Origin of the sequence: Streptomyces sp. NPDC094032 (assembly GCF_040303965.1) — a bacterium.
Lineage (GTDB): Bacteria > Actinomycetota > Actinomycetes > Streptomycetales > Streptomycetaceae > Streptomyces.
Genome location: NZ_JBEOUE010000008.1, coordinates 111190 through 168263, shown reverse-complemented (window position 1 = coordinate 168263; position 57074 = coordinate 111190). Strand labels below are relative to the sequence as shown.

Here is a 57074-nt window from a genome sequence, read left to right as displayed (position 1 = left end):
GGTCCAGGGGGTCGTCGCCCCCGGCAGGAACGAGCCGGTCCGGGTCGAGACGATCGTGATCCCCGACCCCGGGCCGGGTGAGGCGGTCGTGAAGATCCAGGCCTGCGGCGTCTGTCACACCGACCTGCACTACAAACAGGGCGCGATCAACGACGAGTTCCCCTTCCTCCTCGGCCACGAGGCCGCCGGCGTCGTCGAGTCGGTCGGCGAGGGCGTCACCGACGTCGCCCCCGGCGACTTCGTCGTCCTCAACTGGCGCGCGGTGTGCGGCCAGTGCCGGGCCTGCCTGCGCGGCCGCCCCTGGTACTGCTTCGACACCCACAACGCCCAGCAGAAGATGACCCTGCTCGACGGCACCGAGCTCTCCCCGGCCCTCGGCATCGGCGCCTTCGCCGAGAAGACCCTGGTCGCCTCCGGGCAGTGCACCAAGGTCGACCCCGCCGTCGCCCCCGAGGTCGCCGGACTCCTCGGCTGCGGCGTGATGGCCGGCATCGGCGCCGCCCTCAACACCGGCAACGTCGGCCGCGGCGACACCGTCGCCGTCATCGGCTGCGGCGGCGTCGGCGACGCGGCGATCGTCGGCGCCCGGCTCGCCGGAGCGGCCAAGGTCATCGCCGTCGACATCGACGACCGCAAGCTGGCCAAGGCCCGCGAGATGGGCGCCACCCACACCGTCGACTCCCGCGCCGGCGACCCCGTCGAGGCGATCCGCGAGCTCACCGGCGGCTTCGGCGCCGACGTCGTCATCGAGGCCGTCGGCCACCCCGAGACGTACCGCCAGGCCTTCTACGCCCGCGACCTCGCCGGCACCGTCGTCCTCGTCGGCGTCCCCACCCCCGAGATGAAGCTGGAACTGCCCCTGCTCGACGTCTTCGGCCGCGGCGGCGCCCTCAAGTCCTCCTGGTACGGCGACTGCCTGCCCTCCCGCGACTTCCCGATGCTGATCGACCTGCACCAGCAGGGCCGCATCGACCTCGGCGCCTTCGTCACCGAGACCATCGGACTCGGCGACGTCGAGAAGGCCTTCGGCCGCATGCACGAGGGCGACGTCCTGCGCTCGGTGGTGATCCTCTGATGACCACCCGCATCGACCACCTGATCACCTCCGGCACCTTCAGCCTCGACGGCGGCACCTGGGAGGTGGACAACAACGTCTGGATCGTCGGCGACGACACCGAGGCCGTCGTCATCGACGCCGCCCACGACGCCGAGGCGATCCTCGCCGCCCTCGACGGGCGCGCCCTGCGCGCCATCGTCTGCACCCACGCCCACGACGACCACATCGACGCGGCCCCGGCCCTCGCCGCCGCCACCGGCGCCCGGATCCTGCTCCACCCCGCCGACCAGCCGCTGTGGAAGCTGACCCACCCCGACCACACCCCGGACGGCGACCTCGCCGACGGCCAGGTCCTCACCATCGCCGGGACCGACCTGCACGTCCTGCACACCCCCGGCCACGCCCCCGGCGCCGTCTGCCTGTACGCCCCCGAGCTGGGCACCGTCTTCACCGGCGACACCCTCTTCCAGGGCGGCCCCGGCGCGACCGGGCGGTCCTACTCGGACTTCCCGACCATCGTCGGCTCGATCCGGGAGAAGCTGCTCACCCTGCCGCCCGAGACGGTGGTCCGCACCGGCCACGGCGACACCACCACCATCGGCGCGGAGGCCCCGCACCTGGAGGAGTGGATCACGCGAGGCCACTGAGCGGGCGGCGGCTCACGAACCGCCTCGGCTCACCCGCGAACGGGTCGGTGAACGCCAGCGACCGCGCGAGCAGCTGGAGCGGCCGCCCGAAGTCCTCCGGCCCGTCCGGAAGGACCACCGGGTACAGCGGATCATGGAGGATCGGCAGCCCGAGCGCGTTCATGTGCACCCGCAGCTGATGGGTCCGCCCGGTCACCGGCACCAGCCGGTACCGGGCGAGACCGCCCGCGTGCGCGAGGAGCTCGATCCGGCTCTCCGCGTTCGGCTCGCCCGGCACCTCCCGGGCGGTCAGCACCCCGGGCTCCTTCTCGATCCGGCTCCGCACGGTCACCGGCAGCTCCACCGCCGGGTCGTACGGCGCGACCGCCTCGTACGCCTTGCGCACGGCCCTGTCCCGGAACAGCGTCTGGTACGCCCCCCGGTCCTCCGGCCGTACGACGAAGAGCACCAGCCCCGCCGTCAGCCGGTCCAGCCGGTGCGCGGGCTGGAGCGTCGGCACCCCGAGCTCCCGCCGCAGCCGGGCGAGCGCCGTCTCCGTGACATGGCGCCCCCGCGGCATCGTCGCCAGGAAGTGCGGCTTGTCCACCACCAGGATCCGCTCGTCCCGGTACACCACATCGATCGCGAAGGGCACCCGCTCCTCGACGGGAAAGTCCCGGTGGAACCAGAGCAGCCGCCCCGCCGCATACGGCTCGTCCCCGCCGACCGCCGCCCCGTCCACCCCGACGAACCGGCCCTCACGCAGCATCTCCTCGACCCGCCCGGCCCCGACGGCCCCCGCGTACCGCCCCAGCAGATACGCGCGCACGGTGCCCCACGCCCGCCCCGGATCCTCTGGCAGCCGGACCCGCACGGGATCGATCCCGTCCCGCTGGGGGAGGGGAGAGCCGGGGGCCTTGCTTTTGCGTCGCACCGGTCCCACCGCCCTGTATAACGAGAAAGACCCCACATGATGTGGGGTCTTTCGCTGGTGTCCGAGGGGGGACTTGAACCCCCACGCCCGATAAAGGGCACTAGCACCTCAAGCTAGCGCGTCTGCCATTCCGCCACCCGGACAGGTGATCTTGTCTTCCTGGCCGCTCGGCCCTTCCGACGAGGAAAACCATAGCAAACATCTGGGGTGGTCGATCACCACCCCCTTCCCGCCCCTCCCGGCCCCTCGCCGTGTGACGGGCGCATGTCGGAGGGTGGCCGCCCTTGGGTCCCGAGGGGGACTCGCGGGAGGATGGGGAGATCATCAGCCAGCACATGGGGCACGTAGTGGGAGGAAGCAGCGTGAGCGAGTCGAACACCGGCCGGACCGTCACGGGCGAGGACGAGGTCGTCGACCTCTGTCGTGACCTCATCCGCATCGACACCAGCAACTACGGCGACCACTCCGGCCCGGGCGAGCGGGCGGCGGCGGAGTACATCGCCGAGAAGCTGGCGGAGGTCGGACTCGAACCGAAGATCATCGAGTCGCACAAGGGGCGAGCCTCCACCGTCGCCCGCATCGAGGGCGAGGACCCGTCCCGGCCGGCCCTGCTCATCCACGGCCACACCGACGTCGTCCCGGCCAACGCCGAGGACTGGACCCACCACCCCTTCTCCGGCGAGGTCGCCGACGGCTGCGTCTGGGGCCGCGGCGCCGTCGACATGAAGGACATGGACGCGATGACCCTCGCGGTCGTCCGCGACCGCCTGCGCAGCGGCCGCAAGCCCCCGCGCGACATCGTCCTGGCCTTCCTCGCCGACGAGGAGGCGGGCGGCACCTACGGCGCCCGCCACCTGGTCGACAAGCACCGGGGCCTGTTCGACGGGGTGACCGAGGCGATCGGCGAGGTCGGCGGCTTCTCGTTCACCGTCAACGAGAACCTCCGGCTCTACCTGGTCGAGACCGCCCAGAAGGGCATGCACTGGATGCGGCTGACCGTCGAGGGCACGGCGGGCCACGGCTCGATGACCAACAACGACAACGCCATCACGGAGCTGTGCGAGGCCGTGGGCCGGCTCGGCCGCCACCAGTGGCCGGTCAGGGTCACCAAGACCGTACGGTCCTTCCTGGACGAGCTCTCGGACGCGCTCGGCACCCCGCTCGACCCCGAGGACATGGACGCCACGCTCGCCAAGCTGGGCGGCATCGCCAAGATGGTCGGCGCCACCCTGCGCAACTCCGCCGCCCCGACGATGCTCGGCGCCGGCTACAAGGTGAACGTCATCCCCGGCCAGGCCACCGCCCACGTCGACGGACGCTTCCTGCCCGGGTACGAGGAGGAGTTCCTGGCCGACCTCGACCGGATCCTCGGCCCCCGGGTCAAGCGCGAGGACGTGCACGGCGACAAGGCCCTGGAGACCAGCTTCGACGGCGACCTGGTCGACGCCATGCAGCTGGCCCTGCGCGCCGAGGACCCGATCGCGCGCGCCGTGCCGTACATGCTCTCCGGCGGCACCGACGCCAAGTCCTTCGACGACCTGGGCATCCGCTGCTTCGGCTTCGCCCCGCTCCAGCTGCCGCCCGAGCTCGACTTCGCCGGCATGTTCCACGGCGTCGACGAGCGGGTGCCGGTGGACGGCCTGAAGTTCGGCGTCCGGGTCCTGGACCGTTTCATCGACGCTTCCTGAGGGCGCCCCCGAAATCGACCGCGCGTGCGTGGATGACCGGAAAGAGTGAATGCCTCAAGGGGCTCGTAGCCCCCTGGGTTCCCCCTCGTTACAGGTGGTGCGGTCCGCGGCTGGGACCGCATTGCCAACAAGGAGGAATAATGATCAAGAAGGTCGTCGCTGCTGCGGCTGCCACCGGCGGTCTCGTTCTCGCGGGCGCGGGCATGGCCGTTGCCGACGCGGGTGCCCAGGGTGCCGCCATCGGTTCCCCCGGCGTGCTCTCGGGCAACGTCGTCCAGGTGCCGATCCACATCCCCGTGAACGTGTGCGGCAACACGGTCTCCGTGATCGGTCTGCTGAACCCCGCCTTCGGCAACACCTGCATCAACAAGTGACGTTGAGCATCACCCCCTGAGGGTTTGAGCCCAGGCCGGCCCCGGAGTGCGCGCCATGCACTCCGGGGCCGGTGGGCATTTCGCACGAGTCGAGCACGCAGGGAAGCGGGAACACAGCAATGCGACAGGTCACACGCATCACCCGGAAGAGCCTCGTCACCGTCGCCGCGGCCGGCGGCATGATCGCCCTCGGCGGCGGTTACGCCCACGCCGACGCCGGCGCGGACGGTACGGCCTCCCACTCGCCGGGCATCGCGTCCGGCAACACCGTCCAGGTCCCGGTCCACGCACCGGTGAACGCCTGCGGCAACACGGTCGACGTCGTCGGCCTCATGAACCCGGCGTTCGGCAACCGCTGCGCCAACAAGAGCGGCTCCGGCGGCTACGGGGAGTCCGGCAGCGGCTCCTCCGCCCACGGCAGCGCCTCGCACTCGCCGGGCATCGGCTCCGGCAACGTCGTCCAGGTGCCGGTGGACGCCCCGATCAACGTCTGCGGCAACAGCGTCAACGGCATCGGCGTCGGCAACGCGGCCTATGACAACGGCTGCGGGAACGGGATCGAGCCGACGAGGCCGGGGCAGCCGGGGGAGCCGGGATACCCGGGGCAGCCGGGTCAGCCCGGCCAGCCAGGTCAGCCGGGCCAGCCGGGTCAGCCGGGGAACCCTGGGAATCCGGGCAACCCCGGTAACCCTGGGAATCCGGGCAACCCCGGTAACCCTGGGAATCCGGGCAACCCCGGCAACCCGGGGAACCCCGGCAACCCGGGTACGCCCGGGAATCCGGGTACGCCCGGCACCCCGGGTACGCCCGGCACCCCGGGTACTCCCGGCACCCCCGGCAACGAGGGTGGCGGGCACCCCGGTACGCCCGGGTACCCGCAGGGGCCGAACACCCCCGGTACGCACACGGGTGTCCAGGCCCCGCCCAACGAGGAGCTCGCGCACACCGGTGCCGGTGCGGTCGGGATGGCCGTCCCGGCCGGCGCGGCCCTGCTGCTGGCCGGCTCCGTGATCTACCGGCGGTCCCGCCGCACCGCCTGACCCGTACGGAAACGGAAGGGGCCCCGCAGCGCGCGGGGCCCCTTCCGTGTCTCACCAGGTGGCGCGGATCTGACGGATGATGCGCCGGCGCAGCCGCACTCTGCGGCTGCCGTCCCGACGCAGGGTCAGTCTGTCCAACTCCCAGTGCCCGTACTCGGCATGGTCGGTCAGCAGCCGCGTCGCCTCCTTGCGGGAGACACCGCGCGGCACGTACACGTCGACAAATTCGTATTCCGGCATCGCATCTATTGTGCGGCCAAGGGCCCGGTACGGATAGCGTCTGTCCTATGTCTGATGCTGCGCAGCCCACCGCTGCCGAGGTACGCGCCGCCGCCGAGGCGGTCAAAACCGCACTGGACCGTCACCTCGCGGCGGTCGAGAGCCGCACCGGGGACGACGACCCGGCCGTCTACGAGGCCTTCAACGCGCTCGCCGCGGCGGCGGAGGTGTACGACGAGGTCCTCTACGACCGGTACGACGAGGTCACCCCCTTCGAGATCCCCGGCGCCGACGACGCCCTGCCGCCCTACGCGGGGCCCGAGGAACCGCACGCCGTCAGCGTGCTCATCCGCCGCGACTACGCGGTGGTGGAACCGAAGCGCCTCGTCGCCCAGGCCCGGCGCGTCCTGGACGTCGACCGGGAGGAGACCGCCGCCGGCACGACCTACGCCGCCCTCGGAACTCTGTTCGGCGAGTACGAACCTGACGAAATCGCGTCCCGTCACAAGGAATTCGGTCTGGAGGAGGGTGACTCCACCCTCTGGGTCGAGGCCACCGACGACCTGCCCGAACCGGGGGAGTGGCTGAACGCCCCCTTCGACCACGCCGACCCGGAGCGGATCGTCTGCCGCTTCGACATCAGCGCCGTCTTCGACGACGAGGCCGAGGAGGAGCCGGAGGAACAGGTCCACGGGGCCTGAGAGCCCCGCCCCGGCCTCCGCGACCGACAGCCCGGCCGGCGCCCGCCCCGCGAACCGCGGGAAGGGCGCCGGCCGGCCGCGTTCCAGGGGCCTACGCCCCCTCCTCCTCGTGGAGCAGCGCCTCGATCAGCGGGCGGAGCCGGGTCGTCCGCTCCGGGTCGCGGCCCTCGGCCACCGCGCGCGGCAGTGCCTGGTCCACGCCGTGGACGATCGACAGATGCCGCTCCGCCCGGCCGAAGGCCGTGTAGACCCAGGCGCGGCTGAGGCCCGCCGCCGCGTCGCCGGGCAGCACCACGACCGCGGCAGGCCAGCGGGACCCGGCCGCCTGGTGCGCGGTCAGCGCCCACCCGTGCCGCAGCGCGGTCTCCACCCGCTCCTTCGGAACGACGACCCGCTCGCCCGCGCAGTCCAGGTGCAGGCCCTCGGCGTCGGCCGAGACGACCGTGCCCGGCACGGTCCGGCCGGGGGCGGGGGAGTGGGCGACCCGGTCGCCCGGGTCGTAGCCGCCGAAGCGGCCGGGGCCCGGGTTGAGCCGCTGCTTGAGGGCCGCGTTCAGCGCGCGGGTGCCGGCGGCGCCGCCGTGGCCGACCGTGATCACCTGCGTGTGGTCGGCCGGCAGGCCGAGGGCGCGCGGGATCGAGTCGGCGACCAGCTGCACGGTGCGGTGGACGGCCTCGCCCGCGTCCCGGACGGGGACGATGACGACCTCCTTGCCGGGGGCGTCCACCTGGTTGAGCTCGCCGATGCCGATGCCGGAGACCAGCTCGCCGATCGGGCCGGGGTCGGGGGTGCGGGCGGCGATCGTCGGGGCGACGCGGGCGGCGAGCAGATCGGCGAAGACCCGGCCGGGGCCCGCGGCACCGAGGACGTGCGGGTCGCCGCCCAGGACGAGCCGGCAGCCGTCCGGCAGCGCCTCCACGAGCAGGGCGGCCGTCTCGACGTCGAGCTGCGGCGCGTCCAGGACGACCAGCAGGTCCAGGGCGAGCAGGCCCTCCTCGTCGCGCCCGGGGCCCGCGGCACCCGACAGGAGCCCGGCCACCGGCACCGCGCCGTCCCGGGCGGTGTGGGCCGCGAGGGCGACCCGCAGGCCCCGGTCGCGGGCCGCCTCGGCGAGGGCGGCGGGCTCGGTGCGGGCGGCCTCGCCGCCGGTGTGCAGCACCAGGCCGTGCCCGCCGGCCGCGCGGACCAGCTCGGGGCCCTCCCAGTCGGCCGCCTCGACCGTACGGATCAGGCGGGCGAGCCCGTCGGCGAGGCTCTCCTCCGCGAGCGCGTACCGCTCAAGGCCGAGCAGCACGGGCTGCGGCGGCCGCTGCTCGTCCCGCGCGGCTCCCCCGTCGCTCTGTCCGCCCCGCTCGGCGTCGCCGTCCTCGGGCTCCTCGCCGTCCTCTTCCTGCTCTTCTTCTTCCTCCTCCTCCTGGAAGACCAGCACCGCGGCCTCGGAGATCGCGAGCTCGACCGCCTTGTCGGGCTCGGGCACCGACAGCTTGGCGAGCCCGTCCCGCACGACGCCGACCTCCAGGGCCGTGTGCCCCTTCAGGGCGGCCCGCTCCAGGAGCCAGGCGGCCAGTGCCACGACCCGTCGCTCGTCGCCGGGGCCGCACCCGGAGCCGAGCAGGGCCCGCGCGAAGCCGTCGGCCTGCTCGGGGCGCACCCCCGGCACCGCGAGCAGCTGCCAGGGGTCGTCGTCGAGCGCCCGGGCGGCGCCCTCGCCGAGTACGGCGGCGACCTGTCCGGCCAGCGCCTCGGGCGCGCCGCCGCGCGCGAGCACCTGCCGCACCGAGGAGGCGGTCTCCTCCGTCACCTCGGGGGCCACGGGCGCCGGCGGACGCACCGTCGTCTCCGGCGCGGCGGCCGGCCGCGCGGGCGCGGGCACCTCGGGGCGGAGCGGCGCGACGGGCTTGGCGCCGCTCTCCACGGCCCGTACCGCCGCGAGCAGATCGGCGGCCGTCCCGCTGAGCTTGGCGCCCGCGTCGACGGGCGCGGCCCGCTCGGCCTTGCGCTGCTCGATCCGGGCCCGCAACTCCCGCTGCGCCGCCAGCTCGGCCTGCGCGTCGGAGAGCCCTGCGGCGGCGGTGTCACCGGATTCCGCGGCGGAAGCCTCCGCCGTACCGCTGTCACCGGATTCCGTCGCGTCCGGGGCACCCGGTGACGCGGAGTCCGTCTCCTGCGCGTCGGCGGTGGGCGTGGCGGCCTCGGGCGGGGTCTCCCCGGAGGGCTCGGTCACAGGGTGCTCCAGTCGTGATCCGGATAGTGGTGCACGGGCGCCGACACGTCGTCGAGGGCCCGGAAGATCTCGTCAGGAAGACTAAGGCTCTCCACTGACAACGCGGCCGTGAGCTGCTGCGCGTTGCGCGCGCCGATGATCGGGGCGGTCACTCCGGGGCGGTCGCGGACCCACGCGAGGGCCACCTGGAGCGGGGTGGCCGCGAGGCCGTCGGCCGCCGTCGTGACCGCCTCCACGATCCGGCTCGCCGCCTCGTCCAGATACGGCTCGACGAACGGCGCCAGCGCCTCCGAGCCGCCGCGCGAGTCCGCCGGGGTGCCGTGCCGGTACTTGCCGGTGAGCACCCCGCGCCCCAGCGGCGAGGAGGGCAGCAGCCCGATCCCGAGGTCGAGGGCGGCCGGCAGCACCTCCCGCTCGACGCCCCGCTGGAGCAGCGAGTACTCCATCTGCGTCCCGGCCAGCCGGGTCCGGTCCCCGCTCAGCTGCCAGGTCCCGGCCTTCGCCAGCTGCCAGCCGCAGAAGTCGGAGACGCCGACATAGCGCGCCCGGCCGCTGCGGACGGCGATGTCGAGGGCGTGCAGCGACTCCTCCAGCGGGGTGTGCGGGTCGAAGGCGTGCAACTGCCACAGGTCCACGTAGTCCGTGCCGAGCCGGGCGAGGGAGGCGTCGAGGGCCGCGAGCAGATGCCCGCGCGAGCCGTCCGTGCGCCGGTCCGGGTCGGGGACACCGCCGGCCTTGGTCGACACGATCAGGTCCCGGCGGGGCACCAGGTTCTCCATGAGCTGCCCGAGCAGGTACTCCGCCTCGCCGCCCCCGTACACGTCCGCGGTGTCGACGAGGGTGCCGCCCGCGTCCCAGAACGCCTTCAACTGCTCGGCGGCGTCGTGCTCGTCGGTGTCGCGGCCCCAGGTGAGGGTGCCGAGCCCGAGCCGGGACACGCGCAGGCCGGTTCGTCCGAGATGCCTCTGCTCCATGGCCGCGAGAGTACTGGCCAGGGCACCACGGGGAGAGAGCCTGTGGACAAGCCGTCCACAGGCGGGCCCTTCCCGCTCCTGACGAATCGCCAAGGCGCGCGCTAGAGTCCCGACCACAGGGACGTTACCGATGGGTAAGGGGTACGTGGCATGCGGCTCGGCATCAACCTCGGCTACTGGGGCGCGGGCATGGACGGCGACAACCTCGCCGTGGCCCAGGAGGCGGACCGCCTCGGCTACGACGTCTGCTGGGCGGCGGAGGCGTACGGCTCCGACGCGCCCACCGTGCTGTCCTGGGTCGCCGCCAAGACGGAGCGGATCGACGTCGGCTCGGCGATCATGCAGATCCCGGCCCGCCAGCCCGCGATGACGGCGATGACCGCGGCCACCCTCGACTCGCTCTCCGGCGGCCGCTTCCGGCTCGGCCTCGGCGTCTCCGGGCCGCAGGTCTCGGAGGGCTGGTACGGCGTCAAGTTCGACAAGCCGCTCGCCCGCACCCGCGAGTACGTGGAGATCGTCCGCCGGGCCATGTCCCGTGAGCGCCTCACCTACGAGGGCGAGCACTGGACCCTGCCGCTGCCCGACGGGCCGGGCAAGCCGATCAAGCTCACGGTGCACCCGACCCGCCCGCACATCCCGCTCTACATCGCGGCCATCGGCCCGAAGAACCTGGAGCAGACCGGCGAGATCGCCGACGGCGCGCTGCTGATCTTCCCGTCCGCCGAGCACCTGGAGGAGACGGCCCTGCGCCACCTGCGCGCGGGACGCGAGAAGGCCGGGCTCACCATGGAGGGCTTCGACGTCCACCCCACCCTGCCGCTCGCCCTCGGCGACGACATCGACGCCCTGGCGGACATCTTCCGCCCGTACACCGCGCTGTACGTCGGCGGCATGGGCAGCCGGAAGCAGAACTTCTACAACCAGCTCGCCCAGCGCATGGGCTACGAGAAGGCCGCCGCCGAGATCCAGGACAAGTACCTGGCCGGCGACAAGGCGGGCGCCGCCGCGGCCGTACCGCGTCAGCTGATCGACCAGACGACCCTGCTCGGCTCCGTCGACCGGATCGCCGACCGGATGAAGGCCTACGCCGCCGCCGGGGTCACCACCCTGACCCTCGCCCCGGCCGGCTTCACCCTGGACGAGCGGCTTGCGGCGCTGCGGGCGGGCGTGGAGGCGCTGGAGCGGGCGGAGCTCGCGTAGGCCCACGCGAGGAGGTCCGCGGCCGTGGTGGGGGCTCGGGGGGTCTTCCCCGCCACGGCCGTCATGGAGCACAACGCGTGGGCGGGCCGGGGGTTACGCGCCCGACGGCACCTGACGCGTCCGTCTTTCGGCCCAACGTGCACGGCCTCCTGTTGCCCGACCCCGCGTGGCCCACTTGACTCGTACTCCACGGGAGGTGGCAGCCATGCTCACGGCCAAGAGCCTGTTCCAGGAAATCATCGACGACGACGAGTCCTTCCAGCTCTTCTGCTCCATCGCCGCCAGCGGCGAGGCCCAGGGAGGCTGGGAGAACGCGCGGATCGCGGCCCTCGTCGCCCCCGGGATGCGGGACCTGGCCCCCAAGATCGTCCGGCACGGCGCCGACGAGGACAAGCACGGCCGCATCTTCAACGCGTTGATGAGGAAGCGTGGCCTCGCCCCCGTCCCCGTACCGCCCGACACCGACTACACGATGCTGCTCGAACAGCGCGGCATCGGTCTGGCCCACGACAAGCTGCTCCGCGACGAACCCCTCACGGAGCGGGACGTCGTCGTGTACCTCGCGCACAGCCGGGTCACCGAGGAGCGCGCCGCCGCCCAGATGCAGCTGCTCGTCCGGTACTTCGGGGACCACCCCGACCTCGGCAGGGCGCTCAGGATGATCTGCAACGACGAGGACAACCACCTCGCCTACTGCCACGAGGAGCTGCTCCGCCTCAACTACGAGGGCCACGGCAGGCTCATCCAGAGCATCCTGCGGGAGTCCGCGCTCGCCGAGATCCAGGTCTACCGGGACGTCAGCCTCGCCGTGATGCGCCACATGGGCCGCATCCTGCGCTGGCCGAAGGCCAAGGCCGCCACGCTCGCCGCCGGCATCCACGGCGTCTACGCGTACGAGCGCGCCGTCGGCTGGCACGGGATGGTCGACCTCAGGATGCCGGAGCGCCGCGACGCCCTCGGCGGACCCGCCACCCCGGTCCCCGCCTTCTGAGCCGGAGAGATTCCAAACCCCGGCTTCGGCGACTCACATCCAGCCGCGCCGCTTGAACAGGGCGTACAACCCCACCACGATCCCGGCCATCAGCAGCAGCACCGTCGGATACGACGCCACCCAGTGCAGCTCCGGCATGTGGTCGAAGTTCATCCCGTAGATGCCCGCGACCATCGTGGGCACCGCGGCCATCGCCGCCCACGCGGAGATCTTCCGCATGTCGTCGTTCTGCCGCACGCCCATCTGCGCCAGATGCGCCGACAGCATGTCCGAGAGCAGCCGGTCGAGCCCCTCCACCTGCTCGTTGGCGCGCAGCAGATGGTCGTTGACGTCCCGGAAGAACGGCACCGCCTCGTCGTGCACGAAGGGCACCAGGCCCGTCGTGAGCTTGGCCATCGGGCCGACCAGCGGTCCCGAGGCCCGGCGGAACTCCAGCACCTGCCGCTTGGCGGTGTAGATGCGCTCCGCCGTCCCCGTGGACGGGGCGCTCGCCGAGTCGAAGACGGAGGTCTCCAGCTCCTCCAGGTCGATCTGGAGCTCCCCGGCGACGTCGAGGTAGTGGTCCACCACCGCGTCGCCGATCGCGTACAGCACCGCGGTCGGCCCGTGCCCGAGCACCTCCGGCTCGGCCTCCAGACGGTCGCGGACCGCCTTCAGCGGGGCGCCCTCGCCGTGCCGCACGGTCACCACGAAGGAGTCGCCGATGAAGACCATCAGCTCGTCCGCGCTGACCCGGTCGCTCGCCGCGTCGTACACCACCGGCTTGAGCACGACGAACAGCGAGTCGTCGTAGATCTCCAGCTTGGGCCGCTGATGCGCCTTCAGGGCGTCCTCGACGGCCAGCGGGTGCAGGGCGAACTCCCGGGAGACATGGTCGAACTCCGCCTCCGTCGGCTCGTACAGACCCACCCACAGGAAGGCGTCCCCGGTCGCCCGCGCCTCGGCCAGAGCGTCGGAGAGGTCGGCGGGGCCGTCCGTCCTGCGCCCGCCCCGGTAGATGGCTGAATCCACGATCACGGGCCGTATTCTCCCCCGAGGTCCGACTTCGCGCACCCGTGCGCCGGCCCGCGCCCCGTACGCTGGCCGACATGGCCACGCTGATCCTCGTCCGGCACGGACGTTCCACCGCCAACACCTCCGGGGTGCTCGCCGGGCGGATGCCCGGGATCGCGCTCGACGAACGCGGCGCGCAGCAGGCCGCCGCGCTGCCCGGGCGCCTCACGGGCGTGCCGCTCGCCGCCGTCGTCTCCAGCCCGCTGGAGCGCTGCCACCAGACCGTACGGCCGCTCCTCGACGCCCGCCCGGGACTCGCGCTGCACACCGAGGAGCGGATCAGCGAGTGCGACTACGGCGACTGGTCGGGCCGCAAACTGGCCGAACTCGCCGACGAGCCGCTGATGGAGGTCGTCCAGGCGCACGCCTCGGCCGCCGCTTTCCCCGGTGGCGAGTCCATGCGCGCCATGCAGGCCCGCGCGGTGGACGCCGTACGCGACTGGAACGCCCGGATCGACGCCGAGCACGGCGAGGACGCCGTCTACGCGATGTGCTCGCACGGCGACATCATCAAGTCGATCGTGGCCGACGCCCTCGGCCTCCACCTCGACCTCTTCCAGCGGATCCATGTCGACCCCTGCTCCCTGACGGTCATCCGCTACACCCGGCTGCGTCCCTTCCTCGTCCGGCTCGGCGACACCGGCGACCTCGCCGCGCTCGCCCCGCGCGAGACGCCCGGCGACAGCGGGGCGGCGGAGGTGGGGGGCGGTGCGGGCGCACCGTGATCCTTCCGCGCAGTAGTGTGGACGCGCCGCCGTAGCACCACCGCGCGGCACCGCAGCAGCCCACGACAGCAGCACAGTCGAGACTTCAAGGGAGTCAGGAACGTGTCCCGTCAGGTGTTCCTCTACGACCCACCGGAGCGTTTCGTGGCCGGCACGGTCGGGCTGCCTGGCCGCCGTACGTTCTTCCTCCAGGCGTCCGCGGCCGGCCGGGTCACCAGCGTCGCCCTGGAGAAGACCCAGGTGGCCGCCCTCGCCGAGCGGATCGACGAACTCCTCGACGAGGTCGTCCGGCGCACCGGGGGCAACGCCCCCGTCCCCGCGGTCGCCCCGGCGGAGATCGCCGACACCGCGCCGCTGGACACCCCCGTCGAGGAGGAGTTCCGGGTCGGCACCATGGCGCTCGCCTGGGACGGCGAGGAGCAGCGGATGATCGTCGAGGCGCAGGCCCTCGTCGAACTCGACGCGGACTCCGAGGAGGACCTCGCCGCGGCCGAGGAGCGGCTGCTCCAGGACGAGGAGAACGGCCCGCCGATGCTGCGCGTCCGGCTCTCCGGCGCCCAGGCCAGGGCCTTCGCCAAGCGCGCCCTGGACGTCGTCAACGCCGGGCGCCCGCCGTGCCCCCTGTGCAGCCTGCCGCTCGACCCCGAAGGGCATGTCTGCCCGCGCCAGAACGGATACCGGCGCGGCGCATGAGCGGTGACCGGACCCCCGAGCTCGTGGACCTGCTCGGCCGGGGGGAGCTGACCGTCCGCGGCCAGGTCCGCGAGGCCTCCAACGCCGTGCTCTTCTGCTCCGTCGCGTACGAGGGCGAGGAGGCGGCCTGCGTCTACAAGCCGGTCATGGGGGAGCGCCCGCTCTGGGACTTCCCCGACGGCAACCTGGCCCGCCGCGAGGTCGCCGCCTACGAGCTCTCCGAGGCCACCGGCTGGGGCCTGGTGCCGCCGACCGTGCTACGCGAGGGGCCGTACGGCGAGGGCATGGTCCAGCTCTGGGTCGACGCCGACCCCTCGGCCGAGCTGCTCGCGCTCGTGGACGGCGAGGAGGCGGGCGAAGGCTGGAAGGCCGTCGGTCCCGCCCAGGTGGCCGAGGACAGGACCGCGCTGCTCGTCCACGCCGACACCCCGCAGCTGCGCCGCATGGCCGTCCTGGACGCCGTCATCAACAACGGGGACCGCAAGGGCGGGCATCTGCTGCCCGCCCCGGACGGGCGGCTCTATGGGATCGACCACGGCGTCTCCTTCCATGTGGACGACAAGCTGCGCACCCTGCTGTGGGGCTGGGCGGGCGAGGAGCTGACCGAGGAGGCCGCCGCCGTCCTCGACCGGCTCGACGGGCGGCTCGCGCCCGGCACTCCACTGGCCGAACGGCTCGGCGGGCTGCTCACCGGGGCCGAGGTGGACGCCCTGCGGGAGCGGGTGGCCGTGCTGCGCAGGACGGGGCGGCACCCCGTACCGTCCGGGCAGTGGCCGGCGATCCCCTGGCCGCCGGTGTGAGGACCGTGCGGCCCTGACACGGCGGTCGATGCTTTTCGGCCAAGGGGCCCGGCGGGATAAGACCCCCGGGGGGTATGCATGAACGCGCCCGCCTCGCAAGACCGCCTAATCGGTCAAGATCCCGGATGCGGTTCGTATCCGGAACACCTGTCCGGTTACGCTCAGGACATGCATGCCTGGCCCGCTTCTGAGGTCCCCGCCCTGCCCGGCAAGGGCCGCGACCTCCGGATTCACGACACCGCGACCGGCGGACGAGTCACCCTCGCCCCCGGCCCCGTCGCCCGTATCTACGTCTGCGGCATCACGCCGTACGACGCGACCCATATGGGTCACGCGGCGACCTACAACGCGTTCGACCTCGTTCAGCGCGTGTGGCTCGACACCAAGCGGCAGGTTCACTACGTCCAGAACGTGACCGACGTGGACGACCCGCTCCTGGAGCGGGCCATCCGCGACGGCATCGACTGGGTCGGCCTCGCCGAGCGCGAGACCGCGCTGTTCCGCGAGGACATGACCGCGCTGCGCATGCTGCCCCCGCGGGACTACATCGGCGCCGTCGAGGCGATACCCGGCATCGTCCCGCTCGTCGAGCGCCTGCGGGACTCCGGCGCCGCCTACGAGCTCGAAGGCGACATCTACTTCTCGGTCGACGCCGACCCGCACTTCGGCCAGGTGTCGAACTACGACACCGAGCTGATGCGCCACCTCTCCGCCGAGCGCGGCGGCGACCCGGACCGCCCGGGCAAGAAGAACCCGCTCGACCCGATGCTGTGGATGGCCGCCCGTGAGGGCGAGCCGAGCTGGGACGGCGGCAGCCTCGGCGCCGGGCGCCCGGGCTGGCACATCGAGTGCGTCGCCATCGCCCTGGACCACCTCGGCATGGGCTTCGACGTGCAGGGCGGCGGCTCCGACCTGATCTTCCCGCACCACGAGATGGGCGCCTCCCACGCCCAGTCCCTCACGGGCGAGTTCCCCATGGCCAAGGCGTACGTCCACGCCGGCATGGTCGGCCTGCACGGCGAGAAGATGTCCAAGTCCAAGGGCAACCTGGTCTTCGTCTCCGCGCTGCGCAAGGACGGCGTCGACCCGGCCGCCATCCGGCTCGCGCTGCTCTCGCACCACTACCGCGCCGACTGGGAGTGGACCGACCAGGTCCTCCAGGACGCCGTCGACCGCCTCGGCCGCTGGCGCGCCGCCGTCTCGCGCCCCGACGGTCCGTCCGCCGACGCCCTCGTCGAGGAGCTGCGCGACGCGCTCTCCGACGACCTGGACACCCCGACCGCGCTCGCCGCGGTCGACCACTGGGCCGCGCTCCAGGAGGCCGAGGGCGGCAGCGACGAGTCCGCTCCCGGGCTCGCCTCCCGCGCCGTCGACGCCCTCCTGGGTGTCGCCCTGTAGCGAGCTGCCCGGCACAACTCCTTTTCACGCGACCGCCCTTGGACTTCACGACAAGTCCGGGGGCGGTTCCGTTTTGCCCTGTCGCGGTGCTCGAATCTGCGCTAAACAGGCCCCATGCAATCATCAATGCGCATGAGAGCTGCAGTCGCCGGTGCACTGCTCGGCCTGCTCGCCGTCTTCGCCGGACCCGGCGGGAGCGCGGCGGCCGTGCCCACGAGCAGCACCGGCCCCACCGAGAACACCACCACCGTCGGTGATCTCACCGGATTCTCCGCCGACGGATCCGTCTACCAGCTGACCGCCGGCCACGCCGAGGCCCGGATCAGCTTCGTCACCGACGAGACCTTCCGCATCGAGCTGGCACCCGACGGCAAGTTCACCGACCCCACCGGCCAGGACATCGTCCTGCCGCAGGGCCCGCCGCCCGCCACCCGCTGGTCCGACCTCGGGGACCGCTACGAACTCAGCACCGCCCGGGTGACCCTGCGCGCCTACAAGTCGCCCCTGCGCTTCGCCGCCGTCCGCGCCGACGGCACCCCGCTGTGGAGCGAGACCCAGGGCCTCACCTGGAACCAGGACCGCACCACCCAGAGCCTGGCCCGCGGCGCCGACGAGCAGTTCTACGGCGCCGGCATGCAGAACGGGCGCGGCAACACCTCCCACCGCGGCAAGACCGTCGAGGTCGGCGTGGACTACAACTGGAACGACGGCGGCCACCCCAACTCCGTCCCGTTCTACCTCTCCTCCGCCGGATACGGCGTCTACCGCAACACCTACGCCCCCAACACCTATGTCTTCGGCGAGCCCGTCACCACCACCGCCCGCGAACAGCGCTTCGACGCCTACTACTTCGCGGGCAGCGGCCCCGGCGCCCTCAAGGACGTCATCGGCCAGTACACCCGGCTCACCGGAAAACCGTTCATGCCGCCGGTCTACGGTCTGGAGATCGGCGACGCCGACTGCTACCTCCACAACGCCAACCGCGGCGAACGGCGCACCCTCGACGCCCTGAAGGTCGCCGACGGCTACGTCGAGAACGACATGCCCAACGGCTGGATGCTCGTCAACGACGGCTACGGCTGCGGCTACGAGAACCTCGCCGAGGCCTCCCAGGGCCTCCGGGACCGCGGCATGCAACTCGGCCTGTGGACCGAGGACGGCATCGACAAGCTGGGCGAGCAGGTGAAGGCCGGCCAGCGGGTCGCCAAGCTGGACGTCGCCTGGGTCGGCGACGGCTACAAGTTCGCCCTCGACGGCTGCAAGGGCGCCTACGCCGGCATCGAGGCCAACAGCGACGCCCGCGGCTTCACCTGGGCCCCCGAGAGCTGGTCCGGCGCCCAGCGCTGCGGCGTCCAGTGGTCCGGCGACCAGTCCGGCAGCTGGGAGTACATCCGCTGGCAGATCCCCACCTACGCCGGCGCCTCCATGTCCGGCCTCGCCTACACCACCGGCGACGTCGACGGCATCTTCGGCGGCAGCCCCAAGACGTACACCCGTGACCTCCAGTGGAAGATGTTCCTGCCGGTCACCATGACCATGGACGGCTGGGCCGCGCAGGACAAGCAGCCCTTCCGCTATGGCGAGCCGTACACCTCGATCAACCGGGCCTCCCTCAAGCTGCACGAGGCCCTGCTGCCCTACATCTACTCGCACGCCCACCAGGCCACCCGGACCGGCGTCGGCCTCGCCCGGCCGCTCGCCCTGGAGTACCCCGACGACCCGGTGGCCGCCTCGGACGCCGCGAAGTACGAGTTCCTCAGCGGCCGGGACTTCCTCGTGGCCCCCGTCTACAAGGACGCCGTCGAGCGCGACGGCATCTACCTCCCCAAGGGCACCTGGATCGACTACTGGAACGGGCGCGTCTACGAGGGCCCGCTGACCCTCGACGACTACAGCGCCCCGCTCGACACCCTGCCGCTGTTCGTCCGCGCCGGGGCGACCGTCCCGATGTGGCCGGGCGGCATCCGCTCGTACACCCAGCGCACCCCCGGCTCCCCGCTCGCCTGGGACGTCTACCCGCAGGGCGACTCGTCCTTCACGCTGTACGAGGACGACGGCGTGACCCGCGAGCACCGCGACGGGCGGTACGCCACCCAGCGCGCCGACGTCCGGGCGCCCCTGCGCGGCGCCGGCGACGTGACCGTGCGCGTCGGACCCAGCGACGGCTCCTACACGGGCAAGGCCACCGCCCGCCCGTACGCCTTCACCGTCCACACCGGCGACGCGCCCGGCGGCGTCACCCTCGGCGGGCGCCCGCTGAAGGGGCTCGCGTCGAAGGCCGCCTTCGAGGCCGCCGACCAGGGCTGGTGGTACGACCGGGACGACCGCGGCGGCGTGGTGCGGATCAAGACCGCCGCCCAGCGCACCGACCGCGGCTTCACCCTCGTCCTGAGCGGCACCAGCGCCGTCGGCGGAGCCGTCCCCGGCGCCGCCGCGACCCTCGCCGCCCCGGCCGCGCAGGAGCTCGGCGCGGGAGTGCCCGGCACCGTCGCCGTCGACGTCACCGCCGGGACCAGGGACGCCACCGGGGTGACCGTCGGCCTCGACGTCCCGGCCGGCTGGCAGGTCGCCCCGGCCGCGCCGATCGCCCGCGTCCCGGCCGGCACCACCCGGCGCGTCGAGCTCGCGGTGACCCCCGCGAAGGACGCCGTACCGGGCGAGGCCACGCTCACCGCCACGGTCCGGCACCGGGCCGCCGGAGTGGACCGCACCGCGCTCCAGCGCTTCGCCGTCGGGGTGATGCCCCCGCCGCCGACCGCGCCCGCCTGGGCCAGCGACCTGGTCTGGCTGAAGTCGTCCAACGGCTGGGGCCCGCCGGAGCGCGACCGCTCCAACGGCGAGTCCGGCGCCGCCGACGGCCGCGCCCTCACCCTCGCGGGCACGACCTACGAGAAGGGCATCGGGGCCCACGCCGACTCCGACATCGAGGTCTACCTCGGCGGGCGCTGCACCGCGCTCACCGCCGACGTCGGCATCGACGACGAGATCAACGGGTACGGGGAGGTCGCCTTCTCCGTCGAGGCCGACGGCAAGGTGCTGTGGACCTCGCCCAAGGTGACCGGAGCCTCCCCGACCGTGCCCGTGGCCGTCGACCTGACCGGTGCGCGCCATGTGCACCTGAAGATCACCGACACCAACGGGTCCAAGAGCGGGGACCACGGCGACTGGGCGGGTGCGCGGTTCGACTGCGCCTGACGGGCACGGTGTGATGGGGTGGGAGCGTCCGTCGAACGCCCGTATGAAAGGACGCTCCATGCCTGGCTCCATGCAACGTTCCTTCGAGCAACGCCCGTTCGCACGCAGAAGCCTCCTGGGAGCCGCCGCCGCCACCGGCGCGGCGGCTCTCCTCGGCCCGTTAGGGGGGACCGCGCACGCGGCGGGATCCCCGGGACGATGGCCCACCACCCTTCCGCTGCCCGCGGGCTTCCAGCCCGAGGGCATCGCGATCGGACACAGCCCCATCGCGTACTTCGGCTCCCTCGCCAACGGCGACGTCTACCGGGTGAGCCTCGCCACCGGTCGCGGCCGACTCCTTTCGACCGGGCCCGGCGCCGGCAACCCGACCGTCGGACTCAAGATCGACCACGCCGAACGGCGCCTCTTCCTCGCCGGCGGCGGCGCCATCCGGGTCGTGGACGCCCGCTCGGGCGCCCTGCTGCGCTCCTACGGCGGACCCGGTGCCGGATACGCGATGGTCAACGACGTCGTCCTCACCCCGGGCGCCGCCTGGTTCACCGACTCCTTCCAGCCGCAGCTCTACCGGCTCGCCCGCGACCGCTCCGGCGACCCCGTCGGCTCCCCGGTGGCCGTGCCGCTCGGCGGCGACTGGGTCCAGGGCCCGGGCTTCACCGCCAACGGCATCGCGCGCACTCCCGACGGACGCGCGCTCCTCGTCGTGAACACGATCGCCGACGGCGGCACCCTGATGCGGGTCGAGCCCGCGAGCGGCCTCGCGAGCGCCGTCGACCTCGGCGGACTGAAGATCCCCAACGGCGACGGGCTCCTCCTGCTCGGACGGCACCTGTACGTCGTCCAGCAGGCGAGCAACGAGGTGAACGTGGTCCGGCTGAACGCGGGCGGCACCCGAGGCGTGCCCGTCGCCCGGATCACCGATCCCCGCTTCCGCATCCCGACCACCGCGGCGGCCTGGGGCGACCGTATCTATCTGCCCAACGCACGCTTCGACGTGGACCCGACGCCGACCACGGAGTACGACGTGGTCGCCATCGACCAGGTCTAGAGACACCTACGGGAGGGGCGGCCGCGCCGTCCCTCCCGTAGTACCGCTATCGCTCAGTCCTCGGAGTCTCCGGTGTCCCCGGATTCCTCAGGGCCCTCGTCGCCCTCGGCCGTCGGCGGCTCGGGCTCCGCGCCCGGCACCGCCTCGGGTCCCGGCTGCTGTGGCTTCGGCGGCCGGGTGCGGTCGCCCGCGACGTCCCTCAGGTACGAGGTGTCGCCGCCCTCCGTCGCGAGTCCCGGGCCCTGGCCCGGTCCCGTGCCCGGCTCGCGGCGCCGCAGATAGCGCTCGAACTCGCGGGCGATGGCCTCGCCGGAGGCCTCCGGCAGCTCGGCCGTGTCCCGCGCCTCCTCCAGGGTCTGCACATACTCGGCGACCTCGCTGTCCTCGGCGGCCAGCTGGTCCACGCCCACCTGCCAGGCGCGCGCGTCCTCGGGCAGCTCGCCCAGCGGGATGCGCAGGTCGATCAGGTCCTCCAGGCGGTTCAGGAGGGCCAGCGTCGCCTTCGGGTTCGGCGGCTGCGACACATAGTGCGGCACCGCGGCCCACAGGCTCACCGCCGGCACCCCGGCGTGCGTGCACGCCTCCTGGAGGATGCCCACGATGCCCGTCGGGCCCTCGTACCGCGTCTCCTCCAGGTCCATCGTCCGCGCCAGATCGGGGTCGGAGGTCACCCCGCTGACCGGAACCGGACGTGTGTGCGGGGTGTCGCCGAGCAGCGCGCCCAGGATCACCACCATCTCCACGCCCAGCTCATGGGCGAAGCCCAGGAGCTCGTTGCAGAACGAACGCCAGCGCATCGACGGCTCGATCCCGCGCACCAGGACCAGGTCCCGGGGCTTGTCGCCGCCGATCCGCACCACGGAGAGCCGGGTCGTGGGCCAGGTGATCTTCCGGACGCCGCCGTCCAGCCACACCGTGGGCCGGTTGACCTGGAAGTCGTAGTAGTCCTCGGCGTCCAGCGCCGCGAACACCTCGCCCTTCCACTCCCGGTCCAGATGGGCGACCGCAGCGGAGGCGGCGTCACCGGCGTCGTTCCACCCCTCGAACGCGGCCACCATGACCGGGTCGATCAGCTCGGGAACCCCCTCGAGCTCGATCACCCAGCGCCTCCTTCGTCGAAGTTCCTGTCGTACGGACCAACCTTACGGCTTTCCGGCGGCCCGCCCGCAGCCCTCGGATCCGCCCGAAAGCCGTCCCGGCCTTGATCGACTACCCAGGAACTCCCGTCGGCACGCGTGCCGGCTCACTCCTCCCAGAGTGTGGTCGGAGCCTCCCTCCGCAGCACCGGGGCGATCTCCTCCGCGAACCGCTCCAGGGTCTCGATCTGCTCGCCCGTGGACTGCCCGAAAGCGTCGACCGTGACCGACTGCAGGTCGTGCCGGTACACCTCGTGATAGCCGAGCAGCTTGTCGATGATCTGCTGCGGGGAGCCGATCAGCTGCGGCCCGCCCGCGATGGCGTCCTCGATGGTGCGGAAGGGGGTGTTGTAGCCGGTCTTCCCCTCCAGGTGCGGCCGGAAGTTCTGCCGCGTCCGCGCCTCGTACAGCTCCTTGTAGCGGGAGACCGCCTGCTCGTGGCTGTCGGCGATGAGCAGCCCGCCCGAGCCCGCCGCCACGCGCGCGTTCCTCGGGTCGTGCCCGTACTCCTCGAAGCGCTCGCGGTAGTGGGCGATCAGCTTCGCGTACGCCTCGCGCGGCTGGATGGCGTTGGCGGTGAACAGCGGGTCGCCGTGCCTTGCCGCGAGCTCGGGGGAGTTGAGACTGGTGGCCGAGCCGTGCCAGATGCGCGGCGCCCCGGCGTACGGGCGGGGGACGGTGGTCACGTTCTTCAGCGGGGGACGGAACTCGCCCTCCCAGTCCACGCCCTCCTCCGTCCACAGCCGGCGCAGCAGCTCGTACCGCTCCCGCTGGAGGTCCCACTGGCGCTCCTCGTCGAGGCCGAAGAGGTCGAAGTGGCCGGCCTCCGCGCCCTTGCCGACGACGAGCTCGATCCGGCCCCGGGAGAGCAGGTCGAGCGTGGCGTAGTCCTCGGCGACCCGGACCGGGTCGAGGATCGCGACGACGGTCACGCCGGTCAGGAGCCGGATGCGGGAGGTGCGGGCCGCCAGCGCGCCGAGCAGCACGGAGGGGCTGGAGGAAAGGAAGGGGCCGGTGTGCCGTTCGCCGATGGAGTACGCGTCGAAGCCGAGCCGCTCGGCGGCCTCGCCGACGGTCAGGACCTGCTCCAACCGGTCCGCGGGGGAGTCGAGTTCACCGGTGAGGGGGTGCGGGGCATGCCCGATGAGGGAGAGCACCTGAAACTTCATGGTTCAACTCTGCGCGCCCAGTGTTGCGGTGGTATGGCGACGGTATGGCGGGTGGCGGGTATGCGTAAGGGGCGGTCTCCTGGGAGACCGCCCCTTACCTGGACCTCTACTTGCGCAGCATGTCCTCGACCTTGCCGCGGATCTCGTCCGTGGCCAGACCGCGGATGGTCAGCGTGGTGCGGCGGCGCAGCACGTCGTCCGCGGTCTCGGCCCACTCGTGGTCTCGGGCGTAGGCGACCTGGGCCCAGATCTCCGGGGCGTCCGGGTGGACGCGCTCGGCGAGCTCGGGGTTCTCGTTCGCCATGCGGGCGATGTCGAAGGCGAGCGAGCCGTAGTGCGTCGCCAGGTGCTTGGCGGTGTCGGCGGACATGCGGGGGCCGGGCGCCGGGCCGTCCACGAGCAGCCGGTGGGCGACCGCGTTCGGGTTGGCTATGCCGGGCAGCGGGAGCCGCTTCGGCAGCGAGGACACCGGCTCGTAGGAGTCGCCCAGCGGGTGGCCGGGGAGCTCCTCCAGCTTCTTCATGATGGTGCGGCCGATGTGGCGGAAGGTGGTCCACTTGCCGCCGGCCACCGACAGCATGCCGCCGCGGCCCTCGGTGACGACCGTCTCGCGCTTGGCCTTGGAGGTGTCGCCGGGACCGCCCGGCAGCACCCGCAGACCCGCGAAGGCGTAGGTGATCAGCGAGCGGTCGAGCTGCTGGTCGCGGATGGAGAAGGCGGCCTCGTCCAGGATCTGGGCGGTGTCCTTCTCGTTGACCGCGACCTCGCCCGGGTCGCCCTCGTACTCCTCGTCGGTCGTGCCGAGCAGGAGCATGTCCTCCCAGGGGAGGGCGAAGGTGATGCGGTACTTGTCGATAGGGGTGGCGAGCGCCGCCTTCCACGGGGAGGTGCGCTTGAGGACGAGGTGCGCGCCCTTGGAGAGGCGGATGGAGGGGGCCGCGTTGGGGTCCTCCAGCTTGCGCAGGTGGTCCACCCACGGGCCGGTGGCGTTCAGCACCAGGCGGGCGCTGACGCCGAACTCCTCGCCGTCGAGCCGGTCCTTCAGCTCGGCGCCGGTGACCCGGCCCTTCGTGAAGCGCAGTCCGGTGACCTCGGCGTGGTTGAGGACGACCGCGCCGGCCTCGACCGCGGCGCGGACCGTCATCAGGGCCATGCGGGAGTCGTTCATCTGGTCGTCGCCGTAGACGGCGACGGCCTTGAGGTTGTCGGTGCGCAGCTCCGGCACGTCCTGGGCGGCCTTGGCGGGGCTCAGCAGGTGCCCGACGCCGTCGCCGAAGGCGGACAGGGCGCTGTAGGCGAAGACGCCGGCGCCCAGCTTGGCCGCGCCGTGCGGGCCGCCCTTGTAGACGGGCAGGTAGAACGTGAGCGGGTTGGACAGGTGGGGGGCCACCTGGCGGGAGACCGCGCGCCGCTCGAAGTGGTTCTCCGCGACCAGCTTCACCGCGCCGGTCTGCAGGTAGCGCAGACCGCCGTGGAGCAGCTTGGAGGAGGCGGAGGAGGTGGCGCCGGCGAAGTCGCCGGCGTCCACCAGGGCCACCCGCAGCCCGGACTGCGCGGCGTGCCAGGCGGTGGAGATGCCCAGGATGCCGCCGCCGATCACCAGAAGGTCGTACGTCGCCTTGGACAGCTGCTCTCTGGTCTCGGCGCGGGTCGGAAGGGAACCGGCGGCCGGGTGCATCCCCAGGGAGGGGAGGCTCTGCAGGGTGGTCATCGCGAATTACTCCTCGTCAGTTCTCTTCTGCTTCGAGCCAGCCCATGGAGCGCTCGACGGCCTTGAGCCAGTTCTTGTACTCGCTGTCACGCTTGTCGGCGTCCATGCGAGGGGTCCACTCGGCGGCCCGGCGCCAGTTGGCGCGCAGCGCGTCGGTGTCGGGCCAGAAGCCGACGGCGAGACCGGCGGCGTAGGCGGCGCCGAGGCAGGTGGTCTCGGCGACCATCGGGCGCACGACGGGGGCGTCCAGGAAGTCGGAGAGGGTCTGCATCAGCAGGTTGTTGGAGGTCATGCCGCCGTCGACCTTGAGGGCGGCCAGCTCGACGCCGGAGTCCTTGGTCATGGCGTCGGTGATCTCGCGGGTCTGCCAGGCGGTGGCCTCCAGGACGGCACGGGCGATGTGCGCCTTGGTGACGTACCGGGTGAGGCCGGCGATCACACCGCGGGCGTCGGAGCGCCAGTACGGGGCGAAGAGACCGGAGAAGGCCGGGACGAAGTAGGCGCCGCCGTTGTCCTCGACGGAGGAGGCCAGCGTCTCGATCTCGGCGGCGGACTTGATGAGGCCCATCTGGTCGCGCATCCACTGCACCAGGGAGCCGGTGACGGCGATCGAGCCCTCCAGGGCGTAGACCGGCTTCTGGTCGCCGATCTGGTAGCCGACCGTGGTCAGCAGGCCGCTGTAGGAGTTGATGATCTTGTCGCCGGTGTTCATGAGCATGAACGTTCCGGTGCCGTACGTGGACTTGGCCTCGCCCTCGGCGAAACAGGTCTGGCCGAACAGGGCGGCCTGCTGGTCGCCGAGCGCGGAGGCGACCGGGACGCCCGCGAGGATGCCGTCCTTGACGTGGCCGTAGACCTCGGCGGAGGACCTGATCTCCGGGAGGACGTTGAGCGGGACGTCCATGGACTCGGCGATCTTCGCGTCCCAGGCCAGGGTGTGCAGGTTCATCAGCATGGTGCGCGAGGCGTTGGTGACGTCGGTGACGTGCACACCGCCCTGGGCGCCGCCGGTGAGGTTCCAGATGACCCAGGAGTCCATGGTGCCGAAGAGGATGTCGCCGGCCTCGGCGCGCTCGCGCAGGCCCTCGACGTTGTCGAGCAGCCAGCGGACCTTCGGTCCGGCGAAGTAGCTGGCCAGCGGCAGGCCGGTCTCGCGGCGGAAGCGGTCCTGGCCGACGTTGCGGCCGAGCTCCTTGCACAGGGCGTCGGTGCGGGTGTCCTGCCAGACCAGCGCGTTGTGGACCGGCTCGCCGGTGTTCTTGTCCCACAGGACGGTGGTCTCGCGCTGGTTGGTGATGCCGACGGCCTTGACGTCCGCGGCGGTGATCCCGGCCTTGGCGATGGCCCCGGCGACGACCTCCTGGACGTTGGCCCAGATCTCGGTGGCGTCGTGCTCGACCCAGCCCGGCTTCGGGAAGATCTGCTCGTGCTCCTTCTGGTCGACGGAGACGATCCGGCCGTCCTTGTCGAAGACGATGCAGCGCGAGGACGTGGTGCCCTGGTCGATCGCGGCGATGAACGGGCCGTGCCCGTGGGAGGAGGTGCCGGGGGTGTGTGCGTCGGTCACGGTGTACTCCAAGGGAGGTCTGGAAGAAGGACGGCTCAGGCGAACGCGATGTTGTAGATACCCGCCGCGATGGCTCCGCCGATCAGCGGTCCCGCGACGGGGATCCAGGCGTAGCTCCAGTCGGAGCCGCCCTTGTTCGGGAGCGGGAGCAGCGCGTGCACGATGCGCGGGCCGAGGTCACGGGCGGGGTTGATCGCGTAGCCCGTCGGGCCGCCGAGCGAGAGGCCGATGGAGACGACGACGAAGGCGGTGATCAGGGCGCCGATGACGCCGAGGCCCTTGCCGCTGTCGTTGAGGCCCTGGGTGAGCACGGCGAGGACCAGCACGACGGTGCCGATGATCTCGGTGGCCAGGTTCTGCCAGGTGTTCCGGATCTCGGGGCCGGTCGAGAAGATGCCGAGCACCGGGCCGGCGTCCGGGGCGGCCTTCTGGTCGACCATCCCCTCCTCGTGCGGCGTGGAGATGAGCTCGGGGTCCGTGAGGTGGGCCCGGAACTGGCCGTAGTACGCCACCCAGACCAGCGCCGCACCGATCATCGCGCCCAGGAGCTGGCCGGCGACGTAGACCGGCACGTTGCTCCAGTCGCCGTCCTTGATCGCGATACCGATCGTCACCGCGGGGTTCAGATGGGCCCCGGAGAGGGAAGCGGTCATGTACACGGCCGTCATGACGGCGAAGCCCCACCCGAAGGTGATCGCGAGCCAGCCCGCGCCACGGGCCTTGGAGCTCTTGAGCGTGACGGCGGCGCAGACACCGCCGCCGAGCAGAATGAGTACGGCGGTACCGATGGTCTCGCCGATGAAGATGTCGGAGCTGGACACCCGCGACTCCTTTGTCCTTCGTCCAGGGGAAGGCGAACCCCGGGTCCCTCCGGTGGTCCGCACCCTCGTGTGAGGGCGTTGCCGGCCCTTGGCACTGTCACACCCTAGCGTGTATTGCCGGTAGCTGTTCGACAATGCCGACCGATGAACGGAAGTTTTGCGCCAGGGTTAACAGCGCGTCAAGGGTTGCGGGTGCGAAAAACCCGCCGATAACGCGATCGTTACCGACGGGTTCAGTGGTGTACGTACGCCCTGGGGGCCCGGTTCAGAAGCGGCCCGCGCCCAGGTCGCGGGAGACCGCCCGGGCGCAGTCCCGTACCGCCGCGACCAGTTCGGAGCGCAGCTCGCCCTCGGCGCACACCCGCTCCACGGCGCCCGTGATGGCCACCGCGCCCACCGGCATCCTGCGCCGGTCGTGGATCGGCGCCGCCACCGAGGCGACGCCCTCCCAGGTCTCCTCCACGTCCGCCGCCCAGCCGCGCGCCCTGGTCAGGTCGAGCACCGACTCGAAGCCCGCCAGATCGGTGACCGTACGGGGCGTGAACGGCTCCCGGGTCACCTCCACCGCCTCGCTGTGCGCCACCGGGTCGTACGCCGACAGCACCTTGCCCAGCGCCGTGGAGTGCAGTGGCTGCATGGCCCCCACCTCCAGGACCTGGCGGCTGTCGTCGGGCCGGAAGACATGGTGGACGATGAGCACGCCCGACTGGTGGAGCACGCCGAGATGGACGCTCTCGCCGCTGGAGCGGGCCAGGTCGTCCGTCCAGACCAGGGCCCGCGCGCGCAGCTCGTGCACGTCCAGATAGCTGTTGCCGAGCCGCAGCAGCTCGGCGCCCAGCTGGTAGCGGGAGGAGGGGTCCTGCTCCACGAAGCCCTCGGCCTGGAGGGTGCGCAGGATGCCGTGCGCCGTCCCCTTGGCGAGGCCGAGCGAGGAGGCGATGTCGGACAGGCCGAGCCGGCGCTCGCCGCCCGCGAGCAGTCGCAGCATCGCCGCCGCCCGTTCAAGCGACTGGATGTTCTTCGCCATCGCCCGGCCCTTCTCCTCACATGCTGTTCGACAATGCTGAACACTATCGGTCCATGCCGACCTTGTGTCACACGAATAGTGTCGTGCACGAACGGGCCGGACCGGGAGTCCCCGGCACACAGGATGCAGTCCAGCCAGTGGAACCCGATGTCCACCCCGGCACCCGCGCGGTTAGTCTGGGCCCGTGCGCTCTCCACCGGGGGCGCAAAGCCGACAGCCGTCGCATCCCAGGGAGCTTCATCCATGGCCTCGCCGACCCCTTCCGCCGCAGCCGCGACCGCCGCCCAGCGGGCCGACGCCCTCCGCGAGGCCTTCGCCTCCCGGGTCGTCGTCTCCGACGGCGCGATGGGCACCATGCTCCAGGCCCAGGACCCCTCCCTGGAGGACTTCCAGCAGCTTGAGGGCTGTAACGAGATCCTGAACGTCTCCCGCCCGGACATCGTCCGTTCGGTCCACGACGCCTACCTCGCGGTCGGCACCGACTGCGTCGGCACCAACACCTTCAACTGCAACTTCTCCGCGCTCGGCGAGTACGACATCGCCCACCGCATCCAGGAGCTCTCCGAGGCCGGTGCCCGGATCGCCCGCGAGGCGGCCGACGAGTTCACCGCGCAGACCGGACAGCAGCGCTGGGTGCTCGGCTCCATGGGCCCCGGCACCAAGCTGCCCACCCTGGGCCACGTCGACTACGCCACGATCCGCGACGCCTACCAGCAGAACGCCGAGGGTCTCCTCGCCGGCGGCGCCGACGCGCTGCTCGTCGAGACCACCCAGGACCTCCTGCAGACCAAGGCCGCGATCATCGCCGCCCACCGCGCCATGGCGGTCGCCGGCTACACCGTCCCGCTCATCACCTCGGTCACCGTCGAGACCACCGGCACCATGCTGCTCGGCTCCGAGATCGGCGCGGCGCTGACCGCCCTGGAGCCGCTCGGCATCGACATGATCGGCATGAACTGCGCCACCGGCCCCGCCGAGATGAGCGAGCACCTGCGCTACCTCGCCCGGCACTCCGGCATCGCCCTCTCCTGCATGCCCAACGCCGGTCTGCCCGTCCTGACCAAGGACGGCGCCTACTACCCGCTCTCCGCCGAGGAGCTGGCCGACGCCCACGAGACCTTCGTCGGCGAGTACGGCCTCAGCCTGGTCGGCGGCTGCTGCGGCACCACCCCCGAGCACCTGCGCCAGGTCGTCGAGCGGGTCCGCGGCCTCGTCCCGCCGGTCCGCGAGCCGCGCCCCGAGCCGGGCGCCGCCTCGCTCTACCAGACCGTCCCGTTCCGCCAGGACACCTCGTACATGGCGATCGGCGAGCGCACCAACGCCAACGGCTCCAAGAAGTTCCGCGAGGCCATGCTCGAAGGCCGCTGGGACGACTGCGTCGAGATGGCCAGGGACCAGATCCGCGAGGGCGCGCACATGCTCGACCTCTGCGTCGACTACGTGGGCCGCGACGGCGTCGCCGACATGGACGAGCTCGCCGGGCGCTTCGCCACCGCCTCCACGCTGCCGATCGTCCTGGACTCCACCGAGGTCCCGGTCATCCGGGCCGGCCTGGAGAAGCTGGGCGGCCGCGCCGTCATCAACTCGGTCAACTACGAGGACGGCGACGGGCCCGAGTCCCGCTTCGCCAAGGTCACCCGGCTGGCCCAGGAGCACGGCGCCGCGCTGATCGCCCTCACCATCGACGAGGAGGGCCAGGCCCGTACCGTCGAGCACAAGGTCGCCATCGCCGAGCGTCTCATCGACGACCTCACCGGCAACTGGGGCATCCTTGAGTCCGACATCCTCATCGACACCCTGACCTTCACCATCTGCACCGGTCAGGAGGAGTCCCGCAAGGACGGCATCGCCACCATCGAGGCGATCCGCGAGCTCAAGCGGCGCCACCCGGACGTCCAGACCACGCTCGGCCTCTCCAACATCTCCTTCGGCCTCAACCCGGCCGCCCGCATCCTGCTGAACTCGGTCTTCCTCGACGAGTGCGTCAAGGCCGGCCTGGACTCGGCCATCGTCCACGCGTCGAAGATCCTGCCGATCGCGCGCTTCGACGAGGAGCAGGTCACCACCGCCCTCGACCTGATCTACGACCGGCGCGCCGAGGGTTACGACCCGCTGCAGAAGCTGATGGCGCTCTTCGAGGGGGCCACCACCAAGTCCCTCAAGGCCGGCAAGGTCGAGGAGCTGCTCGCGCTGCCGCTGGAGGAGCGCCTGAAGCGCCGGATCATCGACGGCGAGAAGAACGGCCTGGACGCCGACCTGGCCGAGGCGCTGACCGAGCGCCCGGCCCTGGAGATCGTCAACGACATCCTCCTGGACGGCATGAAGACGGTCGGCGAGCTGTTCGGCTCGGGCCAGATGCAGCTGCCGTTCGTGCTCCAGTCCGCCGAGGTCATGAAGAACGCGGTGGCCTACCTGGAGCCGCACATGGAGAAGTCGGACGCCGACGGCAAGGGCACGATCGTGCTCGCCACCGTCCGCGGCGACGTCCACGACATCGGCAAGAACCTCGTCGACATCATCCTCTCCAACAACGGCTACAACGTCGTCAACATCGGCATCAAGCAGCCGGTCTCCGCGATCCTGGAAGCCGCCGAAGAACACCGCGCCGACGTCATCGGCATGTCCGGCCTCCTGGTCAAGTCCACGGTGATCATGAAGGAGAACCTGGAGGAGCTGAACCAGCGCGAGCTGGCGGCCAAGTACCCGGTGATCCTCGGCGGCGCCGCCCTCACCCGGGCGTACGTCGAGCAGGACCTGCACGAGGTCTACCAGGGCGAGGTCCGCTACGCCCGCGACGCCTTCGAGGGCCTGCGCCTGATGGACGCCCTCATCGCGGTCAAGCGCGGCGTGCCGGGCGCCACCCTGCCCGAGCTCAAGCAGCGCCGGGTCGCCAAGGGCACCACCGCGCTCCAGGTCGACGAGCCGGAGCCGGGCGGCCGCTCGGACGTCTCCGTCGACAACCCCGTGCCGACCCCGCCGTTCTGGGGCACCCGCGTCGTCAAGGGCATCCCGCTCAAGGACTACGCGAGCTGGCTCGACGAGGGCGCGCTCTTCAAGGGCCAGTGGGGCCTGAAGCAGAACAGGGCCGGTGACGGCCCCTCGTACGAGGAGCTGGTGGAGAGCGAGGGCCGCCCGCGGCTGCGCGGCTGGCTGGAGCGCCTGCACACGGAGAACCTGCTGGAGGCGGCCGTCGTGCACGGCTACTTCCCCTGCGTCTCCAAGGGCGACGACCTGATCATCCTCGACGACGCGGGCAACGAGCGCACCCGCTTCACCTTCCCGCGCCAGCGCCGGGGCCGGCGCCTGTGCCTCGCGGACTTCTTCCGCCCGGAGGAGTCCGGCGAGACCGACGTCGTCGGCCTCCAGGTCGTCACCGTCGGCTCGAAGATCGGCGAGGCCACGGCCAAGCTGTTCGCGTCCGACTCCTACCGCGACTACCTGGAGCTGCACGGCCTCTCCGTGCAGCTGGCCGAGGCCCTGGCCGAGTACTGGCACGCCCGGGTCCGCGCCGAGCTCGGCTTCGCGGGCGAGGACCCGGCGGACGTCGAGGACATGTTCGCCCTCAAGTACCGGGGCGCGCGCTTCTCGCTGGGCTACGGCGCCTGCCCGGACCTGGAGGACCGGGCGAAGATCGCCGAGCTCCTGGAGCCGGAGCGGATCGGCGTGCACCTGTCCGAGGAGTTCCAGCTCCACCCGGAGCAGTCCACGGACGCCATCGTCATCCATCACCCCGAGGCGAAGTACTTCAACGCTCGGTAACCGGTACGGGGGTAAATCCCTGCGCCGCGTGTGAGCGGGACGTACACTTGTCGGTCCAGTGCAGAGGCCGGTCGCCCTACCCCCGTACCGGGGTGGGCGACCGGCCTTCTCGTCTCTCGATGGAGGTGTCCGGATGACCAGTACGGTCCCCGCGTCCCTGATCCGTGCCCACGGCAGCTCCGCCCTGCAAGCGGTCTTCCTCGACATGGACGGCACCCTCGTCGACACCGAGGGCTTCTGGTGGGACGCGGAAGTGGAGGTCTTCGCGGACCTCGGGCACCGGCTCGACGTCGCCTGGAAGGAGATCGTCGTCGGCGGCCCGATGACCCGCAGCGCCGGCTATCTCATCGAGGCGACCGGCGCCGACATCACCCTGGACGAGCTCACGGTGCTGCTCAACGAGAAGTTCGAGCAGCGCATCGGCCGGGGCGTGCCGCTGATGCCGGGCGCCGAGCGGCTGCTCGCCGAGCTGGGCCGGCACAACATTCCGGCCGCTCTGGTCTCGGCCTCGCACCGCAGGATCATCGACAAGGTGCTGGCCTCGCTGGGCCGCCACCACTTCCGGCTGACCGTGGCGGGCGACGAGGTCGGCCGCACCAAGCCGCACCCCGAGCCCTATCTGACCGCAGCGGCCGGCGTGGGCGCCGATCCGGCCCTGTGCGCAGTCATCGAGGACACCGCGACCGGTGTGGCTGCGGCGGAGGCGGCGGGCTGCCGGGTCGTCGCGGTGCCCTCCGTCGCCCCGATCGCGCCCTCCGCGGGCCGGGTCGTGGTGCGCTCCCTGGAGGAGGTCGACGTGCCCTTCCTGCGGACGCTGATCGCCTCCCCGGTCGCCTCCTGAGGCCCCTTCGAGCCCGGTCCCACGGGCCGGATCTGAGCTTTGTTTGAGGTTCAATGTCCGAAAAGGGCCCTGCGTGACCTTGGTCACGCAGAGTGCCGACCGACGGACGATTACCGGGCAGGGTGTGTCCGGAACATGTCGATTCCCCCGCACCCATGTGTCCCGTTTCGATCGATGACGCACGAATCATGCCGACGCATGATTATCGATGCCATCGCATTCATGATCACTGTGCGGTGACCGCGAGGGCCCTCCTCGTCCTTCGGTGGCGGCGCGGCGCACTAATCTTTCGCGAGTACTCCGCCGCACCTTCCGCGTGCCCCGGCGCCCACCCAAGTCGCCGCGCACGCAGGACCGATCGCACCCCCATCCAGGCCCGATCGCCCCGCCCCGACCGGGCGGCCCGGCGGAGTGAACGATGCCGCTGTACCCAGTGCCGGCCGTCACCCGGGGCCGGATGAGGAGAACGTCCCTGATGAACCGCAAGACCCTGGTGCTGCCGCTCACGGCCGCACTGCTCGTCCCCCTGCTCGCCGCCTGTGGTGGAGGGGACAAGAGCAGAGCGATCGTCGTGGGCACCACGGACCAGTTCGTCGCGACGGAGGACGCCCCCGCCCCGCTCGACCCGGCGTTCGCCTACGACACCGGTGCCTGGAACGTCCTGCGCCAGACCGTGCAGACGCTGATGCACTCCCCGCGCGGCAGTGGCCAGCCGGTCCCCGACGCGGCCGAGAGCTGCGGCTTCTCCGACAAGCAGAGCGAGAGCTACCGCTGCAAGCTGCGCGAGGGCCTCACCTTCGCCGACGGCACCGCGATCACCGCCGAGGACGTCAAGTTCTCCATCGACCGCGTGCTCGCCATCAAGTCCGACAACGGCACCGCCGCGCTCCTGTCCAACATCGACACCGTCGAGACCAAGGGCGAGCGCGAGGTGGTCTTCCACCTGAAGACGCCCGACGCGACCTTCCCGTACAAGCTCTCCACCCCCGTCGCGGGCATCCTCAGCAAGGACAAGTACGACGGCCGGAAGCTGCGCGCCGGATTCGACGTCGATGGCTCCGGCCCGTACACGATGAAGACCGAGCGCGACGGCGACAAGGTGACGAAGTTCGTCTTCACCAAGAACCCCAAGTACAAGGGTGACGTCACCCTGCGCAACGACCGGGTCGAGCTGCGCCCCTTCGACGACTCCTCCAGCATGGACACCGCGCTGGCGAAGGACGAGATCGACATGATGGCCCGCACCATGTCGCAGTCCCAGATCAAGGACCTCACCGAGCAGCCCAAGGACGGCATCGAGCTCACCGAGGTCCCCGGCCTGGAGATCCGCTACCTCGCCTTCAACACCAAGGCCCCCTCCGTCGAGGACAAGGCCGTACGACAGGCCATGGCCTCCGTCGTCGACCGCGGCGCCCTCGTCAACGAGGTCTACGGCCCCACCGCGCAGCCGCTCTACTCGCTGATCCCCTCCAGCATCACCGGCCACGCCACCTCGTTCATCGACACCTACGGCGAGCCGGACACCGCCAAGGCCGCGAAGATCCTGCGCGACGCGGGCGTCAAGACGCCCGTCAAGGTGACCCTGCACTACACCACCGACCACTACGGCGCCGAGACGGCCAAGGAGTTCGAGGCCCTGCGCGGCCAGCTGAACGCCACCCGCCTGTTCGACACCCAGATCCAGGGCACCGAGTGGTCCAAGTTCCGCCCGGCCCAGAAGCGCGGCGACTACGCCGTCTACGGCCTCGGCTGGTTCCCCGACTACCCGGACCCGGACAACTACATCGCTCCGTTCCTCGACAGCGACAACTTCCTCAACACCCCCTACGTCAACCAGTCCGTCCGTGACCGGCTGATCCCGCAGTCGCGCCGACAGGCCGACCGCACCGCCGCGGCCCCCGTCTTCGAGCAGATCCAGAAGATCGTCGCCAAGGACGTCCCCGTCCTGCCGCTGTGGCAGGGCAAGCAGTACGTCGCCGCGCGCGACGACGTCACCGGCGTCGAGTGGGCGCTGAACACCTCCTCCGACCTCCTCCTGTGGGAGCTCGGCCGCGGCACCGCCTGACCCCTTCGTTGTACCGGCCGCGCAGCCGTTGCGCGGCCGGCCTGGCAAGAGATCAAGAGGCAAGTTCTGTGAAGGCACACAACAAGTGGCTGACGGCCCCGCTCGCCGCGGGCCTCGCGACCGCGATGCTCAGCGGCTGCGGCACCGAACAGGGCGGCGGCACCGGCGGCTCCGGTGACTCCGTCCGCGTCGGCATGTCGGACGAGATCCTGGCGACCGACCCCGCCGCCGGATACGACCCCGGCTCCTGGCTGCTGTTCAACAACGTCTTCCAGTCCCTGCTCGCCTTCCCCAAGGGCGGATCCCAGCCCGAGCCCGACGCCGCCGACAAGTGCGGCTTCGCCGCCGGCAGCAAGGTCTACACCTGCACCCTCCGCGAGGGCCTGAAGTTCTCCAACGGCAACCCGCTCACCTCCGAGGACGTCAAGTTCTCCTTCGAGCGCTCCCGGAAGATCGCCGACCCCTCCGGGCCCGCGCCGCTGCTCTCCAGCATCGAATCGATCGAGACCCCCGACGCGCGGACCGTGGTCTTCAAGCTGAAGGTGCCCGACGCCACCTTCCCGAGCAAGATCGCCTCCGGCGCCGGCTCCATCGTCGACCACCGCGAGTACGCCGACGGCTCGCTGCGGACCGACGGCAAGGCGATCGGCTCCGGCCCGTACAAGCTGGACTCCATCAGCGACACCGAGGCCGTCTTCTCGGTCAACCCCGGCTACCAGGGCGACGCCAAGCCCAAGAACAACGGCGTCACCCTCAAGCTCTTCCGCGGCGACCGCGCGGGCCTGTCCAAGGCGCTCGCCGCCAACGACATCGACGTCGCCTACCGAGGCCTCGCCGCCGAGGACGTCGCCGCCCTCGAAGCCTCCGAGACCACGGCCGACAAGGGCATCGAGATCGTCCAGGGCAGCAGCGCCGAGGTCCAGCACCTGGTCTTCAACGTCAAGGACCCGGTCATCGGCAAGCTGGGCGTCCGCAAGGCCATCGCCCACCTCGTCGACCGCGACGCGCTCGTCCAGAACGTCTACAAGTCGACCGCCACGCCGCTCTACTCGATCGTCCCGGCGGGCATCGCGGGCCACAACACCGCCTTCTTCGACACCTACGGCAGCCCCGACCCGGCCAAGGCCAAGAAGGCCCTGCGCTCGGCCGGCATTACCACCAAGGTCAAGCTCACCCTCTGGTCCACCGCCAGCCGCTTCGGCCCGGCCACCGACCAGGAGCTCAAGGCGATAGCCGGGCAGCTCAACGACAGCGGCCTCTTCGACGCCGACGTCAAGTCCGTCGGCTACGAGCAGTACGAGAAGGACATCGCCGCCGGCAAGTACGGCGTCTACGTCAAGGGCTGGGTCCCCGACTACCCCGACGCCGACAACTTCACCGCGCCGTTCTTCGGCAAGGACAACGTCCTCGGCAACAACTACGAGAACGCCACCATCACCGGCACCCTCATCCCGAAGACCGCCGCCGTCGCGGACCGCTCCGCCACCGCCCAGGACTTCGGCAAGGTGCAGGACATCGTCGCCGACGAACTCCCGCTGCTCCCGCTCTGGCAGGGCAAGCAGTACGCGGTCGCCCGCGACAACATCACCGGCCTGGAGTGGACCCTGGACGCGTCCACCGTCTTCCGCTTCTGGGAGATCAAGAAGAGCTGACGCCTCCGCCCGTACGACGAGGGGCCCGGCACACGTGGTGTGTGCCGGGCCCCTCGCCGTGCCCGTGGCGACCGGGCGGCTACTGCGCCCCCGGGCGCACCAGACCGCTCTCGTACGCGTACACCGCCGCCTGCACCCGGTCGCGCAGGCCCAGCTTCGTCAGCACATGGCCCACATGGGTCTTGACCGTCGTCTCGCTGACGAACAGGTCCGCCGCGATCTCCGCGTTCGACAGGCCGCGCGCCACCAGCTTCAGGACCTCGACCTCGCGGTCGGTCAGCGTGTTCAGCGTGTCCGGGACCTGCTCCTCGCCCGAGGGCAGATGCGCCGAGTACTTGTCGAGGAGCCGGCGCGTGATCGACGGGGCCAGCATCGCCTCGCCCGCCGCGACCACCCGGATCGCCTGCACCAGCTCCGTCGCCGGGGCGTCCTTCAGGAGGAAGCCGCTGGCCCCCGCCCGCAGCGCCTCCACCACGTACTCGTCGAGGTCGAAGGTGGTCAGCACCAGCACCTTCGCCGGACCGTCCCGCCCGGGTCCGGTGATCTGCCGGGTCGCCTCCACGCCGTCCATCCGCGGCATCCGGATGTCCATCAGCACCACGTCGGGCTGGAGCGCCCGCACCTGGTCCAGCGCCTGGAGACCGTCACCGGCCTCGCCGACCACCGCGATGTCCTGCTCGGCCTCCAGGATCATCCGGAAACCGGTGCGCAGCAGGGGCTGGTCGTCGACCAGTAGGACGCGGATGGCCACGGGAAACTCCTTCACGGGGCGGGCTGGACCGCACCCATTCTGCCCTGACCGTCCTCACCGCTCCGACCGCCCTCGTCAGCCGCCCGCGACTCCACAGGGCGCGCGGGCACCACCGGCAGCGGATACACCGGGGGAGTGCCGCCGAACTCCGGACACACCGCCTGGTGGTCGCACCAGCCGCACAGCTTCGTCGGCCGGGGCCGCCAGTCGCCCGTCTCCGTCGCCAGCCGGATCGCCTCCCACAGGGCGAGCAGCTTGCGCTCCACCCGCAGCAGGTCCGCCTCCACCGGGTCGTACGTCAGCACGTCCCCGCTGCCCAGATAGACCAGCTGAAGCCGGCGCGGCACCACGTTCTTCAGCCGCCAGATCACCAGCGCGTAGAACGTCATCTGGAACAGGGCGCCCTCGCTGTACTCCGGGCGCGGCGCCTTGCCCGTCTTGTAGTCGACGATCCGCACCTCGCCCGTCGGCGCCACGTCGATCCGGTCGATCACCCCGCGCAGCCGCAGCCCCGACTCCAGCTCCGTCTCCACGAACATCTCGCGCTCGGCCGGCTCCAGACGCGTCGGGTCCTCCAGCGTGAACCACCGCTCGACCAGTGCCTCCGCCTCCGTCAGCCACCCCGCCAGCCGCTCGCCGTCCGGATCCTCCGCGAACAGCTCGCCCAGCTCGGGCCGCGAGCCGAGCAGCCGGTCCCACTGGCCCGGGACCAGCGCCTTCGCCCGCGGCGCCGTCCGCTCCACCGCCGGAGCGTCGAAGAGCCGCTCCAGCACCGCGTGCACCAGCGTCCCGCGCGTCGCCGCCGGGCTCGGCTTCTCCGGCAGCCGGTCGATCACCCGGAACCGGTACAGCAGGGGACACTGCATGAAGTCGCTCGCCCGCGACGGCGACAACGACGTGGGCGTCCGGGGCTCCGCCGGCGGCTGCTCGCTCGTACTCATGACTCAGACCCTACGACCCGCCACCGACAGCGAGCGGAATACCATCGACTCAGGACCCCGTCGCACTGCATGATCGAACCGTGACCGAGTGACGCGGGCCATGCAGCTCGGCGACGAAAGGAACCCGTGAACCAGGACGAGTCCAAGCCGCAGCGGACCGAGGAGCCGGGCGGCGGCATCCTCATGGGCCGGCCCTTCGGCGTGCCGGTCTACGTCGCGCCCAGCTGGTTCCTGGTCGCCGCCCTCATCACCTGGGTCTTCGGCGACCAGATCGAACGCGTCCTGCCCGAGCTCGGCGCCGCGCGCTACCTGGTCTCGCTCTTCTTCGCCATCGCCTTCTACGCCTCCGTCCTCGTCCACGAACTGGCCCACACCCTCGTCGCGCTCCGCTACAAGCTGCCGGTGCGCCGCATCCAGCTCCAGTTCTTCGGCGGCGTCTCCGAGATCGAGAAGGAGACCGAGACCCCCGGCCGCGAGTTCCTCCTCGCCTTCGTCGGCCCGCTGCTCTCCCTCGTCCTCGCCGGGATCTTCTACCTCGGCATGTACGCCGTCGAGCCCGGCACCGTCCCCGGCGTCCTCCTCGGCGGCCTGATGATCTCCAACCTGATCGTCGCCGTCTTCAACCTGCTGCCCGGCCTGCCCCTCGACGGCGGCCGCATGCTCCGCGCCGTCGTGTGGAAGATCACCGGCAACGCCATGACCGGCACCGTCGCCGCCGCCTGGATCGGCCGCGCCCTCGCCGTCACCGTCCTCATCGGCCTCCCCCTGCTCACCCGCACCGGGCTGCTCGGCAACTCCACCGAGGACATCTCCGGCTTCAACACCGTCACCGACGCGCTGCTCGCCGCCATCCTCGCCGCGATCATCTGGACCGGCGCCGGCAACAGCCTGCGCATGGCCCGGCTCCGCGAACACCTCCCCGAGCTGCGCGCCCGCACCCTCACCCGGCGCGCCGTCCCCGTCGAGTCCGCCACCCCGCTCTCCGAAGCCCTGCGCCGCGCCAACGAGGCCGGCGCCCGCGCCCTGGTCGTCGTCGACGGCCACGGCGGCCCCACCGGCATCGTCCGCGAGACCGCCATCGCGGGCGTCCCCCAGCACCGCCGCCCCTGGGTCGCGGTCAGCGCCCTCGCCCAGGACCTCACCGAAGGCATGAAGGTCCCCGCCGAGCTCGCCGGACAGCCCCTCCTGGACCACCTGCGGGCCAGCCCGGCGACCGAGTACCTGGTCGTCGAGGAGAGCGGCGAGATCTACGGCGTACTCTCCACCGCCGACGTGGAGAAGGCCTTCGTCAAGGCCATGGCACGACCGTCCTCGTAATCCCGGTACTCTGTTCGCATGTCCGAACCGACCGGTGCCGCCCGCCGACGCGGGCCCTTCAAGGTCGGGGACCAGGTTCAGCTGACCGACCCCAAGGGCCGTCACTACACGTTCACGCTCGAAGAGGGAAAGAACTTCCACACCCACAAGGGTTCCTTCCCGCACGACGAACTGATCGGCGCCCCCGAGGGCAGCGTTGTCCGTACCACCGGAAACGTCGCCTACCTCGCGCTGCGCCCCCTGCTCCCCGACTACGTCCTGTCCATGCCCCGCGGCGCCGCCGTGGTCTACCCCAAGGACGCGGGGCAGATCCTGGCCTTCGCCGACATCTTCCCCGGCGCCCGCGTCGTCGAGGCGGGTGTGGGCTCCGGCTCGCTCAGCTCCTTCCTGCTGCGCGCCATCGGCGACAGCGGAATGCTGCACTCCTACGAGCGCCGCGAGGACTTCGCCGAGATCGCCAAGGGCAACGTCGAGCGCTACTTCGGCGGCCCGCACCCCGCGTGGCAGCTGACCGTCGGCGACCTCCAGGACAACCTGTCCGACACCGAGGTCGACCGCGTCATCCTCGACATGCTCGCTCCCTGGGAGTGCCTGGAGGCCGTCTCCAAGGCGCTCGTCCCCGGCGGCATCCTGTGCTGCTACGTGGCCACCACCACGCAGCTCGCCCGCACCGTGGAGTCCATCCGCGAGTTCGGCTGCTACGCCGAGCCGCAGCCCTGGGAGTCCATGATCCGCAACTGGCACGTCGAGGGCCTGGCCGTGCGCCCCGATCACCGCATGATCGGCCACACCGGCTTCCTCGTCACCGCCCGCCGCCTCGCGGACGGCGTGGAGCCCCCGATGCGCCGCCGCCGCCCCTCGAAGGGCGCCTACGGCGAGGACTACGACGGCCCCAACAAGGGCTGACACCCCCACAACGCAGGCGTGCCGCCGTCGACTTCCCGCCCCAGGGCACGGAAGTCGACGGCGGCACCTTCATGTTCGCGGGCGGACGCGGGGCCTCCGGCGCCATCCGACCCCGCCTGTTCCGCCCACCTGTGACGTGTGGCACGATGCCCGCAACTCCTTCCGCACCGCCTCACAGGAGACTTCTCGCGTGCAGACCTCCGTCCCGGACCTCGCGCACACCCATGCCCGTCCGGTGCACTGGCTGGCCACCGCCACCGCGATGGCCGGGGTCGTCGCCCTCGCCGGCCTGCTCCAGCCCGGCCCCGCCGGAGCCACCGCCGCCCCCGCACCGCGCCCCGCCCCGGACGCCGCGACGGCCCACTACCCCCTGGAATGCGCGGGAGCGCCGAGCACCGTCGCCCAGCGGGCCACCGGAGACCTCGACGGCGACGGAAACCCCGAGACCGTCGCAGTCGTACACTGCGAAGCCGGCTCCGGAACGCCGCCCAGCGGCATCTACGTCCTCACCCACGGCAAGGGCGCCGGCACCCCCGCGGCACGGGTCGTGGCCACCCTCGTGGAACCCTCGCAGCTGAAGAACGTGAGCGGATTCGCCGTACGCGACGGAGCCGTCCGCGCCACCCTGCTCGGCTACTCGTCACCCGACGTCCCCAGCTGCTGCCCCGACCAGAGCGAGACCGTGACCTGGCGCTGGAAGGGCGGAGCCTTCGTCCGCACCACCCAGGGCGAGCCCCGCGCGGCCTGAGCCCGGCCGCGGTGTCAGTCGGCGTCGGGGCCGTACACCTCGACGCCGTCCGCGACCCGCCGCACATGGATGCAGTCGCCCGGGCACTCCTTCGCCGAGTCCACCACGTCGGTCAGCAGCGTCAGCGGCACGGGGGTCGTCGCCCCCGGAGCCTGGAGCAGCTCGTCGTCCGCGCTCTTCACATAAGCGAGCCCGTCGATGTCCAGCTCGAAGACCTCGGGCGCGTACTGCACGCAGATCCCGTCCCCGGTGCACAGGTCCTGGTCGATCCAGACCTCCAGCGCCTCGTCGGCGGCCGTGGCCGGGGCCTCGTGCTGCACGGTCATATCTCCTGCCGTTTCTGCGTCGCGCGGGCGAGCCGCAAGTAAGTCCGGCCAAGCCTGACGGGTGTTGACCACCCACGACGATACAACCGCCCGCTTTTGCATTGTCCGGCGGTGGGTATTCCCCTGGCGTGAGGGGAAGCGCAAGGGTGAAGATCGGACACACCCCGGAGTCTTTTTGATCTAGGGGTTTCAATCATCACCCACCCAGGTAGGGTCAGGAAGCGTCCAGCTCCCCTTGGAGGAGGTGAGGACCGTGGCAGCCCACGACGACGACATCAACCGCGGCATCCGGCCGGGGCGGGGGTCTGAGGACCCCGCCGGTCAGGTTGCCTATCTCGAGCAGGAAATCGCCGTCCTGCGCCGCAAGCTCGCCGACTCTCCGCGACACACGAGGATTCTCGAGGAGCGGATCGTCGAGCTGCAGACGAACCTGGCCGGCGTGTCCGCACAGAACGAGCGGCTCGCCCATACGCTCCGAGAGGCCCGCGACCAGATCGTGGCCCTCAAGGAGGAGGTCGACCGGCTCGCCCAGCCGCCGGCCGGCTTCGGTGTCTTCCTGCAGGCCAACGAGGACGGCACGTGCGACATCTTCACCGGGGGCCGCAAGCTCCGGGTGAACGTCAGCCCCAGCGTCGAGCTCGACGAGCTCAGGCGGGGCCAGGAAGTCATGCTCAACGAGGCGCTCAACGTGGTCGAGGCCATGGAATTCGAGCGTGCCGGGGACATCGTCACCCTCAAGGAGATCCTTGAGGACGGCGAGCGCGCCCTGGTCATCGGGCACACCGACGAGGAGCGGGTGGTCCGGCTCGCCGAGCCGCTCCTCGACATCACCATCCGCCCCGGCGACGCCCTGCTCCTGGAACCCAGGTCGGGCTACGTCTACGAAGTGGTCCCCAAGAGCGAGGTCGAAGAACTCGTCCTCGAAGAGGTCCCGGACGTCGACTACGACAAGATCGGCGGCCTGGGCAACCAGATCGAGCTGATCCGCGACGCCGTCGAGCTCCCGTACCTCTACCCCGACCTCTTCAAGGAGCACGAACTGCGGCCCCCGAAGGGCATCCTGCTCTACGGCCCGCCCGGCTGCGGCAAGACGCTCATCGCCAAGGCCGTCGCCAACTCCCTCGCCAAGAAGGTCGCCGAGGTCACCGGCCAGCCCGCGGGGAAGTCCTACTTCCTCAACATCAAGGGCCCCGAGCTCCTCAACAAGTACGTCGGAGAGACCGAGCGGCACATCCGCCTCGTCTTCCAGCGCGCCCGGGAGAAGGCGAGCGAGGGCACGCCCGTCATCGTCTTCTTCGACGAGATGGAATCCCTCTTCCGCACCCGCGGATCCGGTGTCAGCTCGGACGTGGAGAACACCATCGTCCCCCAGCTGCTCGCCGAGATCGACGGCGTGGAAGGCCTGGAGAACGTCATCGTCATCGGCGCCTCCAACCGCGAGGACATGATCGACCCCGCCATCCTGCGGCCCGGCCGGCTCGACGTGAAGATCAAGATCGAGCGTCCGGACGCGGAAGCGGCCAAGGACATCTTCGCCAAGTACCTGACCGCCACCCTCCCGCTCCACGCGGACGACCTCTCCGAGCACAGTGGCTCGAAGGCGGCGGCCGCCCACGCGATGATCCAGTCCGTGGTGGAGCAGATGTACGCGGAATCCGAGGAGAACCGCTTCCTCGAGGTCACGTACGCCAACGGCGACAAGGAAGTCCTCTACTTCAAGGACTTCAACTCCGGAGCGATGATCCAGAACATCGTCGACCGGGCCAAGAAGATGGCCATCAAGGCATTCCTCGACCACGACCAGAAGGGCATCCGCGTCTCCCACCTCCTCCAGGCCTGCGTGGACGAGTTCAAGGAGAACGAGGACCTGCCCAACACCACCAACCCGGACGACTGGGCCCGGATCTCCGGCAAGAAGGGCGAGCGGATCGTCTTCATCCGCACGCTCGTCACCGGGAAGCAGGGCGCGGACACCGGTCGCTCCATCGACACGGTGGCGAATACCGGTCAGTACCTGTAGGAGGGCACCGGCTGCGGACGTCCGGAACCGGACGTCCGCAGCCGTCGCTTTCCACTCACGAACCGCTTCTGATCTCCCCGTACGCACGCGGCCGCTCTAGGCTCGTGGGTACCGCCGCGACACGCACTGTGCGGGGAGCGGCGCCGGGCAAGGAGGGCCGCATGACCGTACGGCGAGTAATGGGCATCGAGACGGAGTACGGGATCTCCGTTCCGGGGCATCCCAACGCCAATGCCATGCTCACCTCGTCCCAGATCGTCAACGCCTACGCGGCGGCGATGCACCGGGCGCGCCGCGCCCGCTGGGACTTCGAGGAGGAGAACCCGCTGCGGGACGCCCGCGGCTTCGACCTCGCCCGCGAGGTCGCCGACTCCAGCCAGCTCACCGACGAGGACATCGGCCTCGCCAACGTCATCCTGACCAACGGCGCGCGGCTCTACGTGGACCACGCGCACCCCGAGTACAGCGCGCCCGAGGTGACCAACCCGCGCGACGCGGTCCTCTGGGACAAGGCCGGCGAGCGGATCATGGCCGAGGCCGCCGAGCGGGCCGCCCAGCTCCCCGGCGCCCAGCCCATCCACCTCTACAAGAACAACACCGACAACAAGGGCGCGTCCTACGGCACGCACGAGAACTACCTGATGAAGCGGGAGACCCCCTTCTCGGACATCGTGCGGCACCTGACGCCCTTCTTCGTCTCCCGCCAGGTCGTCACCGGCGCGGGCAGGGTCGGCATCGGCCAGGACGGCCGGGAGCACGGCTTCCAGATCAGCCAGCGGGCGGACTACTTCGAGGTCGAGGTCGGCCTGGAGACCACTCTCAAGCGTCCCATCATCAACACCCGCGACGAGCCGCACGCGGACGCCGAGAAGTACCGCCGCCTGCACGTGATCATCGGCGACGCCAACCTCTCCGAGATCTCGACCTACCTCAAGCTGGGCACCACCGCGCTCGTCCTGTCCATGATCGAGGACGGCTTCATCACCGTCGACCTCGCCGTCGACCAGCCCGTCCGCACCCTCCACCAGGTCTCGCACGACCCGACGCTCCAGTACCTGATCACGCTCCGCAGTGGCCGGACACTGACCGCGGTGCAGCTTCAGATGGAGTACTTCGAGCTCGCGCGCAAATACGTGGAGGAGCGGTACGGGTCGGACGCCGACGAGCAGACCAAGGACGTCCTGGTCCGCTGGGAGGACACGCTCAACCGGCTGGAGAACGATCCGATGAGCCTGGCCGGCGAACTGGACTGGATCGCCAAGCGGGAGCTCCTGGAGGGCTACCGCCGCCGCGACGGCCTGGACTGGGAGGCCGCCCGGCTGCACCTGGTCGACCTCCAGTACGCCGATGTGCGCCCCGAGAAGGGCCTGTACAACCGCCTGGTGGCCCGGGGCCGCATGAAGCGCCTGCTGGACGAGCCCACGGTGGAACGGGCGGAGACGAGCCCTCCCGAGGACACCAGGGCCTATTTCCGGGGCCGCTGCCTGGAGCAGTACGCGGACGACGTGGCCGCCGCGTCCTGGGACTCGGTCATCTTCGACCTGCCCGGCCGCGACTCGCTCCAGCGCGTCCCGACCCTGGAACCCCTCCGGGGTACCAAGGAGCACGTGAAGGACCTCCTGGACCGCTGCCGCACGGCGGAGGAACTGGTCAGGGTCCTGTCCGGCGGCAGCTGAGCACGGCCGGGATTTCCGGCATTCCCGTACGCGGCTGAAATGCCGCTCCACTGGGAATCATGGGAACAGTGCCCGGACGTTCTAGAAACTGCGGGGCCGATGTCAGTCCCGGCTTGTAGGGTCTGATCTTGTAGGGATCCGAACGAGCGGGCCGATTCGAGCGGGGTGAGGTTTATGGCGACCAAGGACACCGGCGGCGGACAGCAGAAGGCGACACGTTCCACCGAGGAGGTCGAGGAGACCACCACGGAGGCGAGCTCCGACCTCAAGGAACGCCAGGAGAAGCTGAGCGACGACGTGGACTCCGTGCTGGACGAGATCGACGATGTGCTCGAGGAGAACGCGGAGGACTTCGTTCGCTCCTTCGTTCAGAAGGGTGGCGAGTGATTTAGCCTGTGAATCGCAGGCTAAATGCTCGACGGGGGGCTTGATCGGTGAGTTCCAAGTGGTGTCCGCGGTGTCGGCAGGCTAAGCCGACCGAGGCGTTCGCTTCGAATAAGGCCATGCGGGACGGCCTGCAGTGCTACTGCAGGCCGTGCGCATCCGAGTATCACCGGGAACGGCAGTTGGCTCGGGGCAAGAACGTCCGCCCGAGAGTGGAGGCGCCACCGGGGCACAAGTACTGCCGAAAGTGCGAGCGGATCAAGCCCCATTCGGAGTGGGACCGCAACAAGAGGGCGTCCGACGGCCTCTCGACTCGCTGCAAGCCGTGCCGGGCCGCAGAGGGGCGCGCCAGCCACCTGAAGCGCCAGTACGGCATGACCGAGGCGGAGCGCGACGAAATGATCACGTCTCAAGGTGGGCTCTGCTGCATCTGCCAAAAGGTCCCCGCCGTGCATGTGGATCATTGCCATGAGACGGGTAGGGTCCGTGGCGTACTGTGCTTCAACTGCAATTCGGCCATCGGCAAGTTGGGAGACGATCCCGACGTTCTGCGTCGGGCCATCGCATACCTGGAGGGACACGCGTGGAAGCCAACACTCGTAGCACCGGGCGTCTGCCGGCAGCCTTCCTGACGCCGGGCTCGTCCTCGTTCTTCGACTTCCTCGCCGACCACTCGCCGGAGCTGCTCCCGGGCAACCGGAAGCTCCCCGAGGGGATCGTCGAGGCGCCGCACGGGACGACCATCGTCGCCGCGACCTTTCCCGGGGGCGTGGTGCTCGCCGGTGACCGGCGGGCGACGATGGGGAACATGATCGCGCAGCGGGACATCGAGAAGGTGTTCCCGGCCGACGAGTACTCCGCCGTCGGCATCGCCGGCACGGCCGGTCTCGCGGTGGAGATGGTGAAGCTGTTCCAGCTGGAGCTGGAGCACTTCGAGAAGGTGGAGGGCGCGACCCTCTCCCTGGAGGGCAAGGCCAACCGCCTGTCCACGATGATCCGCAGCAACCTCGGCATGGCCATGCAGGGCCTCGCCGTCGTCCCGCTCTTCGCCGGCTGGGACGAGGGCAGGGAGAAGGGCCGGATCTTCTCCTACGACGTCACCGGCGGCCGCTCCGAGGAGCACGGATACGCCGCCACCGGCTCGGGCTCGATCTTCGCGCGCGGGTCGATGAAGAAGCTCTACCGGGGCGACCTGACCGAGCAGCAGGCCACCACGCTCGTCGTCCAGGCGCTGTACGACGCGGCGGACGACGACTCGGCGACCGGCGGGCCCGACCTGGCCCGCGGGATCTTCCCGATCGTCACCGTCATCACCGACGAGGGCTTCCGCAGGCTCACCGACGCGGAGTCCTCCGAGCTGGCCCGGTCGATCACGGAGCGGCGTCTGGAGCAGCCCGACGGACCGCGTGCCGCCCTGCTCTGACCCCTCGTCGCCTCCCTGTAGAAGCCCAGAAGAAAGGGACGGATAGCCGGTGTCCACGCCGTTCTATGTCTCACCCCAGCAGGCCATGGCCGACCGGGCGGAGTACGCCCGCAAGGGCATCGCCCGGGGCCGCAGCCTGGTCGTCCTCCAGTACGCCGACGGCATCGTCTTCGTCGGCGAGAACCCGTCCCGCGCGCTGCACAAGTTCAGCGAGATCTACGACCGGATCGGCTTCGCCGCCGCCGGCAAGTACAACGAGTACGAGAACCTGCGGATCGGCGGTGTGCGCTACGCGGACCTGCGCGGCTACACCTACGACCGCGACGACGTGACGGCCCGCGGTCTGGCCAACGTCTACGCCCAGACCCTGGGCACCATCTTCTCCAGCGCGGGCGAGAAGCCGTACGAGGTGGAGCTGGTGGTCGCCGAGGTCGGCGCGGAGCCCGAGGGCGACCAGATCTACCGGCTGCCGCACGACGGCTCGATCGTGGACGAGCACGGCTCGGTCGCGGTCGGCGGCAACGCGGAGCAGATCAGCTCCTTCCTGGACCAGCGGCACCGCGACGGGATGTCCCTCGCCGAGGCGCTGAAGCTGGCCGTGCAGGCGCTCTCCCGGGACACCAACGGCACCGAGAGGGAGATCCCCGCGGAGCGCCTGGAGGTGGCGGTCCTGGACCGTACGCGCCCGCAGCAGCGCAAGTTCAAGCGGATCGTCGGCCGGCAGCTGGTGCGTCTGCTCGGCGCGGACGACGCGGCGGTGACGAAGACGGACGACCCGTCCGACGAGGCGGCGGAGGAGTAGGCGACGCCCGTACGGGAAGGGCCCCGGACCGCATCCCCGCGGTCCGGGGCCCTTCGCGCGCGGGGGGCGTCAGGCGGCCGGTGCGGGCCCCGTGGAGCCGCGTACGGCGAGTTCGACGGGGAGCACGGCCGGGGCGGGCCGTTCGCCCGCCAGGGCGGCGAGGAGGGCCGCCATGCCCCGGCCGCCGAACTCCTCGGCGGGCAGCCGGACGGTGGTGAGCTCCGGTTCGAGGGCGGTCGCGAGCGCCATGTCGTCGAAGCCGGTGACGGAGAGGTCCTCGGGGATCCTCAGGCCGAGCCGGCGCGCGGCCTTGTAGACGCCCGCGGCGAGGATGTCGTCGTCGCAGATCACGGCCGTGGGCCGGGTGCTCGGGTCGGTCAGGGCCAGGTGCGCGGCCTCCCAGGCGGCGGCGACGTTCAGCGGCGCGCGCGCCGTGCGCAGCTCCGTCCCGCGCAGCGCGTCGGTGAGGACGGCGGCGCGGGCGTCGAAGGTCCAGGAGGGTACGGCGGACGCCAGGTGCAGGAAGCGGCGGTGGCCGAGGCCGAGGAGGTGGCCGGTCACGCGGCGCATCCCGTCGGCGACGTCGAGGTTCACATGGGCGGCGGCTCCGGGGTCGGCCGGGTCGCTGTCGAGCATGACGAGGGGCAGGTCGGTGCCCTGGAAGGCCTTCAGGGCGTCGGTGGCCATGGAGGAGGCGAGGACGCCGTCCAGGGCGGCCGAGGCGGAGGCGAAGGGGTCCTTGGCGGGGCCGATGCCGTCGGGGGAGGGGTAGAGCACGACGCCGAAGCCGTGCCGGGCGGCCTCGACGGCCGCGCCCGTGTACACGTGGGCGAAGAACTCGTTGGTGAGCGCGGGGACCACGAGCAGCGCGGTGCGGGTGCGGCCGAGGCGCAGGTTGCGGGCGGCGAGGTTGGGGCGGTAGCCGAGTTCGGCGGCGGCCTCGCGTACGGAGCCGGCGGTGCGTTCGGAGACGCGGCCGCGCCATTTGTCGCCGAGGACGAGGGAGACGGTGGCCTGGGAGACCCCGGCCGCCCTGGCGACGTCCCGGCTGGTGGGGCGGTTCCCGCTGAAGGGTTCCGGGCTGTGCACGCGTGCCTCCGCGACGGCTGGTGGTCCGGCACGCGGGGTGGACCGGCGTGCTGCCGTCATGGTACGTATGACCCCGCACGTTATACGTAAAACTTGAGCACCTGGGGCGGCAGCCCGAGGAGGGGAGACGACATGGCCACCGAGGCCGGGGCGAACGGCGGCTATCTCGACATCCTCAGGGCGCCGCACGCGGCCCGTCTGCTGGCCGGCACCCTGGTCGGCCGGCTCCCCAACGGCACCGGGCCGATCGCCATCACCGTGTTCACCCGCGCCGAGGGCGGCAGCTACAGCCTGGCCGGCGGCCTCATCGCCGCGTACGGCCTGGCCACCGCCGTCGGCCAGCCCCTCCTGGGCCGCGCCGTCGACCTCAAGGGGCAGCCCCGCGTCCAGCTCCCGGCCGCCCTGATATCCGCCCTCGGCATGGCCGCGCTGGCCGTCACCGGCATCGGCAACCTCTTCCTGGCCTACGCCGCCGTCCTGGTAGCCGGGCTCTTCACGCCGCCCCTGGAGGGCGGTCTGCGGGCCCTGTGGCCGAGCGTCCTCGGCCGCGAGGACCGGGTCCACCGGGCGTACGCCCTGGACGCCGTGGCCCAGGAGGTCATGTTCACTGTCGGGCCGCTGCTGCTGACCCTGCTGGTCTCGCTCTGGTCGCCCGCCGCCGCCCTGGTCGTCATCAACCTGCTCGGCGTGCTCGGCGCCCTGTCCGTGGTCCTCTCCAAGCCCTCCCGCAGCTGGCGCTCCGCGCCCCGCGAGGCGCACTGGCTGGGCGCGCTGCGCTCACGGGGGCTGCTCGCGCTGCTCGCCTCGTTCTTCTTCGTCGGGCTCGCCCTCGGCTCCATCACGGTCGCGGGCGTCGCCTACGCGGACGACCAGGGCAACGAGGCCGTCTACGGCTGGCTCATGGCCGCCCTGGGCCTCGGCGCCCTGATCGGCGGCGTCTTCTACGGCGCCCGCCAGTGGGCCGGGGCGCCCGAGCGGCGGCTGAGGGTCCTGGTGCTGCTGCTGGCCCTCGGCTATCTGCCCCTGCTCCTTGTGCCGGGACCGGCCGCCATGACCGTGCTGGCCGCCGTCGCCGGTGTCTTCCTGGCCCCCGCCATCGCCTGCGCCTTCCTCGTGGTGGACCGCCACGCGCCCGCCGGCACGGTCACCGAGGCCTTCTCCTGGCTCGTCACCACCTTCGGCGTCGGCGCGGCCCTCGGCTCGGCCGTCTCCGGACCCGCCGTGGAATTCGCCGGGACCCCGGCCGGATTCGCCGTGGCCGGCGTCGGTGGCTTCGTCGCCTTCCTGGTGCTCCTCGCCACCGGCCGCGTCCTCGGCGGCACCCCGCCCGTGCCGCGGCCGCGACACGCCGTCAGCGGGGGCGCCGGGAACACCGGCCCGGACGCCGCGCGGGCCGAAAACCTCACGAGCGCATCGGAAAATGATCGAAACGGGGCTGCCGAACCCGGTTTCAGCACAGGCCGTCAGGCGTAATGTTCAGACATGGACCGCCGCATTTTCGGGCTGGAGAACGAGTACGGCGTCACGTGCACGTTCAGGGGACAGCGCCGACTGTCTCCTGACGAAGTGGCGCGCTACCTCTTCCGCCGTGTCGTGTCATGGGGCCGCAGCAGCAATGTCTTCCTGCGGAACGGCGCCCGTCTGTACCTGGACGTGGGTTCGCATCCGGAATACGCAACTCCCGAATGCGACAACGTGGTCGAACTGGTCACGCACGACAAGGCAGGCGAGCGCATTCTCGAAGGACTCCTCGTCGACGCGGAACGCCGCCTGCACGAGGAGGGAATCGCGGGCGACGTCTATCTCTTCAAGAACAACACCGACTCTGCGGGAAACTCCTACGGCTGCCACGAGAACTATCTGGTCGCCCGGCACGGAGAGTTCTCCCGGCTCGCGGACATCCTCATTCCGTTCCTCGTCACCCGCCAGCTGATCTGCGGCGCGGGAAAGGTGCTGCAGACTCCGCGCGGCGCCGTCTACTGCGTCTCGCAGCGGGCCGAGCACATCTGGGAGGGCGTCAGCTCCGCCACCACCCGCTCGCGCCCCATCATCAACACCCGCGACGAACCCCACGCGGACGCCGAGCGCTACCGCAGGCTCCACGTCATCGTCGGTGACTCCAACATGTCCGAGACGACCATGCTGCTCAAGGTCGGCGCCACCGACCTCGTGCTGCGCATGATCGAGGCGGGCACCGTGATGCGCGACCTGACCCTGGAGAACCCGATCCGGGCCATCCGCGAGGTCAGCCACGACATCACGGGACAGCGCAAGGTGCGCCTCGCCAGCGGCCGGGAGGCCTCCGCCCTGGAGGTCCAGCGGGAGTACTACGAGAAGGCCGCCGACTTCGTCGACCGCCGGGGCATCCGCAGCGGTGTCGTCGCCCAGGTCCTGGAGCTCTGGGGCCGGACGCTCGACGCGATCGAGGAGGAGCAGCTCGACCGCATCGAGACCGAGATCGACTGGGTCATGAAGTACCGGCTCATCGAGCGCTACCGGGCCAAGCACAACATGACCATGTCGCATCCGCGGGTCGCGCAGATAGACCTCGCGTACCACGACATCCACCGCCGCCGCGGGCTGTACTACCTGCTCCAGAAGAACGGCCAGGCGGCGCGGATCTGCAACGACATCAAGATCTTCGAGGGCAAGTCGGTGCCCCCGCAGACCACCAGGGCCCGGCTGCGCGGCGACTTCATCCGCCGCGCCCAGGAACAGCGCAGGGACTTCACGGTCGACTGGGTGCATCTCAAGCTCAACGACCAGGCGCAGCGGACCGTGTTGTGCAAGGACCCGTTCCGTTCGGTCGACGACCGGGTGGAAAAGCTGATCGCCGGTATGTAGGAAGGGTCCTGACGTGCTCTTCGGCCCCGCACGTTTCACGTGCGGGGCCGACGGCATCACAGGGTGGTCCCCTAGAGTGTCGGGACAACTACTGTGCCGTCTGAGATCTGAGGAACTAGTGCGCCGACTTGCCGGCCTGCTCGTCGTCCCGCTGCTGCTGCTCACCACAGCGGCCTGCGGCAGCAACGACCAGGGCTCCGATTCCGGTTCGATGAAGAACGGTCTTCCCGCCATCACCGCGGGCGAGAAGTTCGGGGAGAAGCCGACCCTCGCCAAGGGCGTCGGCGACCCGCCGAAGGCCCTCAAGGTCAACGTGATCAGCGAGGGCAAGGGCCCGGTCACGAAGAAGGGCGACGCGCTCCAGGTGAACTACCTGGGCCAGGAGTGGGACGAGACCACCCCCTTCGACAACAGCTTCGACCGGAAGCAGCCCTTCGACCTCACGCTCGGCGCCGGTCAGGTCATCAAGGGCTGGGACCAGGGCCTGGAGGGCCAGAAGGTCGGCAGCCGCGTCGAGATCGGCATCCCGCCGGAGCTCGGTTACGGCGCGCAGGGCCAGGGCGACATCAAGCCCAACGCCACGCTGGTCTTCGTGGTCGACATCCTGAAGGCCGTCTCCATCCCGAAGTCCGCCGAGGGCACCCCGGTCGCCCAGGACGACAAGAACCTGCCGCAGGTCGGCACCAACACCGACGGCAAGCAGCCCTCGCTGACCGTCCCCAAGGTCGCCCCGCCGGCCAAGCTGGTCTCCAACTACATCCTGGAGTCCAAGGGCGAGACCGTCGCCGCGGCCGACACGGTCGTCGTGAACTACGTCGCCGCCCTGTGGAAGGACGGCAAGGTCTTCGACTCGACGTACACCACGGGCAAGCCCGCGAACTTCCCGCTGTCCCAGCTGACCCTCAAGGGTCTGAAGGACGGCCTCGTCGGCAAGAAGATCGGCAGCCGGGTCCTGATCGTCGCCCCGCCGTCCGAGGCCTTCGGCGCCGAGGAGAAGCAGGGCATCCCGAAGAACTCCACTCTGGTGTTCGCCGTCGACATCCTGGCGAAGATGTAAGACTGTCCTGTTCGCGCGGACCGTCGTCCGCGCGGTTCACGGTTTGTATGAGGAGCGCACTGCAGTGAGCAGCATCGAGAAGCCCGAGGTCGACTTCCCGGGCGGCGAGCCGCCGGCCGACCTGGAGATCAAGGACCTCTGGGAGGGTGACGGCGAGGTCGCCGAGGCCGGCGACTTCGTCAACGTCCACTACGTGGGCGTGTCCTTCGACTCCGGCGAGGAGTTCGACGCCTCCTGGAACCGCGGCGCCCCGCTGGAGTTCCAGCTCGGTGTCGGCATGGTCATCCAGGGCTGGGACAAGGGCGTCCAGGGCATGAAGGTCGGCGGTCGCCGCCAGCTGGTCATCCCCGCGCACCTCGCCTACGGCGACCGCGGTGCCGGCGGCAAGATCGGCCCCGGCGAGACGCTGATCTTCGTCTGCGACCTCGTGGGCGTGAAGAAGCGCTGACCCGGACCCCGGGTCGACCCGAGGGCCTCCGCCTCCACGGCGGGGGCCCTCGGCTTTTGTCCGGACACCCCGGGGCGGTACGGTCGGACGTCCGAGACGTGGATCCGGCGAGATCCGACGAAGAAGAGGGTGCGGGGCGTCGATGGCGATTGCCAAGGCCGAGCGGTTGATGAATCTTGCGCTGTGCCTGCTCGGAACGCGCCGCCCGCTGAGCAAGCGGGAGCTCCGGGGCTCCATCGAGGCGTACATGGAGGCCACCGGCGAGGACGCCTTCAACCGCATGTTCGAGCGGGACAAGGACGACCTCCGCGAGCTCGGCCTGGTCATCGAGACCGTCGAGAACCTGGACGGCGACACCGGCTACCTGGCCCGCCGCGACTCCAACCGGCTGCCCGCGATCACCCTCGACGCCGAGGAGGCCGCCGCCCTCGGGCTCGCCGCCAAGGTCTGGCAGCAGGCCCGGCTCGCCGGGGCCGCGAGCGGCGCCCTGCAGAAGCTGCGCGCCGCCGGCATGCCGGAGGCGGAGGACTCGTACGACTCCCAGGCCAGTGCCCTGGAGCCGCGCATCCCGGTGCACGAGGCGGCCTTCGAGCCGCTGATGCTGGCCTGCCGCGACCGGCGCCCGGTCGTCTTCGACTACCGCAAGGCCAACGCCGCCCGCCCCGAGACCCGGCACGTCGAGCCGTGGACGCTGGAGTGCTGGCGCGGCCACTGGTACCTGGCGGGCTGGGACCGCGACCGCGGTGCCGAGCGGGTCTTCCGGCTCTCCCGTATCACCGGCAAGGTCCGCTCCCGGGCCGGCGCCTTCACCGCGCCGGTGCCCGACGTCGTCACGGTCCGCGAGACCGTCGAGAGCTGGGCGGGCGAGACCGCCACCCGCTCCGCCCGGATCCGGCTGCGGGCCGGCTCCGGCTACCCGCTGCGCTCCCGCGCCCAGTCCGTGCAGGCGGGCCCGGACGGCTGGGACGAGCTGGAGATCCCGTACGGGCACGGCCTCGACGCCTGGCTCGTGGAGTTCGGCCCGGACGTGGTCGTGCTGGAGCCCGCGGATCTGCGGGCCGACGTGGTGGAGCGGCTGCGCGCCGTGGCCAAGGGCTGAGGGGGAAGGAACCATGGCGGCGAACGCGATCGACCAGACGAGGCGGATGCTCTCCCTCGTCACCTATCTCCGCGAGCGGCCCGGCGCGCACGTCGCCGACGTGGCCCGCGCCTTCGGGATCACCGAGGACGAGCTGATCTCCGACCTCGACGTGCTGCCGATGTGCGGGACCAGCTTCCGCGGCGGCGACCTGCTGGACATCGACACCGACGGCGACCGGATCTGGTGGCACAACCCCGACGACGTCGCGGCGCCGCTGCGGCTCGCCGCCGACGAGGCGACCGCCCTGCTGGTCGCGGCGCGGGCGGTGGCCACGCTGCCGGGCCTGCGCGAGGGCGACCGCGAGGCGCTGCTGCGGGCCACGGCCAAGCTGGAGGCGGCGGCCGGCGAGGTGGCCGGGGCCAGCTCCCGGCTCTCGGTGACCTTCGAGTCGGAGGGCGGGGTCTTCGCCGAGGTGGACCGGGCGATCTCCGAGCGCCGGCGGCTTTGGCTGCGCTACTACTCGCCGGCCCGCGACGAGCTCACCGAGCGCGAGGTGGACCCGATCCGGCTCTTCGCCGTGGGCCACACGTACATGGAGGCGTGGTGCCGGCTGTCCGAGGCGCGCCGCACCTTCCGTCTCGACCGGGTCGCCGAGATCCGGATCCTGGACGAGCACGCGGCGCCGCCGGAGATCGAGCTGCGGGACCTGTCGGCGGGGCTCGTGCAGCCGTCCGCCGAGGATCCCGAGGTGGTGGTCGAGGTGGGTCCCGGGGGCCGCTGGGTCGCCGAGTACTACCCGCACGACCGGGCGGACGAGCTGCCCGACGGCGGTCTGCGGATCACCCTGCGCACACCGGCCCCGGCCTCGCTGCGCCGGCTCGCGCTGCGGCTCGGCAGCGACGGGCGGATCGTCGCCCCGCAGGAGCTCGCCGACAGCGCCCGGGAGGCGGCGACCGCCGCACTGGCCGCGTACGAGGGCTGAGAGCAGGGGGGAACGTGACGTTCCGGGGGGACCGGGCGCTGTTCCGAGTGAGACGCACGCACGTACCGCAGTGGGGAGAGTCGAGAGAGATGCCCGCGATGTCTGTGACGCCTTCGGTGCCTGCGATGGCCGGGCTTGTGGCGTCGGTCGCCCCGGTCCACTTCAAGGCCGCCTGCCCCGAGTGCCGCTCCCGCTTCGAGCTCTCCGCGGGCGCCCTGCGGCTCGCCATCGGCGCGAGCCGCCGCACCACCTTCTACTCCTTCACCTGCCCCGAGTGCGGCAGCGCCGTCCGCAAGCCGGCCGGGGAGCGGATCATCGAGCTCCTCACCGGCGGCGGAGTGAACACCCTGCGGCTGCACACCACCGGCTGACGTCCCACGGCGGCGGTCCGTCTAGGCTCGGCACATGTTCTGGCCCATGCTCGCCATCGCCCTCGGCTTCCTCGGCATCACCGTCCTCGGTGTCCTCGGCATCAAGGTCTTCCTGGAGGCCCAGCGCCTCGGCCGTCAGGTGGCCCACACCACACAGCGCGTCAACCAGGCCGCCGAGGAGCTCGAACGGGCCGCGGCCGATCTGGCGAGGACCGGCGAGACGCTCCGCTGAATTCGTGCCGTACGCTGCGAAGAGCTTCCGCGGGCCGGGTCCGCGGGACGAAATCGTGAGTATGCACAGGCATTGCCGAGCGTTTACTCCTGCGGGTTACGATCGCTTGCAGCGCGGTGGCCGGACGCATGTCCGACCCGCCGGGCACGCACTCCATGTCGCCTCGGTGAAGAAGGTAAACAGCTATGGGTAGGCTCGGCCCCACCGAGATCATTCTCATCCTCGTCGTCATCATCCTGCTGTTCGGCGCCAAGAAGCTGCCGGACATGGCCCGTTCGCTGGGCAAGTCGGCCCGCATCCTCAAGAGCGAGGCCAAGGCCATGAAGTCCGAGGACCAGCAGAGCGCCGCCGCGCCCGCCGACCCGCCCCACGCCGGCGCCCAGGACCAGCAGCCCGCGCCCCGCACCATCCAGGCCGCGCCGGGCGACGTCACCAGCTCGCGTCCCGTGACCGAGCCCACGGACACCACCAAGCGCTGACCCGGTCCGCCGCGGCCGTCGCAACAGGGCGACGGCTGCCGCACGAGATGAGGACGTGGGTTGCTCAACTCTGCCCGCAAGCAGGAGAAGGATCCCGAGGGCCGCATGCCCCTCGTGGAGCACCTGCGTGAACTTCGCAACCGCCTCGCGAAGGGCCTGCTGGCCATCGCGGTGGTCACCGTCGTGGCCCTCGTGTACAGCGAGGAGCTGATGCAGTTCCTGACGAAGTCGGTGCCCACCTGCGCCGCAGGCGTCACCAGCAGCGGTGGAAACTGCGCGATCGTCTCCTTCAACACGTTGATGGCGCCGTTCAGCACGACGATCCAGCTCTCCCTCACCGCGGGTCTCGTCGTCGCGAGCCCCGTCTGGCTCTACCAGCTCTGGGCCTTCATCGCGCCGGGACTGCACAAGAACGAGAAGAAGTACACGTACGCCTTCGTCGGCGCCGCCGTCCCGCTCTTCGGGGCCGGTGCCTACCTCGCGTACCTCATCCTTCCCGTCAGCGTGAAGGT

General features: G+C 71.2%; 52 protein-coding genes and 1 tRNA gene (2 of these 53 only partly in view). 37 read left to right on the top strand and 16 right to left on the bottom strand.

Annotated elements, in window-relative coordinates; translation table 11 throughout:
- Nucleotides 1–1075 carry the 3' portion of an S-(hydroxymethyl)mycothiol dehydrogenase gene (locus ABTZ54_RS14580; protein ID WP_351662034.1) on the top strand. The gene continues 11 nt to the left of window position 1, outside the view, so the window shows 1075 of its 1086 coding nt (coding positions 12–1086); the start codon falls outside the window, past its left edge; the stop codon is at nt 1073–1075.
- Nucleotides 1075–1704 (top strand): MBL fold metallo-hydrolase, encoded by a 630-nt coding sequence (locus tag ABTZ54_RS14575; protein WP_351662031.1) that lies wholly within the window; start codon nt 1075–1077, stop codon nt 1702–1704. Before ABTZ54_RS14580 ends, ABTZ54_RS14575 begins: the two co-directional genes overlap by 1 nt.
- Here the strand turns inward: ABTZ54_RS14575 and ABTZ54_RS14570 are convergent.
- The gene (locus ABTZ54_RS14570; RefSeq protein WP_351662029.1) at nt 1688–2617 is read right to left on the bottom strand and encodes an RluA family pseudouridine synthase; all 930 of its coding nucleotides are present in this window, start codon (nt 2615–2617) and stop codon (nt 1688–1690) included. The genes ABTZ54_RS14575 and ABTZ54_RS14570 overlap by 17 nt on opposite strands.
- Nucleotides 2618–2672: 55 nt before the next feature.
- Nucleotides 2673–2760, bottom strand: a tRNA-Leu gene (locus ABTZ54_RS14565).
- Nucleotides 2761–2979: 219 nt separating this feature from the next.
- On the opposite strand from ABTZ54_RS14565, the gene ABTZ54_RS14560 reads away from it, so the two are divergent.
- The 3 genes from ABTZ54_RS14560 to ABTZ54_RS14550 all read left to right on the top strand — a co-directional run bounded on the left by ABTZ54_RS14560 (nt 2980) and on the right by ABTZ54_RS14550 (nt 5719).
- The gene (locus ABTZ54_RS14560; RefSeq protein WP_351662026.1) at nt 2980–4305 is read left to right on the top strand and encodes a M20/M25/M40 family metallo-hydrolase; all 1326 of its coding nucleotides are present in this window, start codon (nt 2980–2982) and stop codon (nt 4303–4305) included.
- 140 nt (nt 4306–4445) lie between these two features.
- Complete coding sequence (gene chpH, locus ABTZ54_RS14555) at nt 4446–4679, top strand: chaplin ChpH (protein WP_351662023.1); 234 nt, start codon at nt 4446–4448, stop codon at nt 4677–4679.
- Between the two features lie 119 nt (nt 4680–4798).
- Nucleotides 4799–5719 (top strand): chaplin, encoded by a 921-nt coding sequence (locus ABTZ54_RS14550; protein ID WP_351662020.1) that lies wholly within the window; start codon nt 4799–4801, stop codon nt 5717–5719.
- 51 nt (nt 5720–5770) lie between these two features.
- On the opposite strand, the gene ABTZ54_RS14545 is transcribed toward ABTZ54_RS14550, so the two are convergent.
- Complete coding sequence (locus ABTZ54_RS14545; protein WP_351662017.1) at nt 5771–5959, bottom strand: DUF5703 family protein; 189 nt, start codon at nt 5957–5959, stop codon at nt 5771–5773.
- A 47-nt stretch (nt 5960–6006) separates the two neighbouring features.
- Between ABTZ54_RS14545 and ABTZ54_RS14540 the strand changes: the two genes are divergently transcribed.
- Entirely contained in the window at nt 6007–6639 is a 633-nt protein-coding gene (locus tag ABTZ54_RS14540) for a hypothetical protein (protein ID WP_351662014.1), read from the top strand.
- Nucleotides 6640–6730: 91 nt separating this feature from the next.
- Here the strand turns inward: ABTZ54_RS14540 and ABTZ54_RS14535 are convergent, their stop codons facing one another.
- The gene (locus ABTZ54_RS14535; RefSeq protein ID WP_351662011.1) at nt 6731–8863 is read right to left on the bottom strand and encodes a helix-hairpin-helix domain-containing protein; all 2133 of its coding nucleotides are present in this window, start codon (nt 8861–8863) and stop codon (nt 6731–6733) included.
- On the bottom strand, nt 8860–9837 hold the full coding sequence (locus ABTZ54_RS14530; RefSeq protein ID WP_351662008.1) for an aldo/keto reductase: 978 nt from the start codon (nt 9835–9837) through the stop codon (nt 8860–8862). Before ABTZ54_RS14530 ends, ABTZ54_RS14535 begins: the two co-directional genes overlap by 4 nt.
- Nucleotides 9838–9987: 150 nt before the next feature.
- On the opposite strand from ABTZ54_RS14530, the gene ABTZ54_RS14525 reads away from it, so the two are divergent.
- Together ABTZ54_RS14525 and ABTZ54_RS14520 are read left to right on the top strand one after the other, a co-directional pair.
- Nucleotides 9988–11037 carry an LLM class F420-dependent oxidoreductase gene (locus ABTZ54_RS14525; RefSeq protein ID WP_351662005.1) on the top strand — a complete coding sequence of 350 codons (1050 nt, stop codon included), beginning with the start codon at nt 9988–9990 and terminating at the stop codon, nt 11035–11037.
- A gap of 205 nt (nt 11038–11242) precedes the next feature.
- Nucleotides 11243–12028, top strand: coding sequence for a ferritin-like domain-containing protein (locus ABTZ54_RS14520; protein WP_351662002.1), 786 nt, complete (start codon nt 11243–11245; stop codon nt 12026–12028).
- Between the two features lie 33 nt (nt 12029–12061).
- Here the strand turns inward: ABTZ54_RS14520 and ABTZ54_RS14515 are convergent, their stop codons facing one another.
- A complete protein-coding gene (locus ABTZ54_RS14515; protein WP_351662377.1) occupies nt 12062–13054 on the bottom strand; it encodes a magnesium and cobalt transport protein CorA in 993 nt (330 codons plus the stop codon).
- 62 nt (nt 13055–13116) lie between these two features.
- On the opposite strand from ABTZ54_RS14515, the gene ABTZ54_RS14510 reads away from it, so the two are divergent.
- From ABTZ54_RS14510 to ABTZ54_RS14485, 6 genes are all read left to right on the top strand, one after another.
- Nucleotides 13117–13806, top strand: a complete 690-nt coding sequence (locus ABTZ54_RS14510) for a histidine phosphatase family protein (RefSeq protein WP_351661999.1) — start codon at nt 13117–13119, stop codon at nt 13804–13806.
- Nucleotides 13807–13908: 102 nt separating this feature from the next.
- The gene (locus ABTZ54_RS14505; RefSeq protein WP_123955225.1) at nt 13909–14499 is read left to right on the top strand and encodes a DUF3090 domain-containing protein; all 591 of its coding nucleotides are present in this window, start codon (nt 13909–13911) and stop codon (nt 14497–14499) included.
- On the top strand, nt 14496–15299 hold the full coding sequence (locus ABTZ54_RS14500; RefSeq protein ID WP_351661996.1) for an SCO1664 family protein: 804 nt from the start codon (nt 14496–14498) through the stop codon (nt 15297–15299). Before ABTZ54_RS14505 ends, ABTZ54_RS14500 begins: the two co-directional genes overlap by 4 nt.
- A 168-nt stretch (nt 15300–15467) precedes the next feature.
- Nucleotides 15468–16697 carry a cysteine--1-D-myo-inosityl 2-amino-2-deoxy-alpha-D-glucopyranoside ligase gene (mshC, locus tag ABTZ54_RS14495; RefSeq protein WP_351661993.1) on the top strand — a complete coding sequence of 410 codons (1230 nt, stop codon included), beginning with the start codon at nt 15468–15470 and terminating at the stop codon, nt 16695–16697.
- A 114-nt stretch (nt 16698–16811) separates the two neighbouring features.
- Nucleotides 16812–19892 (top strand): NPCBM/NEW2 domain-containing protein, encoded by a 3081-nt coding sequence (locus ABTZ54_RS14490; RefSeq protein ID WP_351661990.1) that lies wholly within the window; start codon nt 16812–16814, stop codon nt 19890–19892.
- Nucleotides 19893–19950: 58 nt separating this feature from the next.
- Nucleotides 19951–20937: an SMP-30/gluconolactonase/LRE family protein gene (locus ABTZ54_RS14485; protein ID WP_351661988.1), complete on the top strand. Its 987-nt coding sequence runs from the start codon at nt 19951–19953 to the stop codon at nt 20935–20937.
- 53 nt (nt 20938–20990) lie between these two features.
- Here ABTZ54_RS14485 and ABTZ54_RS14480 read toward each other — a convergent pair whose 3' ends face one another.
- The 6 genes from ABTZ54_RS14480 to ABTZ54_RS14455 all read right to left on the bottom strand — a co-directional run bounded on the left by ABTZ54_RS14480 (nt 20991) and on the right by ABTZ54_RS14455 (nt 28368).
- Nucleotides 20991–22037 carry a PAC2 family protein gene (locus tag ABTZ54_RS14480; protein WP_351661985.1) on the bottom strand — a complete coding sequence of 349 codons (1047 nt, stop codon included), beginning with the start codon at nt 22035–22037 and terminating at the stop codon, nt 20991–20993.
- 143 nt (nt 22038–22180) lie between these two features.
- Nucleotides 22181–23242, bottom strand: a complete 1062-nt coding sequence (locus ABTZ54_RS14475; protein ID WP_351661982.1) for an LLM class flavin-dependent oxidoreductase — start codon at nt 23240–23242, stop codon at nt 22181–22183.
- Between the two features lie 106 nt (nt 23243–23348).
- The gene (locus ABTZ54_RS14470) at nt 23349–24953 is read right to left on the bottom strand and encodes a glycerol-3-phosphate dehydrogenase/oxidase (protein ID WP_351661979.1); all 1605 of its coding nucleotides are present in this window, start codon (nt 24951–24953) and stop codon (nt 23349–23351) included.
- Nucleotides 24954–24969: 16 nt separating this feature from the next.
- Entirely contained in the window at nt 24970–26520 is a 1551-nt protein-coding gene (gene glpK, locus ABTZ54_RS14465) for a glycerol kinase GlpK (protein ID WP_351661976.1), read from the bottom strand.
- 35 nt (nt 26521–26555) lie between these two features.
- Nucleotides 26556–27341 carry an MIP/aquaporin family protein gene (locus ABTZ54_RS14460; protein WP_351661973.1) on the bottom strand — a complete coding sequence of 262 codons (786 nt, stop codon included), beginning with the start codon at nt 27339–27341 and terminating at the stop codon, nt 26556–26558.
- 265 nt (nt 27342–27606) lie between these two features.
- Nucleotides 27607–28368 (bottom strand): IclR family transcriptional regulator, encoded by a 762-nt coding sequence (locus tag ABTZ54_RS14455; protein ID WP_351661970.1) that lies wholly within the window; start codon nt 28366–28368, stop codon nt 27607–27609.
- A gap of 243 nt (nt 28369–28611) precedes the next feature.
- On the opposite strand from ABTZ54_RS14455, the gene metH reads away from it, so the two are divergent.
- The 4 genes from metH (at nt 28612) to ABTZ54_RS14435 (ending at nt 36685) form a co-directional block, all read left to right on the top strand.
- The gene (metH, locus tag ABTZ54_RS14450) at nt 28612–32127 is read left to right on the top strand and encodes a methionine synthase (protein ID WP_351661967.1); all 3516 of its coding nucleotides are present in this window, start codon (nt 28612–28614) and stop codon (nt 32125–32127) included.
- 133 nt (nt 32128–32260) lie between these two features.
- Nucleotides 32261–32968 (top strand): HAD family hydrolase, encoded by a 708-nt coding sequence (locus tag ABTZ54_RS14445; protein ID WP_351661964.1) that lies wholly within the window; start codon nt 32261–32263, stop codon nt 32966–32968.
- 475 nt (nt 32969–33443) lie between these two features.
- A complete protein-coding gene (locus tag ABTZ54_RS14440; RefSeq protein ID WP_351661962.1) occupies nt 33444–35033 on the top strand; it encodes an ABC transporter substrate-binding protein in 1590 nt (529 codons plus the stop codon).
- A gap of 68 nt (nt 35034–35101) precedes the next feature.
- A complete protein-coding gene (locus ABTZ54_RS14435; RefSeq protein WP_351661959.1) occupies nt 35102–36685 on the top strand; it encodes an ABC transporter substrate-binding protein in 1584 nt (527 codons plus the stop codon).
- A gap of 79 nt (nt 36686–36764) precedes the next feature.
- Here the strand turns inward: ABTZ54_RS14435 and ABTZ54_RS14430 are convergent, their stop codons facing one another.
- Both ABTZ54_RS14430 and ABTZ54_RS14425 read right to left on the bottom strand, forming a co-directional pair.
- Nucleotides 36765–37436, bottom strand: coding sequence for a response regulator (locus tag ABTZ54_RS14430; protein ID WP_132914643.1), 672 nt, complete (start codon nt 37434–37436; stop codon nt 36765–36767).
- A gap of 11 nt (nt 37437–37447) precedes the next feature.
- On the bottom strand, nt 37448–38377 hold the full coding sequence (locus ABTZ54_RS14425) for a RecB family exonuclease (RefSeq protein ID WP_351661955.1): 930 nt from the start codon (nt 38375–38377) through the stop codon (nt 37448–37450).
- A gap of 183 nt (nt 38378–38560) precedes the next feature.
- Between ABTZ54_RS14425 and ABTZ54_RS14420 the strand changes: the two genes are divergently transcribed.
- From ABTZ54_RS14420 to ABTZ54_RS14410, 3 genes are all read left to right on the top strand, one after another.
- Complete coding sequence (locus tag ABTZ54_RS14420; RefSeq protein ID WP_351662374.1) at nt 38561–39694, top strand: site-2 protease family protein; 1134 nt, start codon at nt 38561–38563, stop codon at nt 39692–39694.
- Nucleotides 39695–39712: 18 nt separating this feature from the next.
- Nucleotides 39713–40600: a tRNA (adenine-N1)-methyltransferase gene (locus ABTZ54_RS14415; RefSeq protein WP_351661952.1), complete on the top strand. Its 888-nt coding sequence runs from the start codon at nt 39713–39715 to the stop codon at nt 40598–40600.
- A gap of 190 nt (nt 40601–40790) precedes the next feature.
- Nucleotides 40791–41348 carry a hypothetical protein gene (locus tag ABTZ54_RS14410; protein ID WP_351661949.1) on the top strand — a complete coding sequence of 186 codons (558 nt, stop codon included), beginning with the start codon at nt 40791–40793 and terminating at the stop codon, nt 41346–41348.
- Between the two features lie 14 nt (nt 41349–41362).
- Here ABTZ54_RS14410 and ABTZ54_RS14405 read toward each other — a convergent pair whose 3' ends face one another.
- The gene (locus ABTZ54_RS14405; protein WP_351661946.1) at nt 41363–41674 is read right to left on the bottom strand and encodes a ferredoxin; all 312 of its coding nucleotides are present in this window, start codon (nt 41672–41674) and stop codon (nt 41363–41365) included.
- A 253-nt stretch (nt 41675–41927) separates the two neighbouring features.
- Here ABTZ54_RS14405 and arc point away from each other — a divergent pair, with 253 nt between their 5' ends.
- The 6 genes from arc to prcA all read left to right on the top strand — a co-directional run bounded on the left by arc (nt 41928) and on the right by prcA (nt 47979).
- Nucleotides 41928–43694 carry a proteasome ATPase gene (gene arc / locus ABTZ54_RS14400; RefSeq protein WP_351661943.1) on the top strand — a complete coding sequence of 589 codons (1767 nt, stop codon included), beginning with the start codon at nt 41928–41930 and terminating at the stop codon, nt 43692–43694.
- Nucleotides 43695–43855: 161 nt separating this feature from the next.
- Nucleotides 43856–45370: a depupylase/deamidase Dop gene (gene dop / locus ABTZ54_RS14395; protein WP_351661940.1), complete on the top strand. Its 1515-nt coding sequence runs from the start codon at nt 43856–43858 to the stop codon at nt 45368–45370.
- Between the two features lie 174 nt (nt 45371–45544).
- Nucleotides 45545–45757, top strand: coding sequence for a ubiquitin-like protein Pup (locus tag ABTZ54_RS14390; RefSeq protein WP_015032443.1), 213 nt, complete (start codon nt 45545–45547; stop codon nt 45755–45757).
- Nucleotides 45758–45873: 116 nt separating this feature from the next.
- Nucleotides 45874–46386, top strand: coding sequence for an endonuclease VII domain-containing protein (locus ABTZ54_RS14385; protein WP_351661937.1), 513 nt, complete (start codon nt 45874–45876; stop codon nt 46384–46386).
- Nucleotides 46338–47177 (top strand): proteasome subunit beta, encoded by an 840-nt coding sequence (gene prcB, locus ABTZ54_RS14380; protein ID WP_351661934.1) that lies wholly within the window; start codon nt 46338–46340, stop codon nt 47175–47177. Before ABTZ54_RS14385 ends, prcB begins: the two co-directional genes overlap by 49 nt.
- A 49-nt stretch (nt 47178–47226) precedes the next feature.
- Nucleotides 47227–47979 carry a proteasome subunit alpha gene (prcA, locus tag ABTZ54_RS14375; protein WP_351661931.1) on the top strand — a complete coding sequence of 251 codons (753 nt, stop codon included), beginning with the start codon at nt 47227–47229 and terminating at the stop codon, nt 47977–47979.
- A 69-nt stretch (nt 47980–48048) separates the two neighbouring features.
- On the opposite strand, the gene ABTZ54_RS14370 is transcribed toward prcA, so the two are convergent.
- The gene (locus tag ABTZ54_RS14370; RefSeq protein ID WP_351661928.1) at nt 48049–49068 is read right to left on the bottom strand and encodes a LacI family DNA-binding transcriptional regulator; all 1020 of its coding nucleotides are present in this window, start codon (nt 49066–49068) and stop codon (nt 48049–48051) included.
- A 132-nt stretch (nt 49069–49200) separates the two neighbouring features.
- Here ABTZ54_RS14370 and ABTZ54_RS14365 point away from each other — a divergent pair, with 132 nt between their 5' ends.
- The 10 genes from ABTZ54_RS14365 to tatC form a co-directional block, all read left to right on the top strand.
- Nucleotides 49201–50541 (top strand): MFS transporter, encoded by a 1341-nt coding sequence (locus ABTZ54_RS14365; protein ID WP_351661925.1) that lies wholly within the window; start codon nt 49201–49203, stop codon nt 50539–50541.
- A gap of 9 nt (nt 50542–50550) precedes the next feature.
- Nucleotides 50551–51912, top strand: coding sequence for a Pup--protein ligase (pafA, locus tag ABTZ54_RS14360; protein WP_351661922.1), 1362 nt, complete (start codon nt 50551–50553; stop codon nt 51910–51912).
- A 118-nt stretch (nt 51913–52030) separates the two neighbouring features.
- Nucleotides 52031–52969, top strand: coding sequence for an FKBP-type peptidyl-prolyl cis-trans isomerase (locus ABTZ54_RS14355; RefSeq protein ID WP_351661919.1), 939 nt, complete (start codon nt 52031–52033; stop codon nt 52967–52969).
- Nucleotides 52970–53033: 64 nt separating this feature from the next.
- Nucleotides 53034–53417, top strand: coding sequence for an FKBP-type peptidyl-prolyl cis-trans isomerase (locus tag ABTZ54_RS14350; protein WP_351661916.1), 384 nt, complete (start codon nt 53034–53036; stop codon nt 53415–53417).
- Between the two features lie 142 nt (nt 53418–53559).
- Nucleotides 53560–54516, top strand: coding sequence for a helix-turn-helix transcriptional regulator (locus ABTZ54_RS14345; RefSeq protein ID WP_351661913.1), 957 nt, complete (start codon nt 53560–53562; stop codon nt 54514–54516).
- A gap of 13 nt (nt 54517–54529) precedes the next feature.
- Nucleotides 54530–55480 carry a helix-turn-helix transcriptional regulator gene (locus ABTZ54_RS14340; protein WP_351661910.1) on the top strand — a complete coding sequence of 317 codons (951 nt, stop codon included), beginning with the start codon at nt 54530–54532 and terminating at the stop codon, nt 55478–55480.
- A gap of 125 nt (nt 55481–55605) precedes the next feature.
- On the top strand, nt 55606–55851 hold the full coding sequence (locus ABTZ54_RS14335; RefSeq protein WP_351661907.1) for a CpXC domain-containing protein: 246 nt from the start codon (nt 55606–55608) through the stop codon (nt 55849–55851).
- Nucleotides 55852–55885: 34 nt separating this feature from the next.
- On the top strand, nt 55886–56083 hold the full coding sequence (locus tag ABTZ54_RS14330) for a hypothetical protein (protein ID WP_351661904.1): 198 nt from the start codon (nt 55886–55888) through the stop codon (nt 56081–56083).
- Nucleotides 56084–56268: 185 nt separating this feature from the next.
- Nucleotides 56269–56562, top strand: a complete 294-nt coding sequence (tatA, locus tag ABTZ54_RS14325) for a Sec-independent protein translocase subunit TatA (RefSeq protein ID WP_351661901.1) — start codon at nt 56269–56271, stop codon at nt 56560–56562.
- A gap of 60 nt (nt 56563–56622) precedes the next feature.
- Nucleotides 56623–57074: the beginning of a twin-arginine translocase subunit TatC gene (tatC, locus tag ABTZ54_RS14320; RefSeq protein WP_502997246.1), read on the top strand. It continues 496 nt past the right edge of the window; only the first 452 of its 948 coding nucleotides appear in the window; the start codon lies at nt 56623–56625; its stop codon lies beyond the right edge, outside the window.

What these genes read in the sequence shown, in the direction of transcription:
- ABTZ54_RS14520 (WP_351662002.1), top strand. Translation starts at nt 11,243, where the DNA reads ATGCTCACGGCCAAGAGCCTGTTCCAGGAAATCATCGACGACGACGAG.
- chpH (WP_351662023.1), top strand. Translation starts at nt 4,446, where the DNA reads ATGATCAAGAAGGTCGTCGCTGCTGCGGCTGCCACCGGCGGTCTCGTT.
- mshC (WP_351661993.1), top strand. Translation starts at nt 15,468, where the DNA reads ATGCATGCCTGGCCCGCTTCTGAGGTCCCCGCCCTGCCCGGCAAGGGC.
- ABTZ54_RS14415 (WP_351661952.1), top strand. Translation starts at nt 39,713, where the DNA reads ATGTCCGAACCGACCGGTGCCGCCCGCCGACGCGGGCCCTTCAAGGTC.
- ABTZ54_RS14500 (WP_351661996.1), top strand. Translation starts at nt 14,496, where the DNA reads ATGAGCGGTGACCGGACCCCCGAGCTCGTGGACCTGCTCGGCCGGGGG.
- tatA (WP_351661901.1), top strand. Translation starts at nt 56,269, where the DNA reads ATGGGTAGGCTCGGCCCCACCGAGATCATTCTCATCCTCGTCGTCATC.
- ABTZ54_RS14575 (WP_351662031.1), top strand. Translation starts at nt 1,075, where the DNA reads ATGACCACCCGCATCGACCACCTGATCACCTCCGGCACCTTCAGCCTC.
- ABTZ54_RS14390 (WP_015032443.1), top strand. Translation starts at nt 45,545, where the DNA reads ATGGCGACCAAGGACACCGGCGGCGGACAGCAGAAGGCGACACGTTCC.
- ABTZ54_RS14455 (WP_351661970.1), bottom strand. Translation starts at nt 28,368, where the DNA reads ATGGCGAAGAACATCCAGTCGCTTGAACGGGCGGCGGCGATGCTGCGA.
- ABTZ54_RS14445 (WP_351661964.1), top strand. Translation starts at nt 32,261, where the DNA reads ATGACCAGTACGGTCCCCGCGTCCCTGATCCGTGCCCACGGCAGCTCC.
- ABTZ54_RS14420 (WP_351662374.1), top strand. Translation starts at nt 38,561, where the DNA reads ATGGGCCGGCCCTTCGGCGTGCCGGTCTACGTCGCGCCCAGCTGGTTC.
- ABTZ54_RS14425 (WP_351661955.1), bottom strand. Translation starts at nt 38,377, where the DNA reads ATGAGTACGAGCGAGCAGCCGCCGGCGGAGCCCCGGACGCCCACGTCG.
- ABTZ54_RS14470 (WP_351661979.1), bottom strand. Translation starts at nt 24,953, where the DNA reads ATGACCACCCTGCAGAGCCTCCCCTCCCTGGGGATGCACCCGGCCGCC.
- metH (WP_351661967.1), top strand. Translation starts at nt 28,612, where the DNA reads ATGGCCTCGCCGACCCCTTCCGCCGCAGCCGCGACCGCCGCCCAGCGG.
- ABTZ54_RS14550 (WP_351662020.1), top strand. Translation starts at nt 4,799, where the DNA reads ATGCGACAGGTCACACGCATCACCCGGAAGAGCCTCGTCACCGTCGCC.
- ABTZ54_RS14335 (WP_351661907.1), top strand. Translation starts at nt 55,606, where the DNA reads ATGGCCGGGCTTGTGGCGTCGGTCGCCCCGGTCCACTTCAAGGCCGCC.
- ABTZ54_RS14530 (WP_351662008.1), bottom strand. Translation starts at nt 9,837, where the DNA reads ATGGAGCAGAGGCATCTCGGACGAACCGGCCTGCGCGTGTCCCGGCTC.
- ABTZ54_RS14365 (WP_351661925.1), top strand. Translation starts at nt 49,201, where the DNA reads ATGGCCACCGAGGCCGGGGCGAACGGCGGCTATCTCGACATCCTCAGG.
- ABTZ54_RS14525 (WP_351662005.1), top strand. Translation starts at nt 9,988, where the DNA reads ATGCGGCTCGGCATCAACCTCGGCTACTGGGGCGCGGGCATGGACGGC.
- ABTZ54_RS14510 (WP_351661999.1), top strand. Translation starts at nt 13,117, where the DNA reads ATGGCCACGCTGATCCTCGTCCGGCACGGACGTTCCACCGCCAACACC.
- ABTZ54_RS14340 (WP_351661910.1), top strand. Translation starts at nt 54,530, where the DNA reads ATGGCGGCGAACGCGATCGACCAGACGAGGCGGATGCTCTCCCTCGTC.
- ABTZ54_RS14490 (WP_351661990.1), top strand. Translation starts at nt 16,812, where the DNA reads ATGCAATCATCAATGCGCATGAGAGCTGCAGTCGCCGGTGCACTGCTC.
- ABTZ54_RS14385 (WP_351661937.1), top strand. Translation starts at nt 45,874, where the DNA reads ATGCGGGACGGCCTGCAGTGCTACTGCAGGCCGTGCGCATCCGAGTAT.
- dop (WP_351661940.1), top strand. Translation starts at nt 43,856, where the DNA reads ATGACCGTACGGCGAGTAATGGGCATCGAGACGGAGTACGGGATCTCC.
- ABTZ54_RS14330 (WP_351661904.1), top strand. Translation starts at nt 55,886, where the DNA reads ATGTTCTGGCCCATGCTCGCCATCGCCCTCGGCTTCCTCGGCATCACC.
- ABTZ54_RS14475 (WP_351661982.1), bottom strand. Translation starts at nt 23,242, where the DNA reads ATGAAGTTTCAGGTGCTCTCCCTCATCGGGCATGCCCCGCACCCCCTC.
- ABTZ54_RS14345 (WP_351661913.1), top strand. Translation starts at nt 53,560, where the DNA reads ATGGCGATTGCCAAGGCCGAGCGGTTGATGAATCTTGCGCTGTGCCTG.
- ABTZ54_RS14405 (WP_351661946.1), bottom strand. Translation starts at nt 41,674, where the DNA reads ATGACCGTGCAGCACGAGGCCCCGGCCACGGCCGCCGACGAGGCGCTG.
- ABTZ54_RS14540 (WP_351662014.1), top strand. Translation starts at nt 6,007, where the DNA reads ATGTCTGATGCTGCGCAGCCCACCGCTGCCGAGGTACGCGCCGCCGCC.
- ABTZ54_RS14545 (WP_351662017.1), bottom strand. Translation starts at nt 5,959, where the DNA reads ATGCCGGAATACGAATTTGTCGACGTGTACGTGCCGCGCGGTGTCTCC.
- ABTZ54_RS14485 (WP_351661988.1), top strand. Translation starts at nt 19,951, where the DNA reads ATGCCTGGCTCCATGCAACGTTCCTTCGAGCAACGCCCGTTCGCACGC.
- ABTZ54_RS14440 (WP_351661962.1), top strand. Translation starts at nt 33,444, where the DNA reads ATGAACCGCAAGACCCTGGTGCTGCCGCTCACGGCCGCACTGCTCGTC.
- pafA (WP_351661922.1), top strand. Translation starts at nt 50,551, where the DNA reads ATGGACCGCCGCATTTTCGGGCTGGAGAACGAGTACGGCGTCACGTGC.